This window comes from Candidatus Neomarinimicrobiota bacterium, from assembly GCA_016784545.1.
In the GTDB taxonomy this organism is placed as follows: domain Bacteria; phylum Fidelibacterota; class UBA8477; order UBA8477; family JABMPR01; genus JABMPR01.
Genome location: JADHUM010000011.1, coordinates 1 through 57671, shown reverse-complemented (window position 1 = coordinate 57671; position 57671 = coordinate 1). Strand labels below are relative to the sequence as shown.

Here is a 57671-nt window from a genome sequence, read left to right as displayed (position 1 = left end):
GCATTTTCTGAACTGCCTGACCAACGTTTCGGTCAACTCAAGAAAAAGTTGAAACGTGAACTTGAACTGTTCCGTGAAGAAAACGTGGAATTATCTGCAGAAATTTCCAAGCTGAGTACTCAATACGATCAGCTCACCGGTGGCCTCACCGTTACTTTAGATGGTGAAGAGATGCCTATGCCCAAGGCTTCTGTCAGATTACAATCTTCTGACCGAGCGATTCGCAGGGAAGCCTGGTTGGCCATCAGTGAAAAACGATATTCCGTCAAAGAGAAAGCAGACCGGATTTTTAATGAGATGTTAAAACTGAGGGTTCAATCTGCAAAAAATGCCGGGTATGACAATTATCGCGATTTCAGTCATGATCAGCACCAACGATTTGACTACACGCCTCAGGATGCTGTCGATTTTCAGAATGCCATTGAAGAACATATTGTTCCTCTGGCTAAAAAGATTGGAGAATATCATCGAGATAAACTGGGATTAGCAAAAGATGATTATCGTCCCTGGGATGGAGCTGGTGAACCTGAGGGTCAGAAGGCTCTCACCCCCTTCAAAACTGGCGCGGAGCTCCTGGAACATGCCGTAAATATTTTTAGTGAAATTCATCCCCAATTTGGTGAAAATCTTAAAGCAATGAAGGCAGCTGACCTGTTTGATCTTGAATCCAGAAAAGGCAAAGCTCCAGGTGGCTACAATTATGGTCTGGAAACAACGGGCATGCCCTTCATTTTTATGAATGCAGCTGGTACACATCGTGATGTCGTCACCATGTGCCACGAAGGCGGACACGCCATGCATACTTTCCTCACCAATGACGAGCCCATGATTCATTATCGTGACACTCCTTCTGAAATGGCCGAAACTGCCTCCATGAGTATGGAGTTATTAACTGCAGAATTATGGAATAAATTTTATGATCAGAAGGATCATATCAGAGCCCGTCGTGAACACCTCGAAGGCATAATTACATTTTTTCCCTGGTGTGCCACTGTAGATGCATTCCAGCATTGGATTTATTTAAATCCCAACCATACAGTTGAAGAACGGGACGCTTATTTTGACGAATTGAATGGTCGTTTCACATCTGGACTGGTTAAGTGGGATGGATATGATCATATCAGGCGCAACGGCTGGCAACGTCAACTCCATATCTTTGGGATGCCTTTTTATTATGTTGAATATGGAATAGCTCAATTGGGTGCTCTCCAGGTTTATCGTCTCTACAAACAAGACCCGGAAGCTGCTTTGAAGGGCTATATCAAAGGACTAAGCCTTGGAAGTTCCAAACCTTTACCGGAGGTCTGGGAAGCCATGGGCATCAAGTTCGATTTTTCAGCGGATACCCTGAAAGAACTGGTGGCCTTTGTCCAACAAGAATTGAAGAATCTACAGGACTAAAATATGAAGAAAACGCTAGACTTTTTAGGACAACACCATGACAGGTATGAACAGGAACTGATTGGTATTCTCAAGATCCCAAGCATCAGTTCTAATCCTGACAATCATGACGATATGCGAGATATGGCAGAGTTGCTAAAAACAGAAATGCGCAGCATCGGTATGGATGAGGTGGCTATCTTCGAAACTGGCGGACATCCTGTCGTTTATTCTGAGTGGCTTGGTGCACCTGGAAAACCGACCCTCCTCATTTATGGACATTACGATGTCCAACCCGTTGACCCAGTGGAATTATGGAACTCACCACCCTTCGAGCCAGTCATTAAAGATGGTAAAATTTTCGCCCGGGGATCTGCAGATGATAAGGGACAGATATATATCCACCTTAAAGCCATTGAAGCATGGTTGGCAACCAAGGGTACACTCCCAGTAAATGTAAAATTGCTTTTCGAGGGCGAGGAGGAAGTCGGCTCTACCCATCTGGAAGACTTTATCAAGGAACATGAGGAAATGTTGGCTGCAGACTATGTGGTCATCTCTGACACCCCCATGTTTAGAGCAGGCTATCCTGGTATTACTTATGGCCTTCGTGGCCTGGCATACCTTCAGGTAAACCTACGCGGAACATCCACAGATCTTCACTCGGGTTCCTTTGGTGGTTTGGTCAAGAATCCCATCAATGCTCTGGTTGAAATTCTGGCCCAGATGAAAGACGAAGACGGACGTATCCTTATTCCAGGATTCTATGATGATGTGCTACCCATTACTGAGAATGAACATGAGAAACTCAGCAATTTACCATTCAGCGCCAAAGATTTTGCAGATAGCATCAATGCGCCTGCTCTCTTTGGTGAAGCAGGTTACGATGATTTAGAACGTCTCTGGGCGCGTCCAACGTTTGACATCAACGGTATTTGGGGTGGGTTTCAGGGTGAAGGCGCCAAAACCGTTATCCCAGCCGAAGCCCATGCAAAAGTATCCATGCGTCTCGTGGCAGATCAGGATCCTGATGATATCGCCAGAAAATTCACTGCCTATGTCAAATCTCTTAATCCAGAGAGCATGGAAGCTGAAGTTGAAGCCATGCATGGTGGATTTGGATACGTAACCGATCTGGACAATCCCGGACTTCAAGCCGGTGTACGAGCTTTGAAAAAAGCATTTGGGAAGGAAGTAGATTTTCTACGCGAGGGAGGGTCCATACCCATCGTGAAAGTATTCGCAGATATTATCAAGGCACCTGTACTCCTTATGGGATATGGGCTCCCTGATCAAAACGCCCACGCCCCCAATGAAAATTTCAGCCTGTATAACTTCCATAAAGGAATAGAAAGCATTGTCTATTTCTTTGAGGAAATTGGGAATCTAAAGTGAGTCGGTCACGGGCAGACTATGAAGAGTTAGCCAACACCATTACCCATGGTATAGGTGTTGGCTTTAGCATCACAGGACTCATCCTGCTGGTCGTTAGAGCTGCCCTCTATGGAACAGCCTGGCATGTCGTCAGTTTTAGCATTTACGGTGGTTCCCTCATCATGTTGTACCTGGCATCCACCCTCTATCACGGTTTCCGCACACCCCGTATCAAAGAAATATTGCGAATCTTTGATCACTCTGCGATTTATCTGCTGATTGCCGGTTCTTACACCCCCTTTTTGTTGGTCACCCTGAGAGGACCCTGGGGCTGGAGCTTATTCGGCACGATCTGGGGGTTGGCCATACTGGGAATTACCTTCAAACTCCTATTCGGACCAAAATATGATGTTCTCAGCACAATTTTTTATCTGCTTATGGGATGGGTGGTCATTATTGCCATAAAACCCCTTCTGGCAGCGCTTCCCACGGCAGGTCTGCTATGGTTAATGACTGGAGGTCTGGCATATTCTCTGGGAGTTATTTTTTACGCCTGGGAAAAGTTACCCTACAACCATGCTATCTGGCACGGATTTGTTTTAGCTGGAAGCCTGTTCCACTTTTTCGCAGTCTTCTACCATATTGCCCCTGCTGCTTAAGCGGGATTCTTGGCGAACTTCGTTTTACTTAATACCAGCACCTGATCCATACTATTCAAGACATTTAACTCTTCAGCCCGTAGCATGAAACTGGCTGCCTGCTCAATATCACCCAGTCCCTCATATGCTTGTCCCATGCGAAAAAGATTATAGGGGTTCAATTGATTGGCTTCCTTGAGCTTGTCAATGGCAGTTTGGTACTTTTTTTCCTCAAGGGCTATGATTCCATCCAATTGGGAGATTAGTTTTATCTGAATAGGATTTTTTCTGATACCCACTTGCTCAGCAAATAGGCCTGAGGTCTCTTTGGCCTTTTCGAATTCACCCTGGACTGTAAAAACTCGCGCAACATTATACAGATGAGTGGTGTGGCCGTTGATTTTGACAGCTTGGGGTAGATTAGATTTATCAATCACATCCATGGATTTATCAAAGTGAGCCAATGCTACAGAAGGTTGGTGTAGTTCAAGATAAAGATTCCCCAAAATGACCAGATCGTTGGCCATGTTTCCTACATCTTGACTTGCTTGAGACAGTTTAAGATTTGACAGCATGGACTCAATTGCCTGAGAAATATTTCCCTCGCTAACATAAGTCAATGCTTCAGTAAAAATAGCTCGTCTGGTATCGATAACATTTCGAGCATTTTCCTTTAATAGCTCCAATTGTATTCGGGCTCTATTTTGCTCACCCAAAAAGATATAATTGCAGGCGAGACCAATATGACTTGCCATAAAATTCGGATCCTGTTCAAGTGCTCTGGCATAGAATTCTATGGACTCGTTAAAACGCCCCATTTCCATGAGTAGCTCAGCATATGAGTCATAGGCGTTGGGATTGTCAGGGTTCAATTTAATATAGAATTTGAAGGCTTTTTCAGCCTCTCCATAATTCCCCAGGGCTCTTTGTGAATAGCCCAACTGATTGTGAAGAATAGCCAAATTATTATTCACTTTTGTAGCCTGGTTGTAGGAAAGAATGGCCTGTTGGTACAGGCGGAGACCAAAGTAATAATTACCCAGAAGTAGATGTGCAGATTCATCCCCGGGGAACTTATCAACCAGCTTTTGTAAGGTCCTCTCTTGTTTGGTATTATTCCCTTCAAATCCATATTTAGCGGCTTTAATTATTAACTGTTCACCCTCACTGGCTTGTGATGCATATGCCTTGGCAGAGTCCAGATACGCAACAAACAGGGCAGTTCCCGGGGAAACATAGGCCAGGTTCAACCAGGCCGTGGCAAATGTGGGATCCGCATCCAGGGCAAGACGAAAATGTGTGGCAGCCTGTACAGTTTGAAGTTTGTTGGCAAATATCATCCCCTTCTGAAATTCATTGGCAGCCAGGGTTGATTGAGTGGTTACAGGTACCTTGGCCGAAGACACTATGGATGCATCTTCCTTGGCACAGCTTCCCAGCGCAAGCATAATCCCCAGGGTGAGAATTAGGCTAATTCTGCTTGATTGGTTCATGGTTGACCCCTCAATTTATTTTCCAGCTTTTTCAAAACATGATGGTATTATTTGATGAACGCCAACATGTTGTTCAGGTTCCGCTGAGATAATCAGACATTTTCCCTTAGAAGTGACAGAATCTGATCTACCTCATCAGGCGAGTTATAGTAATGTGGCGCCAGACGAAGGCCTCCTCCACGTAAGGAGATATTAACACCAGATTCTGAAAGCGATTGAAAAATGGATTCATTCCTGGAGTGATCTGTGTGCGAGAACATACAGATACTACTATGCTCATTTTCTTCAAATTGATACATGGTTTCAAAGGGCATCTCTTCCAGCCCCCATTCAAACTGACCAATAAGTTTACGAACATGACGAAAAATACTATCGATACCACATTCCAGGAGCAATTCAGTGGCTTTTTCAGCGCCTGCCATCCCTGCAGCATTAAATGCACCCAACTCAAAGCGCTTTGCGTCAGGGCTAAGCTCTTGATTAAAATTACCGAAATCCATAGGATTCAGGTGACCCATATAGCCTCTATTTACCAATTTCAGACCTGCTTGAAGTTTTTCGGTCACATATAGAAAACCGGTTCCCAGAGGGGACATCATCCATTTGTGTCCACCAACTGCCATAAAATCAATCCCTGAATCAATGACATCGGTAGGTACAACACCCACCGATTGGATGGCATCGACAGAGAAAAGAATATTTCTGGAATGACACAGCTCAGAGAGGGTTTTCATATCTGCACGATAACCTGTTAGATATTGTACACTGCTGATTGAGATAAGTCTGGTCTGTGGTTTCAAAGCCATCTCGAATAATTCAGGGGTGACTCTTCCGTCTGGTGCAGAAATAAATTCGACCTCTACTCCTTTATCTTTCAAATTCAGGAAGGGCATGACATTGGATGGGAATTCATCCACATAGAGCAGGATGTGATCACCCGGTTTCCAATCCAATCCATTGGCCAGCACATTGATTCCTGAAACTGTATTCGCCATATGAGCAATACGCTCTGCCGGAGCCCCTACCAGTTTGCCATAATTTGCCCTGAGACCCTCCATATGTCCTTCAGCAATATTCCAGGAAAGCGGATTTCCCATTTGCCGATGTTCTAAAAATTCGTTCATGGCATTTGCGACGGGTTTTGAAAGAGGGCTATAGGCGGCATGATTGAAAAACAAACGTTTTCCAGCCACGTCGAAATAGGATCTGAATTGCTCTTGAGATATCATGAATTTCCTTTGCTCATCAATGACGGGATGGTGGGAAGAAACAGCATTGGGGTAAGCGACCCCGGGCAACCTCATTACCAGGCTTGCCATCAATGGTGAAACCATAGTCTCCGAGGTGGGCTTCAATTTCGTCTGCAGAGACTTGATTTTCCCAATAGCTTATTTGTGCTTTCTGAGTCTGAATATTGGCGGAAAAAGTCTTTATACCTTCTAAGTCGAGGATGCGACCCTCAAAAATCTTTTGTCCATCCATACAAACCAGCTCAGCGATTTCCAGTTCCAGGTGAAGAATTTTTGCTTCCTTCCCACAGGATATGAGTAAAAGTCCCAGTATAATGAACACGAAAGTGGTGCTTATTAGAATCCTATTTTTCAGATTCAACCTCCTGTACGCGTTTTTCCAGACCATCTATTTTCTCAGTAAGTTCTTCGAGTTGTTTTTGCAATTTCTTGGTCTCAGTTCCGTCACCTGAAGCCTGAATGGCTTGAACTTGACGTTTTATCAGCGGATGATCCTGTACGGCTAAACGCGATTGGAGTGATTGAAGAGATGGAATTCCAGCAGCGTCTTTTGTGGCGCCAAGACCTCTAGCCGCATTTATTTGAACGGGGTAGCTGGGATCTTCTGTGGCTGCACAAATAGCCTGTGTCATCCTTTTCTGGAGGTGTGGCGCCATCCAGTCCTTCATTGAGGTCAGCGCAGCAAGTCTGGCCACTTTCTCATCATAAAAATGCACAGGGGCGTCGATTCCATCCAGAAGTGCTTCCAGAGCTCCTTCATTTCGACTGGCAGCCAAGCCAAGAAAAGCACCTGCGCGAACCAGGTTTCTCCAGCCATCTTTTTTTGCATAGGCAGTTAACAGGGGGATGTCTTCTTCGTTGCGCTGTTTGCCTAGACTTTCCAGGAGCGCCATTTCTCCTCGATATGGCAGATCGCTTGCTTTCAACTTCGAGAGTATAGATTTTCTCAAAGTCTCGTTTCGATGAACACCGCATGCTCGGGCAGCTTCCTCAATTACCATGGGATCTGTTTCCAGAGGCAACAGGTCGGCGAGATGCCCATAGGCATAGGCATTCCCGACGGATCCCAGGGATCGATAAGCATGAATTCTGAGACCCCAACGTTCTTCCTGGCTGAGATAGTCGCGGATGGCCTGCAAATTTTTACGCTTGCCAGTTTTTGCCAATTCACTCATAGCCTGCATCAGTCCACGGACCGTCTTACCGTTCTCAAGGAGATGGCGTAGCTTATCATCACCAGGATTAAAATCCGCCTCGAATAGAGCTTTCATGCCTGGATCAAGCATGACATGGGCAGGCTCATCCATCTTAATATTTACAATCTGAGTTCCCTTGGAAAGCTGGACAACGTCGACATAATCAGCTCCCTTACCATCCTGCCAACCAACTTCAACTTCCATTTCAAACAGCTCAATCCCCTTTTTATCGTCGACTTGAGTTTGTTCGAAAGTGAATTTGCCCACACCCTTTTTCTTGTCATATTCGAAGCTGACCTTCAGGATTGGATAGCCCTTGGATCTAAACCACATATCAAAAAAACTATCCAGGTTCAGGCCTGAATGATTTTCAATACAGCGTTGAAAATCCAGGGATTTTACCGTTCGTGCAGCATAGGTATTGACGTATTCCTGGACACCGGCCCAAAAATTATCATCTCCCACCAGCTGGCGCAGCATATGCAATCTCCAGGCACCGCCAGGATAGAGGTGCATGTCAAACATATTCCAGCTGTGATCGTATTCTCGGGTGATAATGGGACGCACATAGTTGTTCTTTGCTTCACCCATATAACTTTTGGATTCTTCAGCGAGTTGCCAGTGCATGGCATCAAGACCCTCAGAATCTTCCAGCCATACTGATTCTATGTAAGTCGCCCAGCTTTCTTTGAGCCAGACATGGGCAAAATCATAGGATACGACGGCATCCCCAAAATATGAATGTGACATTTCGTGGACATTGATCAGGTCCATGATATACTTCCATTCTTTGGCCATGGTCTCATCCAGCATGAATTTATCATCCCAGGATACAAGAGAGATATTCTCCATGGCGCCGCCCACTTCCCGACCAGCAATCTGGAAATATTTGGGATATGGAAATGCCATATCAAGTTTTTTCTCCATCCAGATCAGCATTTTTCTGGTGGGCTCAAAGGTGCGCTTCAGTTGTTCTGGGGTATATGACTTGTCTGCATAGTAGGCAATGGGAATATCTCTGAGTGGTTTATCCTCGAAGACCGAAAATTCACCTATGGCAAAACAGGCGAGGTAGCTGGGGCAGGGGTAATCCAGTTGCCAATGGGCAGTCTTCATGCCATTCTTAATTTCTTCAGAGACCAGGGCACCATTTGCCAGAATTGTTAAATTCTCATCTGCAGTGAGATAATACTCCATCTTTGATCGAATTGTGGGGAAGTCCACACAGGGGAACCAATACCTCGCACGTTCTGTCTCATTGTCTGTGATGGCGTAAAATGGAAACTCTGGTCGTTTCTTATCTGGCGCTGAAAACTGAAGCCCTGAAATAGGTTCTTGTATATGATAGTCTACACGGATGACACTCTCTTCATTTACTGCAAAGGGTTTTTCAAAATTCAAGTCAATGACTACATCATTATAAGCATGGTCCATCCCTTTTTTGCTTAGATCCTGGACTTTAACTCCCTCAAAATCCACTGCGTCTAATTTGATTGAATGATATCCCGCCACATTGGCTCGCAATGTGATTATTGCATACCCTGCTGCTGACTTCTGCTTCAAGTCAACGGTGAGATGCACCTCAGTATGAACAGGTTCGAGCTTCAGGTCTGGAGCATAATTTTTTACAGCGCCACTGAGGGTAAAATCACCTGGTTTAAATTGATTACGTCTGGCTAGGTGTTCATACTTCATTTGATATCCTTAAAAAAAATCTATTTGCTAAAGGCTGAGAGCGGTATTTCATACCATTCCCGCTGTTCATTGGTTACAATAATTGTTTTGGGATCCTTAAAACAAACCCCTTCAGCCTGATCAGCCTTGACCAGGGTAAAGGTTTTGGGGGTTTGGGCTAAAAAATCATCCCCTCGTGGTGGTTTGGGAAAATACCATATGATGGTTGCCAGGGGGTTTTGGGCGATCAACACCATGGCTGATTCATCTGGAGCCATACTGGCATCTGTGATCCAGCCTCCCAGGTCTTCCTTACGGTTTATCAATTTCAGCACATTTACTTTGTTTGTATATCGTGTATCCATGCGATACAGCTTGGTTGATGCAGTGGGTTTTCTGATTTGATTGGCCGCTCTATGTTTGGTGAGAAAATATATTTTCCCCTGAAACGTAAAAATGGACTCACAATCAAATTCCCAATCCTTAGCCGGATAATTGGATTGATCCTCATACCGGACAGGTAGCCAGACCAGGGGGCGGGTTTCATAGGTTGAACGAGGATTTGGTTCAGGAATTAGATAGACTCCCAGATCTCGTCTTGCATTTCCATTGTTCCCAACATCAGCAATCAACAAGGTATCCTTTAATACAGCCAGGGCTTCCCAATCGATGAGACTGGCATTTTTTATTTTTATCCCGGGATAGTCGTCAATTTTATTTCCGCTATATCGTTTTTTCATAAAATCTGGGACAATCATTTCGCCCTGCCCAGTCAAGGGATACACAAATGGTTTATCCCCGGAGTCATTACACACCCAATAGACGTTTTCATAGGTTAGACTCTTGATGATGGCACTCTGCTCATCAACGTCTTTATGCTTTACCACGCATATTTTTTCCTGAGCACTCAAATTCGCGATCAAGATAAAAATCAATAATATTCGTAAGCTCATTGACATGAAGAATTGTTCCTTGGGGTGGATATTTCCATCGTTTCTCTCGCGAAAAGAAGTACTGTTTTTATGGGAACCAGGTTAAATAGTGACATGAGTGCAAATTCAACAACTGATGCTGGAAATCAAGTAAAAATCTGGTTAAACCGGCGTTATCATAACTACAACTATTACCTCCAGAAGACCTATGGTGAGAAAATCCGCAAGGTTTCATTGCATGGTGGCTTTACCTGTCCCAATCGCGATGGTTCCAAGGGACGAGGTGGTTGTGTGTACTGTAATAATGATAGCTTTGTCCCCCACTACATCAACAAGGACATGTCCATTCCATTACAGATGGAAGCTTCTATCCCCTTTATGATCGACCGCTATGATGTCCAAAAGTACATCGCCTATTTTCAGGCATATTCCAATACCTATGATGAATTGGATAAATTGAAACGTATGTATGAAGAGGCCGTGGATTATCCCAATGTCATCGGGTTGGATATTGGAACTCGAGGTGATTGTGTTGATGAGCCCCTGCTTGAATATCTAGCCGGATTGAATGAGCGGGTGAATGTGACTCTGGAGTATGGCATTGAGTCCGTCCACGACAAGACCCTGGAGTGGATGAATCGTGGGCATGATTATGAGTCTGTGATTAAGGCAGTTGAACTAACCAAACAGTATGGCATAAAAGTCGCGGGACATATCATTCTGGGTTTCCCCGTTGAATCAAAGGGAATGATGCTGGAAACCGGTGTGGCGGCCAATGATCTGGGACTTGATTTCCTGAAAATCCACCAGCTACATGTTGTCAAGGGAACTGTGCTGGCAAAAAGATATCAGGACAAGCCATTTCCACTTTTTCAGGCTGATGAGTATATAGAATTGGTGGCAGATATTCTGGAGCGGTTAAATCCCGAAATTGTTATTCAGCGATTATTCGGCGACGCCCCCGATGAGATCCTGATTGCCCCTCGTTGGGGATACAATATTCCCAAACTTACCCACCTCATGGACCTAGAGCTAAATCACCGTGATACCTGGCAAGGTCGATTGTTCAAGATTAAAAATCATTGATAGAATCTCCCCAGTGACCTCGGACCTGCATTTATCCTATTTTATGAAGGGACCATCAAAATGTTTTATTCGTAAATCGCTTTTAATTTAGTATTTAACAATTCGCCTCTCAGCTCATTATTGATGCTCACTACCTTGCCCTCAGGATCTATTAAAAAAAGAGATGGATAAGACCTAATCTGATACAGTTTTTGTATGGGACCCCCCATACCCTCAAGGACATGGTTCCAGTTCATTCCCTTCTCCGTCACATACTCCTCGAGTTTCGGGGCCTCGAACTTGTCGCTGCTGATACTTAATATTTCAAAGCCACTCTCATGGAAGGCAGCGTATACTTTTTTCAAATTGGGTATTTCACCGACACAGGGTCCACACCAGGTCCCCCAAAAATCGAGAAGTACATATTTCCCTTTGAAGTCCGACAACTTGCCTTCATCGCCCTTGATAGTTTTGTACTCGAAATCTGGGGGAATTGATCCGATGAGCTTATTTTGAAATTCAGAACTTCCGTTACTCATCTTTTGATATTCTAAGAAGCTTTGATATCTCCTTTTCGCCGCTCCATAATGACTCTCCTGGGGGACTGCTTCCATGATTGACATAAACTCATTATTGGTTTTCATTGATGATCTACTTATTGAGTTCATATAATCGAGCATGAAATTTGCCTTCAGTAGCTTCAGGGAATCAGATTCGCCAAGTTTATCAACAAGATCCGTATAGGCCTTACCGGCATCATCATAGACAGAAATAAGATCCGTAAAAGATTCAGCGGCTTCAAATGCTTTCCGCCAATAAACGGTCTGGGCAACCCAATTGGTGGGATACCCCTCTATTTCAGCCCCAATCTCGGCTAAAATTGCTTCCTGAGATTCTCCAGCCATGACGAGAAAATCAACATTCCTGAAACGGGAATTTTCCACAGGGTTTCCTGCTTCATTGTATATGTAATTTGTAAAAGTCTTTTGGTCGTTATAATCAAATGCTTTACCATCAGTAAAATAATAACTCAATAGGCTTGCATACTCTGGAATGGAAATAGTGGCTTCCCAATGGGAATCAATTTTTTCCATCTGTACCTCAGATGCTCGACCAGAATCTGGCGTTAGCACATTTCTGAATAGACCCGCAGGCCCTTGATAATTATTGCCTGTGGTCCCCCAGTAATCAAAACAATACACCAGCATAATTTCGTCAGATAGCAGATTATTCTGATTGTCATATCTAATCACAAAGTCTTGCCCAAGAATTGGTTCATTTTCTACGCTTCCCCCACAGCTCTGGAAAAATAGAACCAGTAGAATTGTTCCGATAAGTCGACTTGTCTTCATTCTAAACCCCCTTTAAGCTTCTTCTCATGAAAGTTGAGCGGCTGACCATGTATTGGATAACACCTTTGCCACTCCTGGTGAAAACTAGAAAATTTCAAATAAATTGAAAGAAGTCTTTGATGGAGCAGATTTGAGCAGTTTTGCATAATGAGCAATGTGGCCGGGGAGTGAAGGCGGCTATATGGCAAAGACGGTAGGTCTGAATTTATTTGCGATAATTTCTATCACAAATAAACTACTTTTCATCGCATGGGCAAAATCTATATTCACCGTCAGTTTGGATATTGACCAACGAAAGGAAGAGTTATGCAGAAATGGGCATTAATTTTAGGCGCTTCAAGTGGATTTGGTGGAGCCATCTCCAAAAAACTTGCCGCCAATGGATATAATATTTTCGGCGTTCACCTCGATCGCAAGGCAACCATGCACAATGTGGACGCTATTAAGGCAGACATCGCTGCATCTGGTTCAAAATCTATGTTTTTTAACATTAATGCAGCTGATACCAGAGCCAGAAAAGAAGTGATCAGAGTAATGGAAGAGACCTTCTCCCAAGAGGCGGGTACCGTTCAAATTATGGTCCACTCACTTGCTTTTGGGACCCTTCTTCCCGTCGTATTCAATCCCGGTCAAGGTGGGGTTGTTCACAAAAACCAGATGGATATGACTCTGGATGTGATGGCCCACTCTCTGATTTACTGGACCCAGGATTTGGTTGGACATAGATTGATGAAGGAAGGCGGTCACATATTCTGTATGACCAGTTCCGGCGGTCACACTGTATGGCCTAATTATGGCGCCGTTTCTGCTGCCAAAGCAGCTCTGGAAGCCCATACCCGCCAGATCGCTTTTGAACTGGCTCCAAAAAGCATCGCAGCTAATGCATTGAGAGCGGGTGTTACCGACACACCTGCCTTGAGGAAAATCCCAGGTAACGAGCAAATGATTGCCCGGGCTTTAAATGCCAATCCTGGTGGTCGTCTCACCACACCGGATGATGTTGCTGAAGCTGTCCTTACCTTTTCAGGAATGAGTACCTGGATTACCGGCAATGTTATTGGTATTGACGGTGGTGAGGACAACGCTGGTTAATCAACCCAGTTATAATTGTTAGATCTAAAAAGGACCCCGAAATCGGGGTCCTTTTTTTATTGGTAGGTGCTGGGTGGTAGCATCCTTGCATGCAAGGATGCTACGAAACACGGTCTATTCCTTGGTTAGAATCTGTTCCACATCAGCAAACAAGGTATCAAAACCCCGGGTAATTGATTCTGTATGATGCATTGAAGTGGCAAGTGCATCCATGATGTATTTCTTGGCAATCAACATCTTCCGTGAATCCTCGGAGGCTTCTTCAAGAATCAGATAACCCACATAGATTGAACCATACATTTCCACCAGCTCAGCAGAATGTAATTCCTGATAGGCCTTGTCCTCTTTATCCAGAACATGCACTTTGCATTTTTCCATGAGTGTACGAATCTTTTTCAGCTTGTTGGCGAGCTGTCTAGCTTCATGGCGATGTTCACGGGCTTCAAAAGCATCGAATTGGTCATCGCAAACCCCTTTGATCACACCACCAATAGCTGCAATAACCTGAAGTTGCGAGGTACCTTCATAAATATTCGTAATGCGGACGTCACGAAAGTGCCGCTCTACATTGAACTCCTGCATATACCCGGTTCCACCGTGAATCTGAATAGCGTCATAGCAGATACGGTTGGCCTTTTCAGAGATGACAAATTTTGAAAGAGGGGTCAGGAAGTCAGCCATGGCCTTCCAGTGTTTGGCCTGATCTTTCATTTCGGCAAATGACTCACCGGCTTCCTTTAACCTTGCCATCTCCATATCGCTGACCTTATGCATATCAACTGCTCGGGCTGTGGCATATATGAGCGTTCTTGAGCTTTCAAGATCGACCTTCATTTTAATGAGCATGTCAGCCACAGCTGGGAAATTCAAAATGGGTTTGCCAAATTGTTCGCGCTCCTGGGCATATCTTCTGGCTTCTACATAGGCAGCCTGGGCAATTCCCAGGGCTTGAGCAGCAACACCAAGACGAGCCCCATTCATGAGTGCCATGACATAGGATATGAGTCCACGTTTCCGCGAGCCAATCAGTTGAGCTGGAGTATCATGAAACTGCATTTCACAGGTTGGTGAACCCTTGATGCCTAATTTATGCTCGATACGTCTGATCTGGACTGTGTCGTCACCATAGCATACAAACAGGGAAAGACCACGTCCATCACGGGTACCCTCTTCAGACCGAGCCAGCACCAGATTAACATCTGCATTACCATTGGTGATGAAACGTTTGACGCCACTGAGGAACCAATTCCCCTTTTCATCCTGATATGCTCGCGTTTTGACAGCCTGCAAATCTGAACCAGCATCTGGTTCGGTGAGAACCATGGCGCCAGTCACTTCACCACTACTGAATTTTGGAAGAAATTCGTCCTTGATTTCATCTGTGGCATAGTTCTCAATGGTTTCAGAAATATCCTGAAGTCCAAAAAGATTCATCAGAGATGCATCCCCACGGGAGACCATCTCAATGGCAAAAATGTAGAGCGAGATGGGTAGGTTTAATCCACCATATTTACGTTCCAGAATAAAACCCATGAGCCCGGCTTGATTCAGACGCTCCATTGCTTCTTCAAGACCCTTGGCGTATGTCACCACACCGTCTTCAAAGGTGGAGCCTAATTCATCAACTTCTCTGGCTCGTTCAGCGACAAAATTACCAGCTATATCTCCAACCACTTCCAGGATGCGTTTAAAATTGTCCTTGGCATCCTCATAGTCGCGAGGTGCAAAACTGTACTGCTCAGCCTGCTTATAGTCATCTTCACGGATTCTGATAATTTCCTCAAGATCAATGCGATTGAATTGAAATTGAATATCGGCGTTTTCATTGAAAAAATTTGACATACACTATTCTCGCTTCATGATGAATATTATTTAACGTTCGTCTGTCTGAGGCTCTCGAAGACAAGAGCCACATTCGACTAAAAATTCCTGGAATTGCTCGCTCAGCCGACTTGTCCTTTAACCCTTCGACAGGCTCAGGGAGACAAGCTGGAATAACATTTTGCGGCAAGGTATTGTATAACATATGTGCCTTAATGCAGCTGACTTTTATAAGCAGCGATTAATTTGGGTATCACATCTGTGAGGTCACCATGAATCCCATAGTGAGCAACTTGAAAAATGGGTGCTTCGGCATCACTATTGATGGCAATAATTTTTTGAGATTCCTGCATTCCTGCACGATGCTGTATAGCCCCTGAAATACCGATGGCTATATAAAGTTTGGGACGCACAGTTGTTCCTGTCTGACCTACCTGACGTTCAGAGCTGATGAGACCAGCATCTACTGCAGCCCGCGAACCAGCGACCTCAGCACCCAATAACTTTGCCAAATCTTTGATGAGTTGAAATTTTTCAGGTGTATCTGCTCCATATCCACCAGCTACTATAATTGGAGCCCCCTTGAGATTGACGCTTGAAGCTTCCTGATGTTTTTCAATAATCCTTACTGCAACTTCGACTGGATCCAACTCAACCTTTACAGGAATGATGGTCCCCTTTCGGGAGGCATCCGGTTCACCCATTTCCATGACTCCTTCACGGATAGTTGCCATTTGAATTTCTACATCGGGTGAGATGATGGTGGCGATAATATTACCACCAAAAGCGGGACGAATTTGAAGTAGAAGATCTTTATGTTCGACCTTTCGGATAGTCACCGTTTCAATCTTCAACTCTGTACAGTCAGCAGTCAAACCGGAGCGGGTATGTGAGGCTACCCTGGGAGCGATATCACGACCAATATGGGTGGCACCAAACAGGACCACGCGGGGTCTTTTCTCTTCCACCAGATTGGTAATCAGGTTTGCGTAGGGCATACTGCGGAAATCTTTGAGTTCCACATCATCCAGGAGATAAACATTGTCAGCGCCATGGGCGAACAAAGTCCTGGATAAACCTTCAACTTGATCCCCAAGCAGGACTGCACTTACCTGTGACTTCATCTTTTGAGCCAGTGTTCTCGCCTTATGGAGCAACTCCAGGCTGACATCAGCCAGCTCCCCATCGGTTTGCTCAGCAAACACCCACACCATATCTTTTATTTTTGATTTCATATTCTACTTCATTCTGATCAGTTTTTTACAACGAAGCGGACGAAGTGAAGCCTTTCGCAGCTTTGTTCGTAGGTTTCGTTGAATCCGTTGTAAGAGATTTGATGTTTTATCCAAAGATGTGATCTTGCATCAGTTCAGAAATCATATCATTCATGCCCTCAGGAGTGGGTGGAACCTTTTTGAATTCAGCCCCGCTGAGTACCACATTCTCCACCTTATGCACCTTGGTGGGAGATCCAGCCAGTCCGCACCATTGAACATCTGCATCGATGTCCTCAATATTCCAGGTCTCGATGAGTAAATCCTGGGCTTTGGCTTTCTCCATAAGTTCATCCATCCACACCAGATCATGGCTGTCATCCACAGTAGCTTCAATTTCAAATCTGGACTGTGCCCGTTTAAAGGTACACAACCTTTTTACATCAAAGGGACGTGGTTCAGCCGCATCTTTTGTGACCGTCAGCAGAACCGGTAAGGGGGCTTCCAGAATCTCATAGCCATTCTTTATGGCTCGTTTGGCTCGAATCGTTCTCTTTTTCAAATCCAGATCTTGAACTTCCAGAGTATAGGTGATTTGAGGGATGCCCAATTTTTCAGCTGTTTGTGGTCCCACCTGAGCCGTATCACCATCAATAGCCTGACGTCCACCGAAGATGAGATCATATTTACCAATACGATGGACTGCTTTATGTAAGGCATATGAAGTAGCCAGGGTATCTGCAGCTGCAAATCGACGATCACTCACCAATATGGCACGATCTGCTCCCATGTATAGGCATTCCCGGAGCATGTTGGCAGCATTGGGAGGACCCATGGTCAAGGCAGTTACCTTACCTCCGTGCTTATCTTTTAAGCGCAGGGCCAGTTCTAAAGCTTCTTGATCCTCGGGATTGAATATGGCAGGAAGTCGAGCTCGATTAACCGTTCCATCGGGGCGCATGACCTCGCCAGATATGTTGGATGTATCAGGGACTTGTTTGACTAAAACTATGGTATGAAGTGACATTAATAATCTCTCCTAAGCGTACAATTTGAGAGCAATATAGACGGATACCCCACTTATGTAAATGCTTACTTTGTCAAGTTTTTTTACTTCGCAGGATTTTCCAATTCTGAGGATTTAAAATGGTCTTTAACCAGAGAATATTGATGACGGTCCTTTCCCTGGAAACCTGAAAGCTGATCCAAAGTCCAACTACAGCCATAATAACGTTTGGAGCCCACATGGCAATCACAGGATCCAGGTATCGGCGATCAGCCAACTCCTCACCAGCAATCAAGGCCGCCCAGTAGATGAAGAACATACCGATAGCAACACCAATGGTACCGCTGGATTTGCGGGTCATGATACCCAGAGGTACACCTACCAACACAAACACGATGCAGGTAACTGCCATCGCGTATTTCTTATGAATTTCAACGAGATATTTATTGATCTGTTTTAAATAGCTATTTAGAAGGCGCTCCTGGCTCTCAAGTTTATCGACAGTGCGATTCCAAACCCTGGTTCTGGCTTCAGTGGGTGTGTTTTCCTGGACGGGAATACGCTTGATCGTATCCATCAGCGCAATCATATCCACCAGTGAATCACCATTAAAGAGTGGACTTTTTAGCCTGATGCTATTCATTCTCTCAATGGTTCGATTAAATCTCTCTTTGTTCTCTTCAATCCTGGTGTACATCATGGCTGGCGTCATTTCACGGTCTCCCCGAACCGCGGATTCACGACGCTTCAGCTCAAGGTTATTTACCTTGACGGTAAGACGGGTTGAGTCAAAATATTCACGTTGATAATCATCCTGTTTGTCCAGATCCAACAGGTGCTTTTCACCGTTGTAAAGGGTAAAGATGATCTGACCACCAATGGTTTCAGTGCGACCCGTTTCTGCAAAAATTGAGACCTGTTCTCTGAGATCGCTTTTGGAGAATATGACGACGCCGCTGAGACCTTCTTCAGTGACCTCATTAACACGAATGTTGTAATCGGGAAGATCATCGATGAAGTATCCCGGGACGATGTCCATATCGGGTCGTTTTCGATAGATATCTGATCCGAGAAGTCTGGCGCGATGGTTCACATCAGGAAGAATTGTGGTATTGAAGTAGAGCGTAAAACTCCCTACCAGAATGGAGAATACCAGGGCTGGGGCCATAATCCGGGGCAATGATATCCCACCAGAGCGCATGGCGGTTACTTCATGATCTGTGGCGAGGCGTCCGTAGGCTAAGAGGACGGCCACCAGGACTGACAGTGGTATGGCCAAAGCCAGGATCCAGGCCAAATTCAAGATGATATACTCCAGAATCACCCAGATGGAGAGACCCTTGCCTAATATTCGATCCATGGCCCGAATGATGAAATTCACCAGAAAGATCATGGTCAGGACCAGCAGCGAATACATAAACGGGGTGAGTAATTCCCGAAAAACGTATTTATCTAAAGTCTTGATCATCGTTCAAGTATAGGAGGGATTGGCGGGGAGTCTATAAGAAAGATGATACTCTTCATTATCATATATCCCACCAATGAGGTTAATGGTTTGAGAATCGTGTCTATTCCCCCTTATTCAGGGGTATTTGTTTCTGATTTGCCCGTTCGGCCAGATACTGCCTGCTTTCCAAATGTGAGACCTGCTACCCAGTCATAAAGGAAATCCGGTGAAGCCTTTATCAAGTGGATGAGCACAGCCATTTGCCATGGAAAAGCGAATCGCTTCCTTTTTCGTTCAATTGCTCTTCGGATTTTTTGACTGGCGCGATCCACATCCATGAGGAGGGGCATGGGAATCACATTCCTGTCTGTCAGGGGAGTTCTCACAAAACCAGGCCGAATATCAGTTACAAAAACGCCTGAGGGGCGCACAGAGAATCGGAGAGATTCCAAATAGGAAATCAGGGCAGCCTTGGTTGCACTGTAAGCTGCAGAGCCTGGAGCACCTCTAAAACCAGCAATACTGGAAACCCCTACAAGATGCCCATGTTTAGCAATGACCATGAATTTTGCGAAAAATTCCAAAGTTTGAGTTGCAGCCCGGAAGTTTAAATCAATTACCTGATTCAGAACTTCAATATTCTTATCACCAGGATATTTCATTTTGCCACTCCATCCTGCGTTGGCAATGACTAGATCAAAACCACCTGACTCCTCCTGGGCAACCCCAAGTGCTCTTAGAAAGGCCGGTTCGTCCGTGGCATCACAGATCAGAATATGGACTTTTCCACCTGCTTTTTGAATTTCTTCTGCGAGACTGGTGAGTTTGCTTTCAGATCTTGCCAGGAGCCACAATTCCGCCTCTGATTTGCCATAATCCAAAGCCAATTGTCTCCCGATACCTGTACTGGCACCCGTGATAAAGATTTTTTGGTATGTATTTCCCACATTCCCCTCAGTTATTTCAGGGTGACCTCAGGCATATCCGAAGCACCACAATTTTCTCTGACCTGATCAGGTGTTTTTCCCCCGGGAATAGATACATGGCAGGCTGGATGAGAAATTCCAAAACGTAAGGCAATCTGAGCCGGGCTCCAATCCGAATAACGGCTATATAAATTTTCCATGGACTCCATTTTAGTCAAATAGCTATCCAGCTTATCAGCATCCAGATTAAAACGGCGATGATCATCACCTTCAAAGACACGCTTCCGATCAAATTTCCCACTAAGCAGTCCAAACAACATGGGAATGCGCACGATAACGCCCACCCCATATTTAATGGCTTCTGGGAAGAGCAATTTTTCAGCCTTGCGCTCCAGGAGGTTATAGCGAACCTGGATCACATCCAGCAAATCGTGGTGTCTTTCAAGGAGGTATGCTTGCTCAGATTCCTTAAATGATTGGATGGAGAGTCCTGCATGTTGAATCTTGCCCTGCTCCTTCAATCTTGTCAATGCTTCCCAGGGATCATCCCACTCGAGCTTTTCAATATCGGGACTATGGAGTTGCAGGACATCCAGGGTTTCCACGCCGAGGCGTTTGAGACTCTTCTCCGCTGCCTCGATGAGATATTCCTTTTTATAATTCTGCTGAATGGCTCCATAGCCATTGTCTGTTTCTTCGCCTGCATAGTAAAAGTCATTGCCTGCTTTGGTGGCAATGATGAGATCACCTTTTCCCCGTTCTTTGATAACCTTAGCAATGAGATCCTCTGAATGGCCAAAGCCATATACATCTGCTGTGTCAATAAAGGTGACACCTTCATCCAGGGCTGTGCGAATTGCTTTTAGTGAAACCTCATCATCTGTGGGTCCCCAGTTCATTCCACCAATAGCCCATGCTCCAAATCCAATCGTGGAAACTTTGGGTCCCCGCTTACCTAATTTTGTGTATTGCATTAGTTTTTTCCTATATTGTGCATTCAAATTGCATTCTAGTCTAGTCTATTACCAGGCCTGAATGGTTTGGGCTAAAGCCCTGAAATATTGATTTCCATACCCCCAGCCTGAAGGCTGGGGTAATTATGAGTTAAAAAATAGTTCTTAATTACCCCGTCTTTTAAGACGGGGATTGCGACGAGATCAAACAAAGCGGGCTTTAGCCCAACACACGGTCTACTCAGTGACCGAACGCATCAAATCTTCTATGGCACCTGGAGTTGACATGATTTTGGAAAAGGTGGTCATGGTCAAATCCGGAAAAGCCAGAGCAATCCTGTAGCGACCATGCATCATGACAGCAGTATTACCCATCAGCAGAATTTCATAAGGTAGGAACGCTGTATGTTTGGGTGTGCTGATATCAATAATAGGCAGGAAATGTTCTTCACCGTTTTCACCACTTAGGGCAATACCATACAGTTTCAGCTTCTGACCAGGAACTTCATAGGCATAGACCTGCTCGGTATCGCCACCCTTGGAAAGCTTGGATTGAATAATGCTTTTTCCAACCTCATAACTTGAAAATTCTGTAAGTTCAACCACATCCTGGAAGTATTCCATACCGAACATGTAGTGGTACTTGCGGATATCCTTTGGCGTCATACCCTCTTCTGCACCAAAGGCTTCATCCTGTACCGTACCCAAACCAACCATGGCCTGCTTCAGCTTTTCCTGAACCAGGAGAAATTTATCTTCAACGTCTGAAAAATTCTTCTGGAAATAGGCATTTCCCAGGTAGATGGGGTTTGTATATGAAATATTTACTGTGTCATTTTCAACAGTCAGACCTACCCGTAAGGCGGCAGCAAATCCCGTTAATCCACCAATTGCTTGAACTGATTCAATCATCTCAGGGGAATTAACAATGAATACCCATCTCATTTCGTCCAGAGCAGGTTGGTATTGGCCTAAAATGGTAAATCCGGCAGCGCTAAGAGCCTGACCAGTTTTGTCACGAACTACATCAAGGGTTTCAGTGCTTTGTGCTCCCATGGTATATGGCTTTAGCTCTTGCCCAATCAGCATACTGCTCACCAAAACCATTGCCACAATAAATAAACGTTTCATCAAAATCACCTCTGATACTATATGGTTATTGCGCAATCTATCAATTAAATCTTGTATCCGCTGACCAATTTCCAATGATCTCTATGGCCTTTGGAATTAACCTCACCTTAAATGCCCTCTGAACAGGATCAAATGACTCACCATCTATATGGGCCGGTATGGGGCGATCACTTTCAATGGTCAACTCTTTGGTCTGGTACATTTTAACCTCTGGGACCGTATCTATGGTGCCATCATATAGTTTTGGGAACACCTGTAGGATTCTGAACCTCGTGATGTTCTGCAAATAGCCCACATCAAATACACCATCATCTAATACCGCCTTGGGAGTGAGCCTTAAACCCCCTCCGACATTCCAGCCATTTCCAATGCTCAGAAGAAAGACCTTCTCATCGATAACAACATCGTTGAATTTGATTTTAAGGGGCATCCTCCGATAGGTCAGATAGGTACCTCCAATAGCTATAAGGTACTTTGGAGTACCATGGAGAAAGGGCAGCATTTTCCCTATGTCATTTGCTCGACCTTCAAAGCCAAGACCCATAACATTGATAAAGCGTCGACCATTTACTTCACCCACATCAATATTTTTGGCATCGTGTGCCAGCAAAACATCGACTGCAGCCTCCAGATCGCCTATGGGCAATGAACAACTCCGCGCGAAATCATTCCCAGTACCTATGGGTATAATTCCCATTGGTTTGTGAAGATCTGGCATGCCATTTACGATTTCGTTTATGGTTCCATCCCCTCCCACCGAAACAATGACATCAAATTCGGAGCCCACTTCTCTTACCAATTCTGTGGCATGATCACGTTCTTTTGTGAAGTGGAATTCAAATTCTGCATGGCGTGCTCGCATGAGGCGTTCGATATCGGGCAGAGCCTTCATGGTTGAGCGGCTCCCTGCTTCAGGATTGACTATCAGTAAATAGCGGTGTTTAGATGTGGATTTTGGCATAGGCACCTATAAGGTTAATGAAAATGATTTTAACAACATCCCGGGACACACAATGGCACTAAGTTCTCGTCCGTCATAGGTCCCCACATCGGGGTTGATATGCAATTTCTCAGTTACTGCCTCCAGATTTTCACCGAGGAAGCTATAAATACTGTCATCAAACCGCATATTCTCAATAGGAGCCACAATTTTACCCGCTTCCACCCAGAAGCAGGCATAGCGGGTCATACCGGTAATCCGTCCACCGATCATGTCGCTCCAGTTCAAATAATGGAGGTTTGAGAGATACACACCTGTACCCAGGGCTTCCAGAACATCAGATTCCCTTAGTGAGCCAGCTGCCATTGAAGGAGCCCGCATGCTCTCACCTTCTGACGCATAATTTGATTCGACACCATATTCTTTGGCAGTCCTTGTACTTACCAAAGTACCTGCAAGCTCACCCCGGTTGATCAGATCAGTCTTTTCTGGAGCCACTTCCCCATTTCCATTAAAACGAGGGGCAAAACCTGAGCTAAAGTCTTCTGAGAAAGAGAACAGAGAACTCAATTTGACATTTTCATTGCGCATTTTTCCCAAACAGCTTTCACTCTGACGAATGGCAGCCTCAGAAACACCACCCCATGAAAACATGGAGAGAATGTCTGAGACACCTGCTGCTGCGATAAAAGTCCTGTAATCGCCAGGTTCAATCTTTTTGGGTGGCAGTGACATGAGTTCCAACTTGGTAATTGAATCAGCCAGGAATGCCTCATAGGCCGTCTGATCCCATTCTGTGCCGGCAAAAGTGGCTTTCACCATTTTTTCTGAAGGGGTAATGAGTGAATAATCCAGGGAGAATGAATCTGAGGCAAACCAGTGATATCCACCAGATGAATTGGCACTGCCCTGATAAACTCGACCGGAAGCCCAGATACCTGTTAGATCAACATCGCCCATGGGAGGTAACAGGATACCAGGAATCGCATCAGCGTCAGGCAGATCGCCTTGTTTTTCACTCCGACTGGTTTCCGTGCTTTCAGGTAGAACCAGATATGGATCTTCTGGTAGCTGAACCACCTCTGCCCTTAATCGTTCTAATTCTCCCCGTGCTCTGCTGAGATCTTCTTCAAGGCCACCAGAAAGAGAGATGCTGCCAGTGGTTCTTCTGCCATTTAATATGAGATTAAAACCAAGATCAGCCTCATCAACATTGCCTATTTGTCTGACCTTAGCTGCATTGATGCGAGTAAAGGTCGATTGCTCGCCTCCAAAACTCAGCCCCAGACATTCACCTTTTCGGAGCTCAGTCATAATTGTCTGGTTAATTTGTTTAAATAATTTTTCCATTGGGTACCTCAATAAATATTTTCAGCTATCAGAAATGTGCGTTCTCCAGTAGAGCTCTTAGGCTCCACCAAATATCTCCACACCTTCAAACAGACATAATGGGCTAGCGTGTCCCACGCGAATGATCTGGTTGGGTTCGCCTTTGCCACAAAATGGAGTACCATATATTTCAAAGGTATCTCTATTGCCCAGCATTTTCAGGCTACGCCAGAATGGGTTGGATATGGCTCTGTAATTTGGATTCTTAACCGTTTTGGTCAGTTTCCCGTTTTCAATGAGCTTGCCATATTCACAACCAAACTGAAATTTGTTTCTATAGTCATCAATGGACCAGGATCGATTAGAGGTCATAAAGACACCCTTCTCAACAGAAGCAATCATTTCATCACTGGTTGAATTGCCTGGTTCCAGGTTGAGATTGGCCATTCTATCAATGGGGGCTCGGTTCCATGAGCTGGCCCTGAAATTAGCAACGCCATTGATTCCTGAGCGTAATTGACTTTCCTTGCCACCCAAACCGCGAATCAGGAGACCTTCTTTGATAAGAAACTCTTTCTCGGCCTTCAAACCACCGTCATCATAGGCATAGGATGCAAATTGATTCTCCACATAAGGATCAAAAGTGATGTTCATGAGGGGTGAACCATACTGGAGCTTGCCAAAATCTTCCAAACGGACAAAACTCCAACCCGCATAGTTGCGCTCATCACCAAGGATTCGATCAATCTCCAGGGCATGACCCACACTTTCGTGAATTTGAAGCATCATCTGGTCAGGGGCGAGAATAAGATCCATGGTGCCAGTTGGACATTCTTCGGCAGTAAGCAGTTCAACTGCTTCGGCACCGATATTACGACAACGTGCCAGGACATCAGCCTCATTGAACACTTCCATACCTGCCTGGTAGCTCTTGGCCAAGAGACCACCATCTGTCCGTTTCTGGGTCACACTGCCTTCATGGGCAATGGCAGAATAATCTGCAGAGACCATGAGGTATTTCTGATCAACATCGCTTCCATTGGAAGAGACAAAATGAGATTCAGTGTCCACGGTACGAGCCATGGCATTTGTAGTGACCACCTTATCTGAGACTTTTAATTCTGCAGTGGCTTTAATGAGCAAATCAGATAACTCACCTGGTGAAAAGGCATCGGCGGCTGTTTGAAAGGGTGAGCTGTAGCTCCCCTTTGCCACTGGTCGTGCCTCCACACCAAAAGAGTGCAGACTATATTTGGTTGCTGCAGTCGCTAATTTAACAGCTCTCTCGGCAGCAGCCTGTATACCTGGTTTATCGAGACGGCTGGTGCCATAGTAGGCGAACTGACCATTCACCAATACTTCTACCATCACACCTTGCTTTGATTCTCTTGCATTGGCTTCTGGTTTCCCATCCCTTATCAGTCGAAATCCTGTATTTTCCTTTACATAACGTAAGCCGATCCAATCGGCTCTTACGTCAATACCAGAAAGTATTTGATGTAGATCCATTATATTTCCTTCGTTTAAATCAAGCTTGCTTCATCAGAGTTGATTGAGCCATGAAAACTAAATGAAGAGCCCTCCACAATCAAGTCCTGCCTCAAGTCATCTCAGGGAATTATCTGCAAAAATCATACGCTTTTTTAACTATATTGATTCGACCACATTGTAATCAAACAAGAGAAGAATCTATGAAAAACCTCATCATTTTCAATCCATGGGCAGGTCATGGACACGCTGGTAAAATTTTACCTCAAATCGAAGCATATCTGCATGAAATCGATTTTGACTACGATATTCTAATTACAGAACATCAGGGCCATGGAGTGGATCTCACCAGGGATGCAGATTTTAGTCAATATGGTGGCGTGATTGCAGCTGGCGGTGATGGTACCCTCTATGAGGTCATCAATGGCTATTACCGCAACGACTCACCAGTCCGTATTCCCATCGGTGTTTTACCTGTTGGAACAGGCAATGCCTTTGTAAGAGATATGGATTTGCACCATCACGACTGGAAGCCTGCACTCGATATTATTAAGACCGGTGCAACACGGAAATTTGATGTAGGACATTTCACAACAGAGGGTAAAACCTATTACTATTTGAACATACTTGGTTTGGGTTTGGTTGCGGATATTGGAGCCACAGCCCTAAAGATGAAAGCACTGGGGAATATTTCCTACACGCTGGGGAGTCTTTACCACATTTTAAAATTAAAGCCCTTCAAAATCAAAATGGAAATTGACGATCAAGTCATCGAGAGGGAGAATGTCTTTGTGGAAATTTCCAATACCCGTTACACGGCGAACTTTCTCATGGCTCCGGCTGCAAAAACCGATGATGGTCTGCTTGATGTGACAATTCTCGGTCCAAAAAGTAGAATCGGCCTCATCAGGAGTTTCCCAAAGATTATCACCGGAGAGCATATCCATATGAAAGAGGTCGAATGCTTTCAGGCCAGCCATATTCGAATTGAAACAAACATCCCCAAGATTTTGACACCAGATGGAGAACTCATGGGATCTACTCCCCTGGAAGTGGATTGCCTGAAGCAGGCAATTGAGGTCTTCTGGAAATGAGATCATTAGCATCCCTCTACTATTGGGTGGTTGGCTGGGGTTATTATGGACCCGTCCTGCTAATTTTATTTTTTCGATCCTACTTTCAAGCGCCACGAACCTATGATTCATGGATTAGACGTCGCACTTTAACTCTTTTCAAGCTGTTAAATTGTAATCCACAGATTGAATATGCAGAAGCTCTGCCTGAGGGGGAACCCCTCATTTTCATGGCCAACCACAGCAGTCTCATCGATCTACCGCTTTTAAAAGCCGTCATCCCCCAATGCTATGTGGGTCTGCTGGCAGAGAATCATACCAACTATTTTCTATATGGATCGATGGTGAAACGGATGGGAAATATCCCCATTAAAAGGGATAATATTCGTAGCTCATTGAGAAGTTTTAATAAGGCTAAACAAGCGCTTGAGAAGGGCTTCCAGGTTGTCGTCCTACCCGAGGGTGGAAGATCCCCAACAGGCCAGCTTATGCCTTTTAAGCGGCTGGTTTTTCGATTTGCCAAAGAGAGTGGTGCTCATATTGTACCAGTATCATTTTCTGGTGTTTTTAACATGAATAATAAGAATTCCTTTCATTTAAACCCGAGTCCCATCGTCGTTCGATTCGGAAAACTTATCCGGACCGATGTAATAGCTAGCATGGAACTGGAAGATATCATGGAAGCGACCTATCAGGAAATACACAAAGGATTGGAGCCATTCGAATCTGGAGAGGCAATGGAGCAATAGGTCATGTTTTTAACCCGATAAGCTACATTTTAACTTGAGGTACAAACACCAGGGGGTTAGAGATGTTCAATCCAAAAATAATGTTGATGCTGGGATTCGCTGCAATTTCAATAGGTGTAATAAGCCATTGCCACCCCCAAAGCATAGTTGAGGATCCAATGAATTATTCAGACCAGATAAACGATGCAATACGAAATGGTGAGTTTGGCACTGCCAGTCAATTGATTGATCAATATCTTGAAGTTGGCAATCTCTCAGAAGAAGATCAAACGTCCTACGTCTTTGAAAAAGAGCGACTGCGACGCATCAGGGCTGATTTTACAGCAACCCCTGATGAAGTGTTGGAATATGTCAAAAAATATTATCCAGAAGTAACACAAGCAGACATGGAGCGATGGGAGGCGGAAAAATCTCTGGAATTTATGGTCATTGATGGCAAAAAGTTTTATTTCGCCAGGGCTGCCCGCAATCTGTTCCGTATTGATTCCAAAATGAAATTGATTTGGCAGAAACAACACGCTGAGGATGAGATTACATCTGGTTCAGGTGCCAAACTGGATCTGGATGATCATAACGCCAGGATCATCAACGCAGCAACTATAACAAAAAATATATTTGTTGAACCAAAACAAATACATATAAAACAGAGCGTGGTAGTCCAGCCAGATGTAGTCCCAGCTGGTGAGATGATCAAATGCTGGATACCCTACCCCCGCTACATTGAGGGTCGTCAGGAGAACATCCACATAATTCAAACCTTTCCAGGTAAACATCAGCTAGCGGATCCATACGCTCTCCAGCGAACCGTTTATATGGAAAAACCGGCCAGAGCAGGACATCCCGCCAAATTTACTGTCGAATATGAGTTCACCTCCCATGGTGTTTTCCAGGCGATTGATGTTGAACAGGTCACCCAACTCAAAGACAAAGAAAGTTTGAACAAGTATCTTGAAGAGGAGGCTCCCCATATTGTCTTCACAGAAGATTTGAGAACTCTGGCCCGGGAAATAGTGGGGGATGAACAAAACCCCTATATCAAAGCTCAACTCCTGTTCGCCTGGGTAGACAATAATACACCATGGGCATCTGCCAGAGAGTATTCCAGTATCCCCTGCATTCCTGAGTATGCCCTCCAGAATCATCATGGGGATTGTGGTATTCAGACCCTGTTTTTCATCACCCTCTGTCGAATCAGCGGCATCCCGGCTCGCTGGCAATCCGGTTGGGAACTGCAACCACCGGATGACAGTATGCACGACTGGGGTATGATATATTTTGAACCCTATGGCTGGGTTCCCATGGATGTCACTTATGGATTACGCAAGAGTGATGACCCCCAACTCCGCTGGTTCTATCTCAGCGGCATGGATAGTTATCGCATCATTTTTAATGACGATATCAGTCAGCCCTTTGTCCCTCCCAAACAACATTTTCGCTCTGAGACTGTCGATAGTCAACGTGGCGAAGTGGAATGGTCAGGTGGGAACCTGTACTTTGATAAATGGGAATGGGATTTTGAGTGGAAAATTCTCGAATAGAGAAATTCGGAAAACTTAAACCGGGCTTCTATTCCTGGTCTGATTCTTCAGTCAGATTTTGCTCGACCCTATTCCGACCATTGCCCTTGGCCTGATAAAGCGCTCTATCAGCGGCTTCCAGTAAAACAGAGGGATGGCTTCCAATGTCAGGGATGAGTGTAGCTACGCCCAAGCTAAGTGTTACCACCTCTGCCATTGGTGAGGATTTATGCTCCATATTTAAATCAAACACATTCTTCCTGACCCGTTCTGCAATCTGCATGGCTCCCAGCCCACTGGTTTCTGGTAAAACCAGACAAAATTCTTCACCCCCATAGCGGGCGGTTAAATCACCAGGTCGGTTAACGGTATCCTTCATGGCTTGAGCAACACGAATAAGGCACTCATCACCCCCCTGGTGACCATAGGTGTCGTTATAGAGCTTGAAGTGGTCGATATCGGAGAGAACCACGCTGAGGGGACGTTTTTCACGGAGCATCCGTTTCCATTCGCGATCCAGTTCTTCATCCAGACGGCGGCGGTTGGCTATGCCGGTTAACCCATCAACTCGGGATAATTCTTCCAGACGCTTGTTGGCAATCTGCAATTCAGCTGTTCTATCCTCGACCAATTCCTCAAGGTTTTCTTTGTGCTTAAGCACCTCATGTTCAGCTGATTTACGACTCTCAATTTCAGCCTGATAGGCTGTATTGGTTCGCTCAAGTTTGGTACGCTGGAGATCAATAGTGGCATATGCTTTTGAGAAGCGGATTGAAATCAAGAAGGCCTGGGTTAAAATAAAAATCAACAATCCCAGTGAAATGAGATGCCCAGTATGAAGAACATTGGCAACATAAAGAATATCATTCATAAACGTGACCACAATGGACAGAAACCCCACCAGAACCATGGTAGACCCTTCTTCACCTCGGATGAATGCCAGGACAAGACCATATATGACGTATAGCATGACCAAAAGACTAAAAGGTTGGAAGTACTTGAGAGAGGATGAGAAGGTATCAACTGGGGTAAATAGTACCAGGAGAACAAAAAGTATGGAAATGCCCACTATAACCTGACCCAAACGCTCGCTGAGTTCATCGGGGAATTGTAAACGAACAAAAAGATAGAAAATCGGGATGCCGGTAAAAAAGGTTAGATACTCAATTTTGACCAGCATTTGCCACGAAATAGATGGCCAGATTTGATGGATAAAAATTTCACCTGTGATCAGGGTTCTCAAACCGATGATCAGGCAGAATATCCCAAAATAGAGGGCTGCGGTTCCACGGGTACTCAGTGAGAAGATGCCGAGGTGATAAATGCCCATGACAAAAATGGTACCGAACATAAACAGCGCCATGGCGACTTGTTTCTCACGGTATTCATAAATTTCCTCAGTTGTCCCAAAGGTGATAGATTCCCAAAGCCCGCCCAAACGATGATCATAATTTGATACATCAACTCTTAGCGTCAATTGATTGGACTGGCGTCCTAGATTGTAAATTTTTGGTTCATACAAGGGCCGGGACATAGCAGGATCAACAGAATAGATTCCTACACTTCCCACAAGATCTTCATTAACAAACAGATTATAGGCTGTGCCTGCCGTGCTGAATTTTATAGCATAGGATTCAGATTTTTCAGGGATGAGAATTGTGAGGAAATAACTTCCAGCACCATGTCCTGGGAGCTTAATCCCATTGTAGCGATAACCCTTCCAGGAATCTGGGACTTCAATATTGATATGGTCATCAGATGAGGCAATAGCTGTGGAACTGGTGTCCCGCCAAACAAATCTCCATTCCCCGTCAAGATTAAGATGACCGATAAATTCATGGTCCCTTAGATCAAGAATTCCATTTTGGGCAATGGGTTTTTTGCCTGCATTACCTGAACAAGCAACAAATAGCACTGCCAGAAGAAATATAACAATCCCAGATTTTGTTAATGGCCACAATCTTTTTGTAAGCATGTGTCCCCTTTAAAAGTCATCCCGAATTTCAGGTATTAGCTTGATGAAAATAGGTGCCAAACGTACACGTATCAAGGTCTTATCTCACTAGAAATCGTGAACTAAGATAACATTTTTGTATAAATCCTTCATCTCGTTTTGAAGTAAAGATAGCTATTGGCGGCCAGTCGTCCCGACAAAAACGCCGCCGCTGCTGCAGTCACACCAATTGCTGACAAATGAATAATACCTATATAGAGTACGGTAATAATTGTTAAGACTTCGATGATGGTGGCATTGGTAATGGGGCCTGTCTCTCCAGCTCGAACCAGGATGGCTCGCTGCATGGATATCAGCACCGTTGAGGCAGGAAATAAACCCATGATCAACAGGGGTGTCAGGGCTAATCCAGTCAACTCAGCACTTAGCCCACTCACATTTGAAAACCACAATCTTGACAACGGTGTGATCGCTGTAATTATGAGGGCCGAAGCAAGTGCTAGTCCCAGGAGTGCAGCAAATTTATATATCAATCTGTCGTTCTCTTTACTGGACCCCAACATGGTGATGGCAGCTTCCTGAAATGAAAGTCCAATGCCCCTGAACAAAAATACGAATGAACTCACCACCGGTAAGACAGCCAGAGATTCCAGAGCCATGTTGCTCTTACCAATAAAGAAAGTGATCAATGGGTGAACCCCGAGCGTCAGTATTGATGTCAGAGCAAGTGGGTAATAGAATTTATTGATGAACTGGAAGGTCAGTGGCAAAGCAGATTCCGCCTGTTGTTCCTGTGGATCCTGTGCGGATTTAAACCTGCTTAAAATTGGTCTGACCATTATTCTGGTACTTATGGCTTCCATGGTTACCCCCGCCGATAATGCGGCGGTACCGATATATACACCGGGGAGTTTAGTGAAAATAAACAAACCCAGAGCAGTTGATGCCATGGAAAAGAGACGGATGACTGTTCCATAGGCTACACGTCTTGTGGCATGATTGCTGATCAATACGCCTTGATAGAATCGTCGAAAACCAATGGCACCAGGCCAGGGCAATAAGATGATGGTGCCTACGTGGGTTAATTGTGCCACATTCTCAGGCAATCCAATTAAGTCAATAGTAATAAAAAAGAATATCTTAGGTATGATAAGAATGAGCATGAATACCGTAATGATGCCATTCAATATCCAGGTGTATTGGCGGAGTTTTCGCAGTGATTTGTAATCTTTGACCAATGATGTGGAGGCCGTCATCATCATGATAACCGGTGCTTCCACTATGAGGGCAAATGAGAAGGCAACGCCGTAGGCAGCCAGGTTGAATTTCGGGTCTACAAGACGGGCAATAATGGCTGCAATAAAAGGTCCCTCAAGGGACATCATAAGCCAGGTCCCTGCAAGGGGTAACCAAAACTTGAAAATTTTTCTGGCAGTCAGTTGTTCCATACTACGATCAATCTAGACCAACCTGGTAGGTTTGTTCAATATACTTTTAATTGAAACGATAACTATTCAACCTGAATTAGCTGAAAAATCTATTTGTAGTGAAATTCGCCTACAAATATGGATTGAGGTTTTAGCATCAGAGTAAACACATAACTGTGGTTTGCTCCGTCGAATCGGGGTTTTAATTCTAATTCTTCCGTTTCAATTATATCTTTTTTCCCCTCTTCGGGAGGTAATAAACCAGGTGAATAGTGAACCGCCGCACTACTGATTTCCAATTTGCGATCCACTCCCTGCAAATTTATCTGGATTGATTTAGCCTCCAGACTTTCATTTAAAACGGTAACAATAACTTCATCCGGATTTTTGAAAGTCAGGGCATTTAATCCATCCTGGGTGGGATCAATGGTTGCTACGATGGTAGCTCGCTTGGGAACCCGTTTCATGAGCTGTGATAGCAGAGAAAAAACAGGTTTCTCACCACCATTGAGGTCCAAAAGTCCCCAGGACCTTTTTTTGTATTTCACATCGGCAGGGGCGTCATATAGTTGATAGAGAAAAGGTACGACTTGCTTATGTTTTAATAAGTCCAGGGTATTTGAATAGACCCGCAGCGCGTATGGCAATGTGAAAGTTGCACTATAGTAATAAGTTTCAAATGTATTCAAGTTGCCCAGAAGGTCATATTGATTGGGATCTGGATACTGGATATCGTTAAATTTTGTCTCAGAGGTGGCAAATGAGGTAACCATCAGAGGTTTTCTTGATTCGATCCTGTCCAGATATTCAAAGAAACTTCCAAATGCAGGACCGATCTGTGCACCTTCAATCGTATTTTCCCAGCTATGTACTGTCCAAAATGGCAGGATATCAAAACCAGCCTGATCAAGATCCATATACCAGGTTTCCAGGTCCCCGGCAAAAGCAGGTGAAGAGAGTCCCGGTCCCAGAATAGCAACATCTTGAAAATCCCGAAGATCAAGCTCGGCGCGGGTGGCATGAACCAATTCGTTAAACAAATCGGAGTTAAGAGCCAGGGAATCACCTCTCAAAATATCCGGGGTATCCAGTAGCTCAATATAATCTGCTGGAACATCTTGATAGAGCAGCTCATCAACTTCCTCAGCCCACCAACCTGCAAAGCCTTTCACATCAACCAGTCTGCCATAATCATTCAGAAATTGAGCAGGGATGGCATCCAGACTATAAATCCATTTGACCCCCAGGCGAGATGTGGAAGCACGGAGCGCCAGAATATCATTCCAGTTATCGTCTTCACGTTTGACACGGATATATCTGATATCCAATTCATTAAAGGTTTGGAGGACTTTCATCCTGCGACTGTAAAAACTGATAGGAACATTAGCGCCAAGACCTTCAAAGGGACCAACTTCTTTCTGGAGATCAAATTCAATAGGGATGTATTCACCCTTTTTACGGGTTCCAAAAAAACTGCATGACCACATCAGACTCAGTATGAAGAGGATGATCCATATCTTCATTGCATGTTTGAAGAAGGGAATTTTTCGCATGGATTTAATTTCTACTGACCATTGACTGAGTCAACTAAAACCTGAACATTTGTTGTGAATAACATTGCTACCAGAAAAAGATTCTATTCTTTTTGTTTGGCCAGTTCCAGTTGCAGGATGGTTTCTTTATAGCCCTTTTTAATTGCTATCTCTGCTTCAAGAAAATTCCACGCTGATAAGCCAGTGCTGACATTGATAATCATATTGGGATTGGCCAACTCCACTTGATTAGCTGCTATTAATGACATGGATAGAATGACTGTTTCATGGGCGATTTCAACCATATTGGGCTTCCCTGCCTGGTACCAGGCTTCATCAGCTTTTGGGAATCGCCAGGTGGAGCGGCTATTTTTTAATTGATTGGCATTCATATACTTGAAGGCAGGCTTAGCCAAATGCTCCTCAGGAAAGGCCAGTACATTTACAGCAATGATATAGTCTGCCCCCATGGAACGGACAACATCAATGGGGACCGGGTCAATCATGCCACCGTCAACCAGAACCTGATCATTAATAGCCAGGGGGTTGAAAACAATGGGAATGGACGAGCTGGCCCTGGCTGCGTTGGCCAGATTTCCCTCATTGAGGACAAATAGGTCACCTTTCAGGATGTCAACCGTTGTGGCTGAAAAGGGAATGGCCAAATCTTCAATGTTCTGATGACCGTATAATTCATCCAGAAAAGCATGAATTTTCTGACCATCAATAAATCCACGAGCAGGAAAGACAGGATCGAGGAGATTTAAAACATCTAACCAGTCACTTGTCAGCGCTACTTTGGACAAAGAGTCCACACTGAGACCTGAAGCATAACCACCTCCTATAATGGCGCCCATGCTGCTGCCGGCAATCATATCAATTCGTATACCTGCTTTTTCAAGAGCATCCAGGACACCAATATGGGCGAATCCTTTGGCGGCTCCGGCTCCCAGTGCTAGACCAACAGTAAAATCCTGTTCCGCTTTCCCTTGAAGTACCAGTTTGAATTTTTGGTCCAGAGAGGATTCTGGGGATGCACCGTTTACCGACCCCCAGATAGCCAGCGAGGCAACAAACACACAAATAGTTCGGTGCAAAACTGTCATTTATTTAAAGATATCATTAAGAATTGCAGCGAGATGAAATCCACCTTGAAGCAAGCGATCCTCCATGAGCTCCCTATTCTTGTATATATAGGGCCAGGATAATTTTCCATCTCCTATATCATAAACCTGAGGATGGACTCCCCGGGATGCGTGGACAAAGCCCAGAATGTCTGGATCCAGAAGCTCTGCCTTGCGCTCTGCAGTCAAGCCAAGTTGAATCTGTTGAGCAAATTCAGTATAACTGTATTGCATATGATCGATCATTTGTGAATCCCACACCCTGTGCAGATTTGTTTCATCTCTGAACCAGGTGACCTTCACATCATTCCCACCCCTATCTGTGCCATTCCCAACATGCAAGGGTTGGTGGAGATCTCCAACGATATGGACGATGAAGCGGAGGACATCCTTTTGGTCTTTTTCATCCAGCATACCTTTCTTAAGAAAATCTGTGAACTCAGATACTTTTTGGACAGCTCGACCTCCATCGTCTGGTCCCCTGTATTCCAGACTATCCAGAACCGTACAATAATGCCAATCGTTGGCATGCTTCCAGTCAGGATCAGATTTGATCTCATCTGCCCAATTGGCAATTCTGGCCAGGTCGGTATGACCAAAAATTTTTGTGAGTTCAGTTTTGGCCTCTGGTGATAAATTCTCTTCAGCAATTATACCAATTACTCTATGGCCGGTTTTCCCCCAACCAAGTAGAACTGTTGCAGTAAGCAGAATGATGATGAACTGTCGCACGTTGAGCTCTCCCAAATATTATTATGGCTTTCAATCTAATGTGATATAATTCAAACTCATTAATAAATCCATGGTGGGGCGCTTGATTTCGTGTTTGAAATTATGATCTCCCAGGAGCTGGTTCTCCAGCACCTCTGGAGGAATTGGAATCAAAAATATTAAGCCCGGAAGCCTGTTTAGTATTTCAACACATGGAGGGTATTACGGATAGTCGTGATTCATTTCATTAGCATGACAGTAGAGTTTTTCAACAGCCAAAGCCAGATGGGTTGAGATGACCTGAAGATTAATAAATTTAAGGTGTATTCGCCTCCTGTTGACAGTCATTAATAGTTATATGAATATTTCCTGGGAACCACATTAAGTATGTTATCCACATAATATTCAATAGCTTATATCATTTTCCATTGATTTCAGATTGTGTTGAATATATCTACAGGTGTTGACTCTCTCATCACAGTTCAAAAAGGGTACTCCTTACGGTTGTTTGAATGTATTCAGATTGTCTGATGAATTATGCAACACTTTGGGCAACGATGCTTTTCTCTTGTGTATGGTTGTAACATTCTGTTTTAATTTCTCTTAAGCGTCCTTCTTTTTACTGGCACCTCTCTTGAACTAATAAAGGTGAACTAAAAAGGAGGTTCACATGGTCATATTATTTGTCGTATTGTTTGTTGCTATCGCCATCACCGTCACCTGGTATCGGGGTGTACTTCGTGATCGCGCCCTCAGTCTTTCACCTATAGTAAAAAAGCAGGCATATCAATTCAAAATGGAGAATTTGAACATTCCTGCTGGAATTTATTTCAGCCCCACTCATAGCTGGGCACATATGCAAACCAACGGTCGCGCCAAAGTCGGCGTGGATGCATTTCTGCATGGCCTGACAGGCGTTCTTACTAGCATAGAGGTTCCAGAAGAAGGAGCATCCATCAAACAGGGTGATCCCCTTTTCAGCATCTTGCATGAAGGAAAAAAGCTGGTCATCTCTGCACCAGTATCTGGCAAAATCAGGGGGATCAATTTCGAGGCGCTTCAAAACATGCGTATGACTCATCGTGATCCCTATTCAACTGGCTGGCTGGTTGAAATGGTTCCCAGTAACTGGGAGCTTGAGACCAAACGCTTATATCTCGGGCAACAAACAACAACCTGGTTGAAGGCAGAGTTAGCGCGTATTCGTGATTTCTTTGCACACTCTTTCGCTCCCCCGGATTCTGCAAGTGGTCTTGTCTTACTGCAGGACGGTGGGGATATCGCTGAAGGAGCACTGGCTTTTGCTGGTACAGGTCTCTGGGGCTCCTTTCAAAAGCTCATTCTTGATCAAGCTAATCTTGAGCTCAAAGCAAATACTTGAGCTTCTTGTATGTTGAATATTTCCCTATAGAAGAGAGGATATAGTATGTCATTAGATCGACGAGAATTTCTAAAAACCCTTGGTGTCGCTGGTGCTAGTCTGGGTGGTGTATCTGCATTAGGCAAATCTAAGCCTGAGCCTCAATCTGAAGAGTTTTATGCTATCCTGCACGATATCACGCTCTGTGAAGGTTGTCAGGAGTGTGAGTTTGCCTGTGCCGCTGCCAACGGCTTACCTGAACCTTCTGATTACCCGGATAGTGCAGTAAAGCGAGAATTAAAACCAGATCAATACTCTGTAATCAATGCCGTGGAGACCAGTGTTGGCGAGGTATACACAAAGCAGCAATGTATGCATTGTGCCCAACCTGCCTGTGCCTCAGCCTGCCTAACCAAAGCAATGGAAAAGCATGTGGAGGGACCCATTACCTGGGATGGAGACAAATGCATGGGCTGTCGTTTCTGCATGCTCTCCTGCCCATTCAATATGCCAAAATTCGAGTATGATAGTAATAATCCAAAGATTGGCAAATGCCAGATGTGCTTCTCCAGACTGACTGAAGGCGAAATTCCAGCCTGCGTTGAGAATTGTCCTGCAGAAGGCCTTATTTTTGGAAAACGTAGTGAAATATTAAGGGAAGCTCATCGCAGAATCCTGAATGACCCCAGCAATTACGTCGACCATGTGTATGGCGAGTTTGAAGCAGGTGGAACCTCCTGGTTAAACATATCTCCTGTTCCCTTCGAGGAGCTTGGGTTTAATACCAGTATAGATCACAAACCATATCCAGAGCTAACCAAAGGCTTCTTGTACAGTGTCCCGTCTGTATTCGTGCTCTGGCCTGCCCTCCTATTAGGATTAAGAGAAGCTACAAAACCCGAACCTGGTAAAGATGAGACGGAGGTGGAAGAATGAGCGAGCACATTCTTGACAAAGATCTACAACCAAAAACGAGTCGCTGGAAATTCTTGTTAGGTGAGTTAAAGCCAAAAGGGAAACTGCTCACCCCTTTCAATATTATCTCTGTACCTGTCATCCTCCTCGGTCTGGTATTGATCATTATCCGGTTCTGGAAAGGTCTATCCTCAATTACCAATCTTTCACAGGATGTTCCCTGGGGTTTATGGATAGGTTTTGATGTGGTCACTGGAGTGGCCTTTGCCGGTGGGGCATATGTGCTCACCTTTATGGTTTACATCCTCAGAATGGAGAAATATCACTCAATTGTAAGAGTCACAGTCCTCAATGGTTTCCTGGCATATTTATTTTATGCTGGAGCGCTTTTACTTGACCTGGGACGTCCCTGGAATGTCATTAATCCCATCATTGGAAATTCTTTCGGGACCAGCAGTGTGCTCTTTTTGGTAGCCTGGCATTTTATGCTTTACATGTTGGCAGAGCTCATTGAATTTTCCCCGGCAATTGCTGAATGGCTTGGAGCTGAACGAGCGCGTAGGATACTCAAGAGCCTTACCATTGGAGCCGTAATATTCGGGATCACCCTTTCAACCCTTCATCAATCAGGGTTGGGGGCTCTATTTCTCATGGCCAAGGGCAAGATTCATCCGCTGTGGTATTCAGAATTTATTCCTATCCTCTTTTTCGTATCGAGTATTTTTGCTGGACTCTCTATGGTCATCTTCGAAGGTTCAATTACCCACCGTGTTTTTGCTCACCAGTTGGCAAAGGGTAGTCATAAAAGCCATAACGACATACTGCGTGGACTTGCCAAAATATGTTCGGTGGCAATGTTTGCGTATTTGTTTTTGAAGATTCTGGATCTGGTCCACGGTCATCATTTGAGTCATTTGCTCACATCCTGGGGAGCCTGGTATCTTGTTGAAATAATCGGCTTTGTCATGATACCCATGTTTCTTTTTGTCAGGGGGGTCAAAACGGGTGAGCCCTTCATCATAAAATTAGCCTCACTCATGACTCTTATCGGAATTATCCTGAACAGACTAAATATATCAGTCATCGGTTTTAACTGGATGGCCGTAGATCGTTACATACCTACCTGGATGGAATTCGAAGTCACCTTTGCAGTCCTGTTCCTGGAGATCTGGATATTTCGCTGGGTTTTACATCGCTTACCCGTGTTACGCCCAATAGAAGAAGTTGTCAAATCCCAAAAAATTAAGAGGAGTTAATCAATCATGGATGGATTTAGCTATCTAAATATATTCTCTACAAAGGGTGTTGAGTACCTCATCGTCATCGGCTTTTTTATTGTTGTTATTCCCTTCTGGCGATTGCTCAAGGAAACTGAAATGCCAAGGCTTTCCCTTTCTGCAATTCGCTTACCCCGAGGTGTTTATTTTGATGCGACCCATACCTGGGCGTATCTGGAAAGGGCCGGAAAGATCAGAGTTGGAATTGATGATTTTATAACTGCGCTCACAGGACCGGTGACCCTAAAACTCAATAAACACCGTGGTGAAACCATTAAACGGGGTGAGCATATAGCTACCCTGATGGGAGACGATAAAAGTCTAAAAATTTACTCACCCATAAGCGGTACTTTGAAATCTATCAATAAATCAGCCCTGAAAATTTTTAGTAAGCGTACAAACCATGAGTTTACCGAGAATTGGCTGTTTGATATGGAGCCCAAGCGTTGGGACATGGAAAAAACCATGCTTATTCTGGGTGAGAAAGCTCAGGAGTGGATTAGAAAAGAACATGCCCGACTCCGCGATGTACTCGCTTTTGCAGAGCTCAAATACAACCTGAATACTCAACCCGTCCTGCTCCAGGAAGGTGGTGAGATAGCAGACCAGGTACTTGAGCCAATGTCCTCTGAGATCTGGGAAGAATTTCAGAGTGAATTCATTGATGCTGTAAAAAATTAGCACTACAGGTCACTGAGCTATATTTTTTTGGGGGAGCCTTCAGGGATCACTCCCGGCTCCCCTCCAGAATTGACAAGTAAATATGCATGCGGAGCCACAATGGACACAAAAAAATGCATCTGGATGGAAGCAGGGTCTGTAGACTATCAACTCTGTCCATTAAATCAGAATTGTGATCTCTGTGATTTCCATAAGGAAATGATGAGAGGTTGCCGTACCAGGGTTCCCCAGAATAATACTTCAGGAATAATGATCCGAAATCCTGGTGAATCTGTTGCTGAATTCACCCCTGGACTCCAGTACATCAATCGCCATTTCTGGTATAAGCGTGTGAGTGAGCGCCTAATTCGACTTGGGATTGATAGCTTCCTCTGGCACTTGTTTGCCTCAGTGCACAAAATCATTACCCCGGAAATAAGAACCAAACTGATTGAAGGTCAATGTTTCAGCTGGCTGCAATTGGACGATGGCATCATCTACCTGCGTACACCGGTTTCAGGGCAGATCATCCAATCAAATCCACTCTTTCTAGCTCATGAACTTTCGGATAGTCATCTCTATCTCACACCAGCGAAAGATCTCTGGTTTGTGGAATTGGAATCGTCTGAACAAACCACCCGACTGGAATGTCATCCCAGGGATGAATACCTCTCCCAAACTCGTTTAGACCTGGAAAAGTTGAATGTGCTTATTCAGACTCAGACGGATGAGAAACAGGTTCAACTCACAAGAAAATTCCAGATTCCAAAAAATGAGCTCTCAAAATACTTACTGGAAATCAGCGACAATCATGCCTACATGTGCTAGCTGGCACATATTCTGCACCCTTGATCAGACGACACTAGCCTAAGATGCATAATTGGAGGGGACATGAGTTCAAGGGATAACGGCTTTTCGCCACCTCAAACAAAACCTGCAACCATCTGGGATAATCTAAAAAGACCCAATTCACTCTATGGTCGCCTGGTTATCCTGTTATCCTCCATGTCTTTACTGTTATTTGTATTTCTTGCCTGGCTCATATTCTCAATGTCAAACAATTATCTCGAAAATGTGACCAAAAGGTGCGGGAAGCGGATGTCTACAGTCATTGATCACACGATCCGCAGCAGCATGATTAGTGAGGATCACGCGGAACTGACGGAAGCACTGGCAAAGGTTCAAGGCGTTCCCGGGGTTAGCGCCATCCGTATTTACAACGATGAGGGTGAAATCAAACACTACTCTCCCGGTGCTATGAATAGCAGCCATGGAGAGGATTCCATGTTACCCTGTACGCATTGCCATACATCTGTTGACCCGGGTCAGTGGGGTATGCCTGAAACTTGTGTCTATAACATCCAGGGTGCTGAAGGTCGTACCATGATTGTTTTATCTCCTATTATGTCCACACCAGAATGTCGTTCCTCAGGTTGCCATCAGACCAACGACGACTCCGAAGTCCTGGGTTTCATGGAAATTAAATTGCCACTCACTGAGCTGGATAAGGCCCTGAGCAATATTCTATATGAATATTTTGGCATCATCATGCTCTTCCTCTTACTGCTCATGGCAACCTTGCTATTCTTTATTGAGCGACGGGTAAATCGGCCTTTAAAGCGGATAGTGGATGTGAGTCAATCCGTAACGGCTGGAAACCTTTCCGTTCGTGTAGATGTGAGTAAAAACGAACTCAGAGATGTCCATCAGGTTGGGATGGCTTTGAATACCATGTTGGAATCCATCAATCAAAGTAACCGCGAAATGCATCAGTGGTCCAATGACCTGGAAAACATGGTCAGAATCAAATCTGAGGATATTGCTAGATCGCAAAATGAAATCTATCAGATCGAGCGCCTTGCTTCATTGGGCCGACTGTCATCATCTGTGGCTCATGAAATAAATAACCCCCTGGCCGGGGTATTGACTTATGCGAAACTAGTTTCACGCATACTCCAAAATTCAGAGCTCACCGAGGATAGAAGGGTAGCCATCCTGAAACATCTGGATATGATTCAATCTGAAACCACTAGATGTGGTAATATTGTTAAGGGTCTGCTTAATTTTTCCATGGATAGTAGTCAAAAATTTGAATCGCTACATGTGAATGAAGTGCTTGATGAAACAGCACAACTGATTCAGCACAGTTTTCAAATTTCGGATGTCAGACTCATTACTGATTTTTCAGCATCCAGAGACCAGATCAAAGCCAATGGAAACCAGGTGATTCAGGCCTGTCTGGCTGTGTTGACCAATGCATTGGAGGCCGTGGATGAAGGTGGAGATGGTCTGGTCACCTACCGTAGTTATAATCCCGATATGAAGCATGTTGTCATTGAAATAAAGGATAACGGGATTGGAATCTCTGCCGAGGACCAGGAGCATATGTTTGAACCCTTCTTCTCCAGGAAGAAGGAAATGTCTGGAATAGGACTGGGGCTGGCTGTAACCTATGGCATTTTAGAGCAACACAATGGAAAAGTTTATGTAGATTCTGCACCAGGCAAGGGTACTTCAATTAAGTTTAAATTTGAACTTTCAAACGGGGGAACCGAAGATGGACAATAATCTCTCCATTCTAATCGTTGATGATGAGCTCTCAGTACGTGATTCACTCTCAAACTGGTTCATAGAAGACGGCTATTCGGTTGACACGGCCGAAGATGCAAAAGTCGCACTTAAAAAGATTGAGGCTTTTAACTTTCATATTATTCTGGTAGATATCAAGCTCCCTGGCATGGATGGGCTGGAATTAAACCGCAGGATAAAATCCATCAATGATGAAGCAGTAGTGATCATCATGACTGCTTTTGCATCAGTGGATTCCGCTGTTCAGGCTTTAAAAGACGGTGCCTATGATTATGTCTGTAAACCTTTTGATCCAGATGCTATCACTCACATCATTCGTAACGCCAGCAAAACCATCCATTTGAGTAAGGAGAATATTTCCCTTCAGGATCGAATTAAAAGCCTGGTCAACGTTGAGGATATTATTGGCGAAAGTGAAGGAATTCTCAATGTCCTGGAACAAGTCAGAGTGGTAGCTGAAACAGATTCCACAGTTATCATCAATGGCGATAGTGGTACGGGCAAAGAACTCATTGCCAAAGCCATTCATATGAATTCCTCCCGACGTTTCTTCCCAATGGTTACCGTTCATTGTGGGGCTATTGCAGAAAATCTCATGGAAAGTGAGTTGTTCGGGCATGAGCGGGGTGCCTTTACCGGTGCTCAGTACGCCAGAAAAGGCAAGTTTGAAATGGCCGATGGGGCAACCTTGTTCCTGGACGAAATTTCGACCATATCAATGAAGATGCAGATTGAACTATTGCGGGTTCTGGAAACCAAAACATTTACTCGCGTTGGCGGAAATAGGGAGTTCAAATCAGATTTCCGTGTGATTTGCGCCACCAATCGGGATCTTCAAGCCATGGTGAATGCAGGAGAGTTCAGAGAAGATTTATTCTACCGCCTAAATGTATTTTCAATCATAATTCCACCCTTGCGAGAGAGAACCGAAGACATCAAACTTCTCTCAGAGCATTTTGTAAAATTCTATGCCGAGCAGATGAACAAGGAAACTAAATATATCGGTAAACGAGCCGCCAAGGCTTTGAAAAATTATGATTTCCCCGGCAATGTTCGTGAATTGGAAAACTTGATTGAACGGGCTATCGTTATCGGTACAGGTGACACGGTACAACTCAAAGATCTGCCTTTAGATCATGTCGCAGCTAAACCCACCTGGGAATCAATTCAGGAGATGGAACATCATCACATCAAGGGTATCCTTGAGAAATACGACTGGAATATATCAAGAGCTGCCAAAGCACTTGGGGTCGATCGGGTGACTTTATACAGCAAAATTAAGAAGTATAAAATCGAGAAAGCCAAATAGAAGCGATCAGGGCTGTCTAAATGTCCCGGATCAGGATCATCCCTCTGCAATTCGCTGGTGTTGAGGTGTTGGAGCAAATGATACCTCCCATCAGTGCCCGGTTCAAAATGGAAACCTTAGTAAGTGCGCACAGATTTGATCTTACCCCCTTTTTTGATCCTGTGCGATCTCAATACAATGCAAATGATATCATTCAGAAACTGGTGCCTCTGACTGATGAGGGTGATAAGATTGTTGGTGTTACCGACCTTGATTTGTTTATTCCTGTCCTGAGCTACATTTTTGGACAGGCCTATCTGGGAGGGTCTGTTGCTCTGATTTCCGGACATCGCCTGGAAAACGCCCGATACGGAATGACCAATGATCCCAAACTTTTCTCAGAAAGACTACTGAAATGCATCATTCACGAACTGGGACATACCTTTGGTCTGAAACACTGCCTTTTACCAGGCTGCGTCATGACTTCCACAACCTATGTTGAGGAAATGGACCAGAAATCAGATCAATTCTGCCGAAACTGCAAAATTCAGTTAAAATAGGTCTTATTCTAAAAATCTAGCGAGGGACGTTTTCATAAACATCTTTGATTTCATCCATTGCCAGTTGAATGGCTAGAGTGATGTAATCATGGACCAGCAATTTAATACTCACAAGTTTGGGATTATTATAGAGCCCGTGTGTGATCACATCTCTAGTATCTGTCAACGCTCCGCATAATTCCTTCAGGCTGACGTCTTCCTCCATTCGACGGTGAGACAAATCTCTGGCAAAAGTGATCATGATCGACCGATCTCCATGTCTGACGGATGTGAGCAAATGGTTATACACAACATTAATGTACCATCTCAGATCTTCAACAGGCATTTCCTGATAAAAGCTCAAGCGGGCCTGGTTGTAAGGACTCCTGATTGTTTGAAATACCTTCTCAACCAATTCCTCATGCATGCGAACCATTTCTTCGGCCAGAATCAATGCTGGTCTATTCCGATGGAAGCGACCTATCCTGTCAATATTCATTCTGTGCCATGTGTCTGGTTGTGTTTTTAGATTTTCAATGAGATGTAGTAGTCGTCTGTCTAATTGATGCCTGGCTTTGGGTACCCAGTCCAGTGTATTTCTGGTATATGAACAATCTGTTGGAAAAGATTTATCAATATAGTCAGTCATCCACAGTCTTTCAAAGGGACGCCGTCCAATTAATCGACCCCAGATATCTCTGAACTGGACACCGATCCGGGCAATAAACTTTGGAATAAATATGGGAACCTTTTCTTTGCCATAATAGTGTCTGGTTGAAAGGAGAAAGAGTTCTTTTAGCGACATGGGTTTATCAGAACTGGCCAAAAATATGTTTAAGTCTTCCAGCTGCTCAGATTTTTCAATTATTCTTGCAAACAAGGCGATTATGCAACACACATGAATGTAAGGAATTGCCATGGTCCCATATCCTGGCAGGATGCGTGAATCCCAGCGATTGGATAACCAGATTTTGAGGAAATGATACAGAGGTTCGTATTCGCACCAATCACTACACACCGCGGCTAACCTGACAATAGAACAGGGGAAATTTTGTGAAGCGATCTTAACAAACTCCTCACCCTTGCGTTTCGTGATAGCATATGGATATTCTGCATCTGGAGTGCTTTTTTCATAGACCAGATCTCCAGGTTCAGGAAATTTGCTGGCAACCAGTGAGCTGGTAAAAATGAACCGTTTTACCTTTGTTTCACTGGCCAGTTCCAACAGTTGCTGGGTGGCGGCAACATTGGTTTTTTCATAAATTTCGGAGGAAACCTGGTCCCCAAAATCATAATAGGCAGCGAGATGAAAAATAAAATCAAGATCGAGTTTGCCTGTGGCAGCTCGAAATGCTTTTTCAAGTTGAGCCGCGTCCATAAGATCCACCAGGACCCACTCCAGATTGGGGTGAGGATCGAGTCCAACTTCCTTCTGGGCCCGACGGGCGAAAGCGATCACCTGGTGATTTGGACACAGATGTTTTACAAGATGGCGACCGATGAACCCGGAAGCACCTGTGATGAGGACAGTCTTATTGGTATTTTGAAGTCCCATTTTTTCTATCCAAGTTTGATCTCTGGATCAAACGGTAGTTGCGGACTATCTGTTATGAAATCGAATGTAGGAGGCAGGAGCTTGAGCAATATCGTATGCGTCTTCGATTTCATCTACTGCCATCTGGATGGTCAGGTCAATATCGTCGCGGATGCGCTTCTCAAGATGCTTAACAGAATCAAATTTAAGAAGGTGCTGAATGACTAGATCAGAGAGCGTTTGGTAGACATCAACGACCTCCGCTAATTTAAAGCCTTCATGGATACGAATACTAGCTATAAATCGTGCATAGTTGGCCAGGGATAAACGATCACCTGTGCGCACTGAAACCTTTAATAAATTGTACACAATACTCAGATACCAGGACAGTTTTTCAGTTTCCATTTTCTTATAGGAATGGTATCGAGTGGGGTCTTCAACGCTCATAATTTGATTGATTAAAGCGCTGAGTATTTCTTCTTCCTGATGGACCAGCGCAACAGATATTTCAAGGTTCGGTCTTTCAGGGTTCTTGAATAAAGCCAGGGCATTCTTCTGGTGCCACTCGATGGGGTAGGTTTTCATGTGCTCAATCACATGTAGAATTCTACGCTCCGGCCGGTATCGTGGAATAACATTCCAATCCAGTTCATTCCTTGTATAGGAAGCATCCACATCCATACGTTCGTCAATGTACTTCATCATCCAGGGACGTTCAAAGGGACGACGACCGATGAGTCGGCCGGCTAGATCCATGAGAGACACACCCACCCTGGCCAGAAACACAGGCATATGTATAGCCTTGCGCGTATCCCCAAACACAAATCGGGTACTTAAGTCATAAAGCTCCTGGTGACTCGTGCTTTCATCCGGACTTGCAATGAGCACATCAAAGGGCTTCAACTTTTCTGTTTTGTCAAGGATGGTTTTTAACATTCTGACAAGTGAAACGATGTGAATGTAGGGAACCGCTGATTCTCCCCGACCCCCAAGTACTCTTGATTTCCATGATTTAGATGACCAGGTGTCTATAAATTTATAGAGTGGTCCATATTCACACCAATCGCTGTACACAGCCGCAAATCTCACCACAGTACACGGGAAGGTTGTTGACCACTTCCTGGCCATAGCCTCACCCGCTATTTTTGTAACTGCATATGGGAAATCTGCATCAAGAGAACTCTCTTCAGTGAGTCTATCCCCCCGCTGAGGAAATTCTGAGACCACCAGAGAGCTGGCAAAAATAAATCTTTTAAGACCCAGGTCTGCTGCTGCTTCAAATATTAGTTGGGAGCCCTGAACATTGGTGCGGTGGTATTCCTCATTAGGCTCATTGGAAAAATCAAAAAAGGCTGCGAGGTGAATAAAATAATCGGCACCACCGCTTGCTTTGATTTCATCCATGGCGTCATGGACATTTTTAGCATCGGCGACATCAACCAGTAACCAGGTGATATTTTTGTGTCTCGGAATCCCAACTTCCTGTTGACTGCGTCGGGCAATAGCGAAAATTTGATAATTGTCCTGGTAGGTTTCTACGAAGTTCCTGCCAATAAATCCTGAAGCTCCCGTGATAACTATCCTGGGGAGGACGTTGTCAGTCAACCACTTCCTCCTCGGTGTACAATTCAAGGAAAAACACCATGACCAGTAAACCCATCAAACCATCGCTGACTGCGGAAATCGCTATGACAGGTACCATTTCTGAGAACAGGAAATAGAAAGCCAGAAAAAAGAATGCAATCCATTTGGCAATAATGATGAATAAGATCAAATTTTTCTCGCCCAGTGGGTTTTTAGCCGCCAATAAATAGGCGATAGTCATAACGACGTGAAAGACGCCGCCCTGGGTGGAGAAGAATCGATAGGGGTCCACAGTGAATCCAAACCAGGAAAGCACACCGAAAGGGAGAACTATAAGGGCTATTCCCACACAAAATGAATGCAAGGCTATGAGAAATAGCAGCAATTGAAAGAGGGAAGTATTTTTAAAGATTTTCATGGCTCTAATGCGTTCAAATATCACGCCAAGGTATTTGTCAACATACTTAAGAATTCAAGTTATTGCTTGTGGCTCTCTATTCCCCACTCTTTAAGAATGTGCAGAGCATTTTCAATAACCTTGTCGAACACCCCTTTTATGGTTGGTGTCATTTCCAGATCAAGATTTTCCATGGATTTGGGCTGTATCCCCAATAATGTCATCCTCTTAGCCTTCTTATCCAGAAGTTCGGCGACACTTATCAGGTCTGATAAGCCCAAATGATGCAGAGATATTTTAGGGTCAAGTTGAGCGAGTATTGCATCGTCCTCCAACTTACCCACAGTACCAGGCTCCATCTCAAAATTTACTGCATCAATAATTAAAATGGATTTTTCAGGTCCAAAAAAAGGCAGAAGATCGAGACCGCTGGTTCCCCCATCAACGATCTCGATTTCTGGCTTAAAGTGGTAATGTTCCTGGAGGTGGTTAGCAGCATGGACCCCAATACCCTCATCTTCCATGAGGATGTTGCCCAGGCCGAGGACGACCACCTCTGGGCTAGAGGACATGGACTTTCGAAATATCCTTCCGCTTGTTATCATGCAGGTGGATTGCGCATGCAAGACAGGGATCGAAAGAGTGTACCGTCCTTAAGACCTCAAGTGGTTTTTCCTCATCTGCAATAGGATTCCCCATGAGTGAAGCTTCGTAGGGTCCTACTGCATCATCATCATTCCGAGGTGCAGCATTCCAGGTGGAAGGTACCACGGCTTGATAATTCTCGATTTTACCATTCTTAATAACTATCCAATGCGAAAGAACCCCACGAGGTGCTTCATGAAAACCAAAACCCTGCTGTTCACCCTTGGGAAAAACAGGTGGGTTGAAAGTTGTCATATCGCCGCTGGCGATGTTGTTAATCAAGTAATTATAGTTTTTCTCAAGTTCTTCAAACAGAACGGCTGTTCTGATTGCCCGGGCAGCGTGACGGCCCAGCGTTGAATGAAGAACACTGATTGGTATATCAGATTTGGAACCGGTGATGGCTTTGATCTTGGCAAAAGCAACGCCAGCTACTTTCTGGGTTGTCTCATGACCCTGGGCATACATGTTCAATACGTTTGCCAGAGGACCAACCTGGGCTGGTTTGCCCAGGAATGTTGGTGCTTTCACCCAACTATATTTTCCATCATCTTCAAAATCAGTATAATGAGGTTCAGTTTCACCCTTATACGGATGCAGATTACTCTCACCTTCATACCATGAGTGTTTCACACTTTCCTTGACTCCGTCACGGAAATATTTGTCCTGGAAAGAGGTGATTGGTTTGAGTTTACTGATATCGCCACCAGGAATATATCCACCGGGAGTTCCAAATTGGGTGCCCTTGGTATCAGTTGGAAAATCTGGAACTGACAGATAATCCATGACACCTGAGCCATAACCCAACCAGTCCTGGTAGAAGGAGGCAACCACAGCCACATCCACGATATAGGCATTGTAGATAAAGGATTTCAACTGATCCATGAGACCCTTGACCATCTGCAGACGTTCCATGTTCAATGCAGCTTGACTATCGGGATTGATAGGATTGGAAACACCACCAACTGCCAGATTCTGGATATGGGGTGTTTTTGAACCGAGAATAGTCGTGATTTGGTTGGCTTTTCTCTGAATCTCAAAGGCTTCCAGATAATGGGCAGCCGCAATGAGATTGACCTCTGGTGGTAATTTCATGGCGGGATGTCCCCAGTAACCATTGGCAAAAATACCCAATTGTCCTGATCCCACAAAGGTCTTCAGCTTATCTTGAACAGCCTTGTATTCCTGCCAGCCATTATTGGGATGGTCAGACAAACTCTGAGCAAGTTTTGAGGCAGCTTTCGGATCAGCGGACAGGGCTGAAACAATATCCACCCAATCAAGAGCTGACAGATGATAGAAATGCACGATATGATCGTGAATACCGTGGGCAGCAATGACCATATTACGAATAAATTGTGCGTTAACGGGAATTTCCATTTCAAGGGCATTTTCAACTGTCCGTACGGAAGCAATGGCGTGAACTGTTGTACACACACCACAGATTCTTTGGGTAAAGACCCATGCATCCCGTGGATCGCGGCCTTTGAGAATGGTTTCGATACCACGCCACATTTGACCTGATGACCAGGCTTTGGAAACCTTGCCATCCTTAATATCACAATCAATTCTTAAGTGTCCCTCTATGCGAGTGACCGGATCAACTACGATTCTTTTACTCATTTATATAATCCTCATATCTTCAGTTTATGATTGTTTGATTGCCGGTAAAACCGGGAGTTTTTTGACGAATATCAGATAAGCCATGATCTCAATGGAGATGATACCAACGGTGATCATTATTTCTGATGCTGATGGAAAGTAATGATAGCCAACACCGGGATTGAAAGCCACGAGGAAGGTGTCAAAACGGTAGAGTGCTCCTGCCAGCAGCATTGATCCAGACGACCAGAACAGAGTGGTAGCCTTCATGCGGTTTTTAGCTGAAGCCAGCATGATAATGGGAATCAGGAATAAGACATTCTCCACAACAAAAAAGGCACCCAACATACCATCATTAAAAATATTACCCAGTTGACCACGCCATATCAGATCACCAAAACGGAGTACCAGGAAGAAAATCAATAAGGGAATCATCATGACGCTGAGTTTTCCCAGGATGGGTGTCTCATCCAAAGGTCGTTTCAAGGCCGCAGCTGAGAACAGAGACTCGAATATCACTATTGCATAACCCATGGTGATGGCTGTTGTCAAGAACAGCAGGGGTAACCAGCCGGTTTGCCAGATTGGTGAAAGTTTTTCACCGGCAATAATCATGAGCGATCCAAGGCTGGACTGATGCATAGTTGGGAGTAACACACCCAGGGCAATAAAGAAGAAGAGGAACTTGTTAAGTTTCTTCTTTGTCTCCAACGATTTTTTATGCTCCAGGAATGTTGGTGAAAACTCAATCCACAGAACAAAAACATAGGCACCAATACAGGCTGCTACTTCGAACATGATTGAGTTCAGGTTGATGTGCCAGGGCAGAAATACATTATACATCTGCCAGTAGCGACCGATATCAATAAAAATGGATACACCAGCAAGGGTGTAACCAAAGGCACTGGTCATTAAAGCGGATCTAACCAAGGGATGATATTCACCCTTGTTAAATATGTAGACCAGGAGGGCGATTGAATATCCACCGCACCCCAGGGCTGTTCCAACCAGTACATCATAAACAATCCAGATACCCCAGGGGTAACCATCTGAAAGATTGGTGACAGCACCAATTCCAAATAGAAACCGTTTGATCAGGAGTAAACCGGCGATCATAACCAATCCAAGTAAAACCCAGAATGGCTTGGTGAGCAGTTTGCCACCGAGAGCTTGTTTTTCGTGCATAATCAGCTCCTATCCTTCTGAATTCTTGGTTGTTTGATAAGCACCATAGAGCAACCCACCCAGGAGTGCAATCGGTGCAATCATGCCTTTATAAACGCCATGCTGAATACTCTCTGATTTGGAAGCAGAGGAATTCGCCGAAAGCTCAGGCAGACCCAGTTTGGTAAAAGGAATGGCAGAAAGTAAAAGATACTGAGTACCGCCTCCTTCTTGTTCACCATAGATGTAATTGATATATGGTGCCACTGTCTTGGGACTAACATCACCTTCGTCCAGACTGCGCATGGGATACTCATAGGTGCTCCCGGCAACCAGCTTGATTCTTTTCCTGGCTTCTTCCAACAGATCCGTAACCTTACCAAATAGTGAAGCGCCTGTGGGACAGAACTCACAGCAGGCTGGCATACCACCTTCAGCTTGACGGTGGTTGCACATTTCACATTTCACGATCTCAGGAATGGCTTCAGCATATTCAAATTTCGGTACATTATATGGACAGGCTACCATGCAGTAGCGACATCCAATACAGGCATCTTTGTCATACTCTACAATACCTGTTGTGCTGTTTTTGGTCAGGGCTGTCACTGGACAGGCTGACACACAATCAGGATCAACACAATGCATACAGGCTTTTTTTACAAAGGCAAAGCCATTCTCTTCACTATTACGTGTCGAGGCATCACCATGCTCATAGAGTTTGATTTTATTCAGGGTCTTTTCTGAAAGATCGTAGGATTCATCCCAGATTCCTTCTACACCCCTTGCTTTTTCTAAATTTGCACTTTCAGGCGGCATATCATTATACTGCTTACAAGCTGCCTCACAGGCTTTGCAACCGATGCAGATGGTACCATCATACAGGATACCTACAGCATCTGCCGACAAAGTCTTTCTGATACCGGCAAAAACACTTGTGACATTACCCACAGTCAACGCGCCAGCTGAAAGAACCTTTAAAAAATCTCGTCGTTCAAGGTTCATCATAAACTCCTTATGCGTCTGATTCGGGAGCAGTTTCTTCTGCCTTCATCTTTTTTGCAGCCATGGCACTGGCACCAACAATGACACCACCCACGGCTCCTGCAACTGCAGCACCACCGATAGTGATGCCACCTGCTTTGTCACCAGAGATTTGGGCATATGATGCAGGTGGAGTATCGGTAAATACTTCAGACTGCTCATGGATATACTTGGTGAATCCGACCCCTTCTTCAGAGCAGCCAAAACAGGGATGACCCGTTCCAACCGGCCAGGCACCTGAGCCCACATCACCATAGAGAATGGAGGAACAATTGTTAAAGGTTTCGGGACCTTTGCATCCCAGTTTGTATAGACAGTAGCCTTCACGATGTCCATCATCGCCAAATTGCAGAGCAAAACGACCTGCATCAAAATGAGGACGGCGTTCACAATGTTCATGGATCAGGCGACCGTAAGCAAATTTTGGTCTGCCCTTACTGTCAAGCTGAGGTAGTTTTCCCAGTGTGAGATAGTAGAGAACTGTTGAGAGAAGATTATATGGACTGGCAGGACAACCTGGCAAATTGATAACCGGTTTCTCTGTAATAATTTCATGTACACCGGTAGCTCCAGTTGGATTGGGGCTTGATGATTGAACGCCTCCCCAGGAAGCACAGGATCCAATCGCCACAACTGCCGCAGCCCTATTTCCATAGTCATTCAAGATATCCAAAGCGGTTCTACCAGCTATCTTGCAATAGATACCATTTTCTTTAACTGGAATGGAGCCTTCCACTACCAGAATATATTTCCCTTCATTCAGCGTAGCAGAATCATTCAGGGATTTCTCGACCTGATGACCAGCCGCGACACAAAGTGTCTCGGAATAGTCCAGGGAGATCATATCCAATACCAATTCTTCAACGGTGGGATGCGTTGCTCTCAGGAGTGACTCGGTGCATCCAGTGCATTCCTGGAAGTGTAACCAGATTACAGGGGTCCGGGTTGGACTTGTAATGGTTTCTGCAACCCTTGCCACCATGGAGGCAGGCAGTCCCATTGCAGCAGTAATGGCAGTACAAAACTTCAGGAAGTTTCGACGGCTAACTCCTTGTGCTTCCAGCTCTTCTGAGATGGAAATGTCTAAGGATTCAGTGGATGTTAATAGTTGTCCCATTCATTTACCCTTTCCAGCTATTGTTAACGCCTTTGGCTTTTCATCAGAATGATGGCAAAAGTCAGAATGAATCTGACACTGAGATGAATTCGAATAAGAGCGATGTGTAGAATACACAGCGGAAATTCATGATAGAATTTGTCTTAAAAGATTCATTTTTCTCAGTAATTGCGTAAGGAATATAATGTGACAATCGGTAGTTACAAATACTGTATTTACACATAAAATATTTTTCATAAATGGGTATTATTATTGACTTTTGATGACATTATTTGTCATGTTTGTTTGAGCGAAAAGTTAATACCCATAAGGACATTGAGCGTGGCAGGTTATCTGGTTTTATCAAAAATATCAATTTGTGCAAAATATTAACAAACTGCTATAACCAGAATTTTACAAGGTTATATTCTTGCCATTAGAGGAAACTTAATGAGAATTAATTCAAATTTTCAGGACCCCACCTCCACCCTCAAAAAAAATGTAAATACATTTTTTGTCTGGCATGGGAGCATGGGAATTTGATAGATCATGACGCCAAATAAATATCAGGCCCAACCCAAACGGAGATAAGCTCATGCAAAAAACATCCTTATTGATGATGATTATCGCGCTTTCCTTTACCACACTGGGAGCACAAGAGCTCACCAGCCGACCCGTTGGTCCCGGTATCATTCACCACCATGCCTATCTGCCAGGTGGTCCCTGGCATATTCAAATTCTTGAGATTGATCTTAATGATACAATGAATACCCTTGAAACGGTGAAGGCATTCAACGCCATCGAGGGGTATGAGCGAACCTCATCCATGGCCAACCGCATGAATACCCCGGGTCATACCGTCATTGGAGCCATCAATGGGGATTTTTATGCCAGTGGCGGTATAACTATTGGAGCTCAGATAGCCAAAGGCACCCTGCTAAAGCGACCCTATCCCCGCTCAGTCTTCGCCTTAAGTGAGGACAAGCAGCCCTATATAGGTATTGTGACTTATAATGGGCAGGTGAGCAAACAAGATTCTCTGAGCCTAACCATACATGGGGTTAATGAGGTTCGGAATGCTGATCAACTCGTTCTATATAATAAATTCTCTGGTTCGAATACTGGCACCAACCAATGGGGTGTGGAGCTAGAATTAGAATATCTGGCAAATCCAGTCGGGGTGAATGAAGACATTGTGGCCCTGATCACAGCCAAAGACAGTATTCTTGAAACTGGCCATGGCAATATGGCCATACCGCAGGGTATGGGAGGAGTTCTCTCCGGTCATGGTATTTCCCGCGATTATATCAATGAGCACTATTTTGTTGGTGACACACTTATAATCCGACTGAACCTGCCACCCTCAACCTCTGTGCTAACTGAGTTGATCGGTGGAACACCACGAATAATTAGAGATGGAATCGAAAGTGTGGAATGGGAAGCTGAGGCTGTGGGCTCAAGCTTCGCTCATGATCGTCATCCCAGAACTGCTGTTGGATTTAACGCAGATAGTACTGTGGTGTATTTGTTTACTGTAGATGGCCGACAAGGCGGCTATAGCGTAGGCATGAGCCTCTTCGAGCTGGCAGACTACATGCTGGAGTGGGGCGTCTATCAGGGAATTAACCTGGATGGTGGTGGCTCAACAACCATGGTGGTACGCGGAGATGTGGTTAGCAGCCCCTCGGATGCAGGTGGAGAACGTTCAGTGGCAAATGCCCTCATGGCTATCTCAAAAGCCCCCCTGGGACCGCTGGCATATATCAACTTACCCTGGGAGGAAACCTTTACCCTTGTAGAAAGTCAAATTCAATTCCATGTCACAGGAACTGACAGCTACTATAACCCGGTTACTGTAGATAGTGATTCAATTCTCTGGTTCTGTGACGCACAAATTGGTTCAATTTCAGAAACAGGTCTATTCACTGCTTCTGATACTGAATCCAGTGGGTTGGTAATTGCACAACATGGGATTATTAATGATACCATGCTGGTACATGTAACAGACATAGCCAGTCTCGTGCTCACCCCAGATCCAGTCGTACTGGAAATTGGCAATATCCAGCTCATGAGCGCTGAAGCCCGGGATGGTTTTGATAACCTGATCCAGGTGGACTATGAGTCATATGACTGGTGGGTAACACCTGATATTGCTACCATATCCTCAGATGGGGCCGTATTCGCACAGAATGCTGGCTCTGGCTCGATTGAAGCATCATATCGGGGTGTAAGCGGGTCTGTACCTTTGCTGGTGGGCAGCTCCACATCAGTCATCCTGGACAACTTTAACAATACCAGCAATTTTACGCTTAGCGGTGCTGTCATAAATTTGTCAGAATGTAGTTTCGTCCCAGATACAGATCAATTTGTCTCAGCACCATCTTCTGGAAAATTGAATTATAGCCTGGTGACAGGTGGTACCAGTGTACTCTACATGAATTGCAATATACCTATTTCCGGAACACCTGAGTCGGTCTCAATACAGGTTTATGGCGACAATTCTGCACACTGGATTCGAGGTGAATTTAAAAACGCCAACAACGAAAAATTCATTCTCAATTTTACAGATGCAGCTCCAGGTATTAACTGGGACAATGAGTGGCAAGAAATCACCATCATGCTCACAGAAGCAGTACCTCACTGGGGCAACCCAAATGCTCTCCTGAGCTTTCCCATCACCTGGACAAAAATTTATCTGGCTGAAACGGACGACAATAATAAGAACTCAGGAAGTCTCTATTTTGACGACTTCAGGGTGAACTTTATTTCCAGTGAAGTCAAAGAGTCGCGACCAATCAATCCAAAAATGTTTCATTTAGAGGATCATTTCCCAAATCCCTTCAATGCCAGCACAAGCTTCCGATTCAGTATTCAGGAAGCTGGTATTCTCGAGTTGCGTCTCTATAGTCTGGATGGTCGTGAAGTGGACAGTCTGAAACAGGATGCCAGACCTGGTAGTCTCATTCTCAATTGGGAGGCAAATAATCTTCCCAGTGGGGTTTATGTTTTTAAAGCGACATTGGGAAATCAGGAACTTTCAGGAAAATGCCTATTGGTGAAATAGCCCTGCTGAAGATTTGATTTTAGTCGGGATGAGGTCTAAAGGTTTTACTCATCTTATAGTGCGGAAGGCCGACCTCCTGGAATTCATTTCCCACAATTGCATAACCCATATTCAAATAAAACCCATGGGCACTCATCCGTGCGTGAAGCACGAAAATCTGAAATCCAAGATTTAACAGATAGGCTTCAAATGCCATGAAAAGTCTTTTGCCCACACCCTGGTTCTGGTGGTCCTCAGAAACAACCATTTGCTTGATACGCACTTCATGAGTGGCGGTGGGAATCCCAATGACACTGGAGACCAATTCACCACTGTCGTCAAAGGCACCAAAATGATAATAACGGGATTCCTGGCTCAAGTCATCATATGAACCATCAAAAAGATCCATCCCAATCGGTTTTCTAAGGATTTGATGCCTCAATTTGAGGGATGCCTCGTAGGCATCGGTTCCATGATGAATTATATTATATTCCAAGTCTAGCCTTCTAAAATATTTTCCGGCAAGTTAGCACAAGACTGAAAGCCTTCAAAATACTGTCCCATGTGAAAACCATCCATGAGAGCGTGGTGGGCTTCTATTGAAATTGGCATGCTTGTGGACCCATTATCGCTGACATATTTTCCAAATACAATCTTGGGGATGCTGTCTCCAATTCCATAGTTTCTGGGGTGACTCAATCCCCGAAAATGAACCCAGGGAATCACCGAGTAATGTACTTGTGCCAAATTATGATCATGGTCATCCAGAAGGCTTTCCGGCTGGCGGCAGTTTTCTATTTGCTCCAGAACATGAGCTTCAAATGCCTTAAAAGATTTGAGGTAGTCGAAATAACAAAAGGTGAATACCTCATTCGTTTTGAGGACTGTGGATCCAGCTGAAATTTTTGCATAATCCACTACTTGATTATCCACTATCCGATAACGAAATTCTTTAATTTTATTTACCTGAAGTTGGGAAATATACAAATAGGCAGCGAAAAATGAGTGACCGCGAAGACAATATATGAAAAAGCAGCGCCCTCCCTGGTTAATTTTGGTTTGCCAACGTTAATCAGCCAGAGAAGGAGGCGCTGCATCATGAAATATATAGGGATGGATGCTCACAGCAAAAACAGTTATTTCGTAGTT

At 44.5% G+C, this 57671-nt stretch carries 48 protein-coding genes (1 of these 48 running past the window's edge); 17 read left to right on the top strand and 31 right to left on the bottom strand.

Annotated features, from left to right (window positions below):
- The 3 genes in view from ISR87_04170 to ISR87_04160 are tightly spaced (at most 3 nt apart) and all read left to right on the top strand, a layout consistent with a single transcriptional unit that may run on beyond the window.
- Positions 1-1401, top strand: the 3' portion of a protein-coding gene (locus tag ISR87_04170; protein ID MBL7024630.1) for a M3 family oligoendopeptidase. 306 nt of this gene lie to the left of the window's left edge; 1401 of the gene's 1707 nt are visible here — the last part of the coding sequence; its start codon lies off the left edge, out of view; the stop codon is at positions 1399-1401.
- 3 nt (positions 1402-1404) lie between these two features.
- On the top strand, positions 1405-2775 hold the full coding sequence (locus tag ISR87_04165) for a dipeptidase (protein ID MBL7024629.1): 1371 nt from the start codon (positions 1405-1407) through the stop codon (positions 2773-2775).
- On the top strand, positions 2772-3413 hold the full coding sequence (locus tag ISR87_04160) for a hemolysin III family protein (GenBank protein ID MBL7024628.1): 642 nt from the start codon (positions 2772-2774) through the stop codon (positions 3411-3413). The genes ISR87_04165 and ISR87_04160 overlap by 4 nt, the downstream gene beginning before the upstream one ends.
- Here ISR87_04160 and ISR87_04155 read toward each other — a convergent pair.
- From ISR87_04155 to ISR87_04135, 5 genes are all read right to left on the bottom strand, one after another.
- Complete coding sequence (locus ISR87_04155) at positions 3410-4885, bottom strand: tetratricopeptide repeat protein (protein ID MBL7024627.1); 1476 nt, start codon at positions 4883-4885, stop codon at positions 3410-3412. The genes ISR87_04160 and ISR87_04155 overlap by 4 nt on opposite strands.
- Before the next feature lie 92 nt (positions 4886-4977).
- Positions 4978-6114 (bottom strand): aminotransferase class V-fold PLP-dependent enzyme, encoded by a 1137-nt coding sequence (locus ISR87_04150; GenBank protein MBL7024626.1) that lies wholly within the window; start codon positions 6112-6114, stop codon positions 4978-4980.
- A 16-nt stretch (positions 6115-6130) separates the two neighbouring features.
- A complete protein-coding gene (locus tag ISR87_04145; protein MBL7024625.1) occupies positions 6131-6457 on the bottom strand; it encodes a hypothetical protein in 327 nt (108 codons plus the stop codon).
- Between the two features lie 22 nt (positions 6458-6479).
- Positions 6480-9026 (bottom strand): hypothetical protein, encoded by a 2547-nt coding sequence (locus ISR87_04140; protein ID MBL7024624.1) that lies wholly within the window; start codon positions 9024-9026, stop codon positions 6480-6482.
- 20 nt (positions 9027-9046) lie between these two features.
- Positions 9047-9892, bottom strand: a complete 846-nt coding sequence (locus tag ISR87_04135) for a hypothetical protein (GenBank protein ID MBL7024623.1) — start codon at positions 9890-9892, stop codon at positions 9047-9049.
- Positions 9893-10027: 135 nt separating this feature from the next.
- On the opposite strand from ISR87_04135, the gene ISR87_04130 reads away from it, so the two are divergent.
- Positions 10028-11023, top strand: a complete 996-nt coding sequence (locus tag ISR87_04130) for a TIGR01212 family radical SAM protein (GenBank protein MBL7024622.1) — start codon at positions 10028-10030, stop codon at positions 11021-11023.
- 65 nt (positions 11024-11088) lie between these two features.
- Here ISR87_04130 and ISR87_04125 read toward each other — a convergent pair whose 3' ends face one another.
- Positions 11089-12354: a TlpA family protein disulfide reductase gene (locus tag ISR87_04125; protein ID MBL7024621.1), complete on the bottom strand. Its 1266-nt coding sequence runs from the start codon at positions 12352-12354 to the stop codon at positions 11089-11091.
- A 306-nt stretch (positions 12355-12660) separates the two neighbouring features.
- Between ISR87_04125 and ISR87_04120 the strand changes: the two genes are divergently transcribed.
- Positions 12661-13446 (top strand): SDR family oxidoreductase, encoded by a 786-nt coding sequence (locus ISR87_04120; GenBank protein ID MBL7024620.1) that lies wholly within the window; start codon positions 12661-12663, stop codon positions 13444-13446.
- A 114-nt stretch (positions 13447-13560) separates the two neighbouring features.
- Here the strand turns inward: ISR87_04120 and ISR87_04115 are convergent, their stop codons facing one another.
- From ISR87_04115 to ISR87_04070, 10 genes are all read right to left on the bottom strand, one after another.
- Positions 13561-15288, bottom strand: a complete 1728-nt coding sequence (locus ISR87_04115) for an acyl-CoA dehydrogenase family protein (GenBank protein ID MBL7024619.1) — start codon at positions 15286-15288, stop codon at positions 13561-13563.
- Between the two features lie 191 nt (positions 15289-15479).
- Positions 15480-16502: an electron transfer flavoprotein subunit alpha/FixB family protein gene (locus ISR87_04110; GenBank protein MBL7024618.1), complete on the bottom strand. Its 1023-nt coding sequence runs from the start codon at positions 16500-16502 to the stop codon at positions 15480-15482.
- A 106-nt stretch (positions 16503-16608) separates the two neighbouring features.
- Positions 16609-17508 carry an electron transfer flavoprotein subunit beta/FixA family protein gene (locus tag ISR87_04105; protein ID MBL7024617.1) on the bottom strand — a complete coding sequence of 300 codons (900 nt, stop codon included), beginning with the start codon at positions 17506-17508 and terminating at the stop codon, positions 16609-16611.
- 73 nt (positions 17509-17581) lie between these two features.
- Entirely contained in the window at positions 17582-18955 is a 1374-nt protein-coding gene (locus tag ISR87_04100; protein MBL7024616.1) for an LptF/LptG family permease, read from the bottom strand.
- Between the two features lie 110 nt (positions 18956-19065).
- Positions 19066-19881: an SDR family NAD(P)-dependent oxidoreductase gene (locus ISR87_04095; GenBank protein MBL7024615.1), complete on the bottom strand. Its 816-nt coding sequence runs from the start codon at positions 19879-19881 to the stop codon at positions 19066-19068.
- Positions 19882-19892: 11 nt separating this feature from the next.
- Positions 19893-20834, bottom strand: a complete 942-nt coding sequence (locus ISR87_04090; protein ID MBL7024614.1) for an aldo/keto reductase — start codon at positions 20832-20834, stop codon at positions 19893-19895.
- 216 nt (positions 20835-21050) lie between these two features.
- Positions 21051-21944, bottom strand: a complete 894-nt coding sequence (locus ISR87_04085; protein MBL7024613.1) for a hypothetical protein — start codon at positions 21942-21944, stop codon at positions 21051-21053.
- 40 nt (positions 21945-21984) lie between these two features.
- The gene (locus ISR87_04080; GenBank protein MBL7024612.1) at positions 21985-22905 is read right to left on the bottom strand and encodes a diacylglycerol kinase family lipid kinase; all 921 of its coding nucleotides are present in this window, start codon (positions 22903-22905) and stop codon (positions 21985-21987) included.
- A 6-nt stretch (positions 22906-22911) separates the two neighbouring features.
- Entirely contained in the window at positions 22912-24234 is a 1323-nt protein-coding gene (locus tag ISR87_04075; GenBank protein MBL7024611.1) for a TldD/PmbA family protein, read from the bottom strand.
- A 57-nt stretch (positions 24235-24291) separates the two neighbouring features.
- Positions 24292-25722 carry a TldD/PmbA family protein gene (locus tag ISR87_04070; protein MBL7024610.1) on the bottom strand — a complete coding sequence of 477 codons (1431 nt, stop codon included), beginning with the start codon at positions 25720-25722 and terminating at the stop codon, positions 24292-24294.
- 182 nt (positions 25723-25904) lie between these two features.
- Here ISR87_04070 and ISR87_04065 point away from each other — a divergent pair, with 182 nt between their 5' ends.
- From ISR87_04065 to ISR87_04055, 3 genes are all read left to right on the top strand, one after another.
- Positions 25905-26795: a diacylglycerol kinase family lipid kinase gene (locus ISR87_04065; GenBank protein ID MBL7024609.1), complete on the top strand. Its 891-nt coding sequence runs from the start codon at positions 25905-25907 to the stop codon at positions 26793-26795.
- Positions 26792-27523 (top strand): 1-acyl-sn-glycerol-3-phosphate acyltransferase, encoded by a 732-nt coding sequence (locus ISR87_04060; protein ID MBL7024608.1) that lies wholly within the window; start codon positions 26792-26794, stop codon positions 27521-27523. Before ISR87_04065 ends, ISR87_04060 begins: the two co-directional genes overlap by 4 nt.
- Positions 27524-27681: 158 nt before the next feature.
- Positions 27682-29061 (top strand): transglutaminase domain-containing protein, encoded by a 1380-nt coding sequence (locus ISR87_04055; protein ID MBL7024607.1) that lies wholly within the window; start codon positions 27682-27684, stop codon positions 29059-29061.
- Between the two features lie 28 nt (positions 29062-29089).
- Here the strand turns inward: ISR87_04055 and ISR87_04050 are convergent, their stop codons facing one another.
- From ISR87_04050 to ISR87_04030, 5 genes are all read right to left on the bottom strand, one after another.
- Positions 29090-31015 carry a diguanylate cyclase gene (locus ISR87_04050; protein MBL7024606.1) on the bottom strand — a complete coding sequence of 642 codons (1926 nt, stop codon included), beginning with the start codon at positions 31013-31015 and terminating at the stop codon, positions 29090-29092.
- A gap of 128 nt (positions 31016-31143) precedes the next feature.
- A complete protein-coding gene (locus ISR87_04045; protein MBL7024605.1) occupies positions 31144-32442 on the bottom strand; it encodes a hypothetical protein in 1299 nt (432 codons plus the stop codon).
- Positions 32443-32531: 89 nt separating this feature from the next.
- A complete protein-coding gene (locus ISR87_04040) occupies positions 32532-33974 on the bottom strand; it encodes a hypothetical protein (protein ID MBL7024604.1) in 1443 nt (480 codons plus the stop codon).
- Between the two features lie 83 nt (positions 33975-34057).
- A complete protein-coding gene (locus ISR87_04035) occupies positions 34058-35059 on the bottom strand; it encodes a patatin-like phospholipase family protein (protein ID MBL7024603.1) in 1002 nt (333 codons plus the stop codon).
- Positions 35060-35809: a S1/P1 nuclease gene (locus ISR87_04030; GenBank protein ID MBL7024602.1), complete on the bottom strand. Its 750-nt coding sequence runs from the start codon at positions 35807-35809 to the stop codon at positions 35060-35062.
- Between the two features lie 649 nt (positions 35810-36458).
- Here ISR87_04030 and ISR87_04025 point away from each other — a divergent pair.
- The 8 genes from ISR87_04025 to ISR87_03990 all read left to right on the top strand — a co-directional run bounded on the left by ISR87_04025 (position 36459) and on the right by ISR87_03990 (position 44437).
- Positions 36459-37169, top strand: a complete 711-nt coding sequence (locus ISR87_04025; GenBank protein ID MBL7024601.1) for a hypothetical protein — start codon at positions 36459-36461, stop codon at positions 37167-37169.
- 45 nt (positions 37170-37214) lie between these two features.
- On the top strand, positions 37215-38084 hold the full coding sequence (locus tag ISR87_04020) for a 4Fe-4S dicluster domain-containing protein (GenBank protein ID MBL7024600.1): 870 nt from the start codon (positions 37215-37217) through the stop codon (positions 38082-38084).
- Entirely contained in the window at positions 38081-39319 is a 1239-nt protein-coding gene (gene nrfD, locus ISR87_04015; GenBank protein ID MBL7024599.1) for a polysulfide reductase NrfD, read from the top strand. The genes ISR87_04020 and nrfD overlap by 4 nt, the downstream gene beginning before the upstream one ends.
- 6 nt (positions 39320-39325) lie before the next feature.
- Positions 39326-40021: a hypothetical protein gene (locus tag ISR87_04010; protein ID MBL7024598.1), complete on the top strand. Its 696-nt coding sequence runs from the start codon at positions 39326-39328 to the stop codon at positions 40019-40021.
- Between the two features lie 99 nt (positions 40022-40120).
- Positions 40121-40828 (top strand): hypothetical protein, encoded by a 708-nt coding sequence (locus ISR87_04005; GenBank protein MBL7024597.1) that lies wholly within the window; start codon positions 40121-40123, stop codon positions 40826-40828.
- A gap of 63 nt (positions 40829-40891) precedes the next feature.
- Positions 40892-42568, top strand: coding sequence for a HAMP domain-containing protein (locus ISR87_04000; GenBank protein ID MBL7024596.1), 1677 nt, complete (start codon positions 40892-40894; stop codon positions 42566-42568).
- Positions 42558-43898 carry a sigma-54-dependent Fis family transcriptional regulator gene (locus tag ISR87_03995; protein ID MBL7024595.1) on the top strand — a complete coding sequence of 447 codons (1341 nt, stop codon included), beginning with the start codon at positions 42558-42560 and terminating at the stop codon, positions 43896-43898. The genes ISR87_04000 and ISR87_03995 overlap by 11 nt, the downstream gene beginning before the upstream one ends.
- A gap of 20 nt (positions 43899-43918) precedes the next feature.
- A complete protein-coding gene (locus tag ISR87_03990) occupies positions 43919-44437 on the top strand; it encodes an archaemetzincin family Zn-dependent metalloprotease (protein ID MBL7024594.1) in 519 nt (172 codons plus the stop codon).
- Positions 44438-44453: 16 nt separating this feature from the next.
- Here ISR87_03990 and ISR87_03985 read toward each other — a convergent pair whose 3' ends face one another.
- The 8 genes from ISR87_03985 to ISR87_03950 are packed head-to-tail and all read right to left on the bottom strand — an operon-like array spanning position 44454 to position 53500.
- Positions 44454-45971: an NAD(P)-dependent oxidoreductase gene (locus tag ISR87_03985; protein ID MBL7024593.1), complete on the bottom strand. Its 1518-nt coding sequence runs from the start codon at positions 45969-45971 to the stop codon at positions 44454-44456.
- A 45-nt stretch (positions 45972-46016) separates the two neighbouring features.
- Positions 46017-47555 carry an NAD(P)-dependent oxidoreductase gene (locus ISR87_03980; protein MBL7024592.1) on the bottom strand — a complete coding sequence of 513 codons (1539 nt, stop codon included), beginning with the start codon at positions 47553-47555 and terminating at the stop codon, positions 46017-46019.
- Positions 47548-47952 carry a hypothetical protein gene (locus ISR87_03975; protein MBL7024591.1) on the bottom strand — a complete coding sequence of 135 codons (405 nt, stop codon included), beginning with the start codon at positions 47950-47952 and terminating at the stop codon, positions 47548-47550. The genes ISR87_03980 and ISR87_03975 overlap by 8 nt, the downstream gene beginning before the upstream one ends.
- Before the next feature lie 59 nt (positions 47953-48011).
- Complete coding sequence (locus tag ISR87_03970; protein ID MBL7024590.1) at positions 48012-48503, bottom strand: HyaD/HybD family hydrogenase maturation endopeptidase; 492 nt, start codon at positions 48501-48503, stop codon at positions 48012-48014.
- Positions 48493-50199: a nickel-dependent hydrogenase large subunit gene (locus ISR87_03965; GenBank protein ID MBL7024589.1), complete on the bottom strand. Its 1707-nt coding sequence runs from the start codon at positions 50197-50199 to the stop codon at positions 48493-48495. The genes ISR87_03970 and ISR87_03965 overlap by 11 nt, the downstream gene beginning before the upstream one ends.
- Before the next feature lie 24 nt (positions 50200-50223).
- The gene (gene hybB / locus ISR87_03960; GenBank protein ID MBL7024588.1) at positions 50224-51363 is read right to left on the bottom strand and encodes a Ni/Fe-hydrogenase cytochrome b subunit; all 1140 of its coding nucleotides are present in this window, start codon (positions 51361-51363) and stop codon (positions 50224-50226) included.
- A gap of 9 nt (positions 51364-51372) precedes the next feature.
- Positions 51373-52347 carry a hydrogenase 2 operon protein HybA gene (gene hybA, locus ISR87_03955; GenBank protein MBL7024587.1) on the bottom strand — a complete coding sequence of 325 codons (975 nt, stop codon included), beginning with the start codon at positions 52345-52347 and terminating at the stop codon, positions 51373-51375.
- A gap of 7 nt (positions 52348-52354) precedes the next feature.
- Positions 52355-53500 (bottom strand): hydrogenase small subunit, encoded by a 1146-nt coding sequence (locus ISR87_03950; GenBank protein MBL7024586.1) that lies wholly within the window; start codon positions 53498-53500, stop codon positions 52355-52357.
- A gap of 574 nt (positions 53501-54074) precedes the next feature.
- On the opposite strand from ISR87_03950, the gene ISR87_03945 reads away from it, so the two are divergent.
- Positions 54075-56543, top strand: coding sequence for a phosphodiester glycosidase family protein (locus tag ISR87_03945; protein ID MBL7024585.1), 2469 nt, complete (start codon positions 54075-54077; stop codon positions 56541-56543).
- Positions 56544-56562: 19 nt separating this feature from the next.
- Here ISR87_03945 and ISR87_03940 read toward each other — a convergent pair whose 3' ends face one another.
- Together ISR87_03940 and ISR87_03935 are read right to left on the bottom strand one after the other, a co-directional pair.
- Positions 56563-57018, bottom strand: coding sequence for a GNAT family N-acetyltransferase (locus tag ISR87_03940; protein MBL7024584.1), 456 nt, complete (start codon positions 57016-57018; stop codon positions 56563-56565).
- Between the two features lie 2 nt (positions 57019-57020).
- Positions 57021-57509, bottom strand: a complete 489-nt coding sequence (locus ISR87_03935) for a chloramphenicol acetyltransferase (GenBank protein MBL7024583.1) — start codon at positions 57507-57509, stop codon at positions 57021-57023.
- Positions 57510-57671 lie beyond the last annotated feature (162 nt).

Excerpts from the sequence above, each read along its gene's own strand:
- ISR87_04165 (MBL7024629.1), top strand. The coding sequence starts at position 1,405 with ATGAAGAAAACGCTAGACTTTTTAGGACAACACCATGACAGGTATGAA.
- ISR87_04155 (MBL7024627.1), bottom strand. The coding sequence starts at position 4,885 with ATGAACCAATCAAGCAGAATTAGCCTAATTCTCACCCTGGGGATTATG.
- ISR87_04150 (MBL7024626.1), bottom strand. The coding sequence starts at position 6,114 with ATGATATCTCAAGAGCAATTCAGATCCTATTTCGACGTGGCTGGAAAA.
- ISR87_04140 (MBL7024624.1), bottom strand. The coding sequence starts at position 9,026 with ATGAAGTATGAACACCTAGCCAGACGTAATCAATTTAAACCAGGTGAT.
- ISR87_04130 (MBL7024622.1), top strand. The coding sequence starts at position 10,028 with ATGGGAACCAGGTTAAATAGTGACATGAGTGCAAATTCAACAACTGAT.
- ISR87_04125 (MBL7024621.1), bottom strand. The coding sequence starts at position 12,354 with ATGAAGACAAGTCGACTTATCGGAACAATTCTACTGGTTCTATTTTTC.
- ISR87_04120 (MBL7024620.1), top strand. The coding sequence starts at position 12,661 with ATGCAGAAATGGGCATTAATTTTAGGCGCTTCAAGTGGATTTGGTGGA.
- ISR87_04115 (MBL7024619.1), bottom strand. The coding sequence starts at position 15,288 with ATGTCAAATTTTTTCAATGAAAACGCCGATATTCAATTTCAATTCAAT.
- ISR87_04110 (MBL7024618.1), bottom strand. The coding sequence starts at position 16,502 with ATGAAATCAAAAATAAAAGATATGGTGTGGGTGTTTGCTGAGCAAACC.
- ISR87_04105 (MBL7024617.1), bottom strand. The coding sequence starts at position 17,508 with ATGTCACTTCATACCATAGTTTTAGTCAAACAAGTCCCTGATACATCC.
- ISR87_04100 (MBL7024616.1), bottom strand. The coding sequence starts at position 18,955 with ATGATCAAGACTTTAGATAAATACGTTTTTCGGGAATTACTCACCCCG.
- ISR87_04090 (MBL7024614.1), bottom strand. The coding sequence starts at position 20,834 with ATGCAATACACAAAATTAGGTAAGCGGGGACCCAAAGTTTCCACGATT.
- ISR87_04085 (MBL7024613.1), bottom strand. The coding sequence starts at position 21,944 with ATGAAACGTTTATTTATTGTGGCAATGGTTTTGGTGAGCAGTATGCTG.
- ISR87_04080 (MBL7024612.1), bottom strand. The coding sequence starts at position 22,905 with ATGCCAAAATCCACATCTAAACACCGCTATTTACTGATAGTCAATCCT.
- ISR87_04075 (MBL7024611.1), bottom strand. The coding sequence starts at position 24,234 with ATGGAAAAATTATTTAAACAAATTAACCAGACAATTATGACTGAGCTC.
- ISR87_04070 (MBL7024610.1), bottom strand. The coding sequence starts at position 25,722 with ATGGATCTACATCAAATACTTTCTGGTATTGACGTAAGAGCCGATTGG.
- ISR87_04065 (MBL7024609.1), top strand. The coding sequence starts at position 25,905 with ATGAAAAACCTCATCATTTTCAATCCATGGGCAGGTCATGGACACGCT.
- ISR87_04060 (MBL7024608.1), top strand. The coding sequence starts at position 26,792 with ATGAGATCATTAGCATCCCTCTACTATTGGGTGGTTGGCTGGGGTTAT.
- ISR87_04055 (MBL7024607.1), top strand. The coding sequence starts at position 27,682 with ATGAATTATTCAGACCAGATAAACGATGCAATACGAAATGGTGAGTTT.
- ISR87_04050 (MBL7024606.1), bottom strand. The coding sequence starts at position 31,015 with ATGCTTACAAAAAGATTGTGGCCATTAACAAAATCTGGGATTGTTATA.
- ISR87_04045 (MBL7024605.1), bottom strand. The coding sequence starts at position 32,442 with ATGGAACAACTGACTGCCAGAAAAATTTTCAAGTTTTGGTTACCCCTT.
- ISR87_04040 (MBL7024604.1), bottom strand. The coding sequence starts at position 33,974 with ATGCGAAAAATTCCCTTCTTCAAACATGCAATGAAGATATGGATCATC.
- ISR87_04035 (MBL7024603.1), bottom strand. The coding sequence starts at position 35,059 with ATGACAGTTTTGCACCGAACTATTTGTGTGTTTGTTGCCTCGCTGGCT.
- ISR87_04025 (MBL7024601.1), top strand. The coding sequence starts at position 36,459 with ATGGTCATATTATTTGTCGTATTGTTTGTTGCTATCGCCATCACCGTC.
- ISR87_04020 (MBL7024600.1), top strand. The coding sequence starts at position 37,215 with ATGTCATTAGATCGACGAGAATTTCTAAAAACCCTTGGTGTCGCTGGT.
- nrfD (MBL7024599.1), top strand. The coding sequence starts at position 38,081 with ATGAGCGAGCACATTCTTGACAAAGATCTACAACCAAAAACGAGTCGC.
- ISR87_04010 (MBL7024598.1), top strand. The coding sequence starts at position 39,326 with ATGGATGGATTTAGCTATCTAAATATATTCTCTACAAAGGGTGTTGAG.
- ISR87_04005 (MBL7024597.1), top strand. The coding sequence starts at position 40,121 with ATGGACACAAAAAAATGCATCTGGATGGAAGCAGGGTCTGTAGACTAT.
- ISR87_04000 (MBL7024596.1), top strand. The coding sequence starts at position 40,892 with ATGAGTTCAAGGGATAACGGCTTTTCGCCACCTCAAACAAAACCTGCA.
- ISR87_03995 (MBL7024595.1), top strand. The coding sequence starts at position 42,558 with ATGGACAATAATCTCTCCATTCTAATCGTTGATGATGAGCTCTCAGTA.
- ISR87_03990 (MBL7024594.1), top strand. The coding sequence starts at position 43,919 with ATGTCCCGGATCAGGATCATCCCTCTGCAATTCGCTGGTGTTGAGGTG.
- ISR87_03985 (MBL7024593.1), bottom strand. The coding sequence starts at position 45,971 with ATGGGACTTCAAAATACCAATAAGACTGTCCTCATCACAGGTGCTTCC.
- ISR87_03975 (MBL7024591.1), bottom strand. The coding sequence starts at position 47,952 with ATGAAAATCTTTAAAAATACTTCCCTCTTTCAATTGCTGCTATTTCTC.
- ISR87_03970 (MBL7024590.1), bottom strand. The coding sequence starts at position 48,503 with ATGTCCTCTAGCCCAGAGGTGGTCGTCCTCGGCCTGGGCAACATCCTC.
- ISR87_03965 (MBL7024589.1), bottom strand. The coding sequence starts at position 50,199 with ATGAGTAAAAGAATCGTAGTTGATCCGGTCACTCGCATAGAGGGACAC.
- hybB (MBL7024588.1), bottom strand. The coding sequence starts at position 51,363 with ATGCACGAAAAACAAGCTCTCGGTGGCAAACTGCTCACCAAGCCATTC.
- hybA (MBL7024587.1), bottom strand. The coding sequence starts at position 52,347 with ATGATGAACCTTGAACGACGAGATTTTTTAAAGGTTCTTTCAGCTGGC.
- ISR87_03950 (MBL7024586.1), bottom strand. The coding sequence starts at position 53,500 with ATGGGACAACTATTAACATCCACTGAATCCTTAGACATTTCCATCTCA.
- ISR87_03945 (MBL7024585.1), top strand. The coding sequence starts at position 54,075 with ATGCAAAAAACATCCTTATTGATGATGATTATCGCGCTTTCCTTTACC.